Annotated in this window: 54 protein-coding genes and 1 pseudogene; 15 read left to right on the forward strand and 40 right to left on the reverse strand. The window is 59.4% G+C overall.

Going from position 1 to position 57,133, the window contains the following annotated elements; genetic code table 11:
* Positions 1–327, forward strand: a 327-nt coding sequence (locus CQ009_RS30145) for a hypothetical protein (protein ID WP_218276284.1), incomplete at its 5' end; no start/stop codon positions are given.
* 18 nt (positions 328–345) lie between these two features.
* Here CQ009_RS30145 and paoC read toward each other — a convergent pair.
* From paoC to CQ009_RS21780, 25 genes are all read right to left on the reverse strand, one after another.
* Positions 346–2,544, reverse strand: a complete 2,199-nt coding sequence (gene paoC / locus CQ009_RS21655; protein WP_105708681.1) for an aldehyde oxidoreductase molybdenum-binding subunit PaoC — start codon at positions 2,542–2,544, stop codon at positions 346–348.
* On the reverse strand, positions 2,541–3,494 hold the full coding sequence (locus tag CQ009_RS21660) for a xanthine dehydrogenase family protein subunit M (protein WP_105708682.1): 954 nt from the start codon (positions 3,492–3,494) through the stop codon (positions 2,541–2,543). The genes paoC and CQ009_RS21660 overlap by 4 nt, the downstream gene beginning before the upstream one ends.
* A complete protein-coding gene (gene paoA / locus CQ009_RS21665; protein WP_064390682.1) occupies positions 3,491–4,114 on the reverse strand; it encodes an aldehyde dehydrogenase iron-sulfur subunit PaoA in 624 nt (207 codons plus the stop codon). Before paoA ends, CQ009_RS21660 begins: the two co-directional genes overlap by 4 nt.
* A gap of 309 nt (positions 4,115–4,423) precedes the next feature.
* A complete protein-coding gene (gene nuoN / locus CQ009_RS21670) occupies positions 4,424–5,887 on the reverse strand; it encodes an NADH-quinone oxidoreductase subunit NuoN (protein WP_064390681.1) in 1,464 nt (487 codons plus the stop codon).
* Between the two features lie 7 nt (positions 5,888–5,894).
* Positions 5,895–7,427 carry an NADH-quinone oxidoreductase subunit M gene (nuoM, locus tag CQ009_RS21675; RefSeq protein WP_105708683.1) on the reverse strand — a complete coding sequence of 511 codons (1,533 nt, stop codon included), beginning with the start codon at positions 7,425–7,427 and terminating at the stop codon, positions 5,895–5,897.
* Between the two features lie 39 nt (positions 7,428–7,466).
* Positions 7,467–9,320: an NADH-quinone oxidoreductase subunit L gene (gene nuoL / locus CQ009_RS21680; RefSeq protein ID WP_105708684.1), complete on the reverse strand. Its 1,854-nt coding sequence runs from the start codon at positions 9,318–9,320 to the stop codon at positions 7,467–7,469.
* Positions 9,317–9,625: an NADH-quinone oxidoreductase subunit NuoK gene (nuoK, locus tag CQ009_RS21685; protein ID WP_003223790.1), complete on the reverse strand. Its 309-nt coding sequence runs from the start codon at positions 9,623–9,625 to the stop codon at positions 9,317–9,319. Before nuoK ends, nuoL begins: the two co-directional genes overlap by 4 nt.
* A 3-nt stretch (positions 9,626–9,628) precedes the next feature.
* Entirely contained in the window at positions 9,629–10,129 is a 501-nt protein-coding gene (nuoJ, locus tag CQ009_RS21690) for an NADH-quinone oxidoreductase subunit J (protein WP_008082850.1), read from the reverse strand.
* Positions 10,130–10,138: 9 nt separating this feature from the next.
* On the reverse strand, positions 10,139–10,687 hold the full coding sequence (nuoI, locus tag CQ009_RS21695; protein ID WP_016987418.1) for an NADH-quinone oxidoreductase subunit NuoI: 549 nt from the start codon (positions 10,685–10,687) through the stop codon (positions 10,139–10,141).
* 11 nt (positions 10,688–10,698) lie between these two features.
* Positions 10,699–11,706, reverse strand: coding sequence for an NADH-quinone oxidoreductase subunit NuoH (nuoH, locus tag CQ009_RS21700; protein WP_064390680.1), 1,008 nt, complete (start codon positions 11,704–11,706; stop codon positions 10,699–10,701).
* Positions 11,703–14,417, reverse strand: coding sequence for an NADH-quinone oxidoreductase subunit NuoG (nuoG, locus tag CQ009_RS21705; protein WP_105708685.1), 2,715 nt, complete (start codon positions 14,415–14,417; stop codon positions 11,703–11,705). The genes nuoH and nuoG overlap by 4 nt, the downstream gene beginning before the upstream one ends.
* A gap of 133 nt (positions 14,418–14,550) precedes the next feature.
* The gene (nuoF, locus tag CQ009_RS21710; protein WP_007920184.1) at positions 14,551–15,906 is read right to left on the reverse strand and encodes an NADH-quinone oxidoreductase subunit NuoF; all 1,356 of its coding nucleotides are present in this window, start codon (positions 15,904–15,906) and stop codon (positions 14,551–14,553) included.
* Positions 15,903–16,400, reverse strand: coding sequence for an NADH-quinone oxidoreductase subunit NuoE (nuoE, locus tag CQ009_RS21715; RefSeq protein WP_007920186.1), 498 nt, complete (start codon positions 16,398–16,400; stop codon positions 15,903–15,905). The genes nuoF and nuoE overlap by 4 nt, the downstream gene beginning before the upstream one ends.
* Before the next feature lie 2 nt (positions 16,401–16,402).
* A complete protein-coding gene (gene nuoC, locus CQ009_RS21720) occupies positions 16,403–18,187 on the reverse strand; it encodes an NADH-quinone oxidoreductase subunit C/D (RefSeq protein ID WP_064390678.1) in 1,785 nt (594 codons plus the stop codon).
* Between the two features lie 74 nt (positions 18,188–18,261).
* Positions 18,262–18,936: an NADH-quinone oxidoreductase subunit B family protein gene (locus CQ009_RS21725; RefSeq protein WP_003223809.1), complete on the reverse strand. Its 675-nt coding sequence runs from the start codon at positions 18,934–18,936 to the stop codon at positions 18,262–18,264.
* Positions 18,937–18,946: 10 nt separating this feature from the next.
* Complete coding sequence (locus CQ009_RS21730) at positions 18,947–19,360, reverse strand: NADH-quinone oxidoreductase subunit A (RefSeq protein WP_003223812.1); 414 nt, start codon at positions 19,358–19,360, stop codon at positions 18,947–18,949.
* 637 nt (positions 19,361–19,997) lie between these two features.
* Positions 19,998–21,323: an isocitrate lyase gene (aceA, locus tag CQ009_RS21740; RefSeq protein WP_007920195.1), complete on the reverse strand. Its 1,326-nt coding sequence runs from the start codon at positions 21,321–21,323 to the stop codon at positions 19,998–20,000.
* 474 nt (positions 21,324–21,797) lie between these two features.
* A complete protein-coding gene (locus CQ009_RS21745; RefSeq protein WP_064390677.1) occupies positions 21,798–22,559 on the reverse strand; it encodes a secretin N-terminal domain-containing protein in 762 nt (253 codons plus the stop codon).
* Between the two features lie 231 nt (positions 22,560–22,790).
* Positions 22,791–23,216 (reverse strand): GNAT family N-acetyltransferase, encoded by a 426-nt coding sequence (locus tag CQ009_RS21750; RefSeq protein WP_034155132.1) that lies wholly within the window; start codon positions 23,214–23,216, stop codon positions 22,791–22,793.
* Positions 23,209–24,378, reverse strand: a complete 1,170-nt coding sequence (locus tag CQ009_RS21755) for a cupin domain-containing protein (RefSeq protein WP_064390676.1) — start codon at positions 24,376–24,378, stop codon at positions 23,209–23,211. Before CQ009_RS21755 ends, CQ009_RS21750 begins: the two co-directional genes overlap by 8 nt.
* Positions 24,379–24,464: 86 nt before the next feature.
* Entirely contained in the window at positions 24,465–25,835 is a 1,371-nt protein-coding gene (gene purB, locus CQ009_RS21760) for an adenylosuccinate lyase (protein WP_064390675.1), read from the reverse strand.
* Positions 25,836–25,961: 126 nt separating this feature from the next.
* The gene (gene hflD, locus CQ009_RS21765) at positions 25,962–26,585 is read right to left on the reverse strand and encodes a high frequency lysogenization protein HflD (RefSeq protein WP_105708686.1); all 624 of its coding nucleotides are present in this window, start codon (positions 26,583–26,585) and stop codon (positions 25,962–25,964) included.
* Entirely contained in the window at positions 26,582–27,706 is a 1,125-nt protein-coding gene (mnmA, locus tag CQ009_RS21770; RefSeq protein ID WP_064390674.1) for a tRNA 2-thiouridine(34) synthase MnmA, read from the reverse strand. The genes hflD and mnmA overlap by 4 nt, the downstream gene beginning before the upstream one ends.
* Positions 27,707–27,765: 59 nt before the next feature.
* On the reverse strand, positions 27,766–28,212 hold the full coding sequence (locus CQ009_RS21775; protein ID WP_105708687.1) for an NUDIX hydrolase: 447 nt from the start codon (positions 28,210–28,212) through the stop codon (positions 27,766–27,768).
* Between the two features lie 205 nt (positions 28,213–28,417).
* Positions 28,418–30,643, reverse strand: coding sequence for an NADP-dependent isocitrate dehydrogenase (locus CQ009_RS21780; RefSeq protein WP_064390672.1), 2,226 nt, complete (start codon positions 30,641–30,643; stop codon positions 28,418–28,420).
* A 481-nt stretch (positions 30,644–31,124) separates the two neighbouring features.
* On the opposite strand from CQ009_RS21780, the gene icd reads away from it, so the two are divergent.
* The gene (gene icd, locus CQ009_RS21785; RefSeq protein ID WP_042559856.1) at positions 31,125–32,381 is read left to right on the forward strand and encodes an NADP-dependent isocitrate dehydrogenase; all 1,257 of its coding nucleotides are present in this window, start codon (positions 31,125–31,127) and stop codon (positions 32,379–32,381) included.
* A gap of 79 nt (positions 32,382–32,460) precedes the next feature.
* Here icd and CQ009_RS21790 read toward each other — a convergent pair whose 3' ends face one another.
* Complete coding sequence (locus CQ009_RS21790; protein ID WP_105708688.1) at positions 32,461–32,742, reverse strand: cold shock domain-containing protein; 282 nt, start codon at positions 32,740–32,742, stop codon at positions 32,461–32,463.
* Between the two features lie 225 nt (positions 32,743–32,967).
* On the opposite strand from CQ009_RS21790, the gene clpS reads away from it, so the two are divergent.
* Together clpS and clpA are read left to right on the forward strand one after the other, a co-directional pair.
* Entirely contained in the window at positions 32,968–33,351 is a 384-nt protein-coding gene (clpS, locus tag CQ009_RS21795) for an ATP-dependent Clp protease adapter ClpS (protein WP_011334948.1), read from the forward strand.
* A gap of 30 nt (positions 33,352–33,381) precedes the next feature.
* Entirely contained in the window at positions 33,382–35,652 is a 2,271-nt protein-coding gene (gene clpA / locus CQ009_RS21800) for an ATP-dependent Clp protease ATP-binding subunit ClpA (RefSeq protein WP_016987404.1), read from the forward strand.
* Between the two features lie 966 nt (positions 35,653–36,618).
* Here the strand turns inward: clpA and infA are convergent.
* The 4 genes from infA to trxB form a co-directional block, all read right to left on the reverse strand.
* Positions 36,619–36,837 carry a translation initiation factor IF-1 gene (gene infA / locus CQ009_RS21805; protein ID WP_002553999.1) on the reverse strand — a complete coding sequence of 73 codons (219 nt, stop codon included), beginning with the start codon at positions 36,835–36,837 and terminating at the stop codon, positions 36,619–36,621.
* A 112-nt stretch (positions 36,838–36,949) separates the two neighbouring features.
* Positions 36,950–37,657 carry an arginyltransferase gene (locus CQ009_RS21810; protein ID WP_007908064.1) on the reverse strand — a complete coding sequence of 236 codons (708 nt, stop codon included), beginning with the start codon at positions 37,655–37,657 and terminating at the stop codon, positions 36,950–36,952.
* A gap of 57 nt (positions 37,658–37,714) precedes the next feature.
* Positions 37,715–38,395 carry a leucyl/phenylalanyl-tRNA--protein transferase gene (gene aat, locus CQ009_RS21815; RefSeq protein WP_064390669.1) on the reverse strand — a complete coding sequence of 227 codons (681 nt, stop codon included), beginning with the start codon at positions 38,393–38,395 and terminating at the stop codon, positions 37,715–37,717.
* Positions 38,396–38,458: 63 nt separating this feature from the next.
* The gene (trxB, locus tag CQ009_RS21820) at positions 38,459–39,418 is read right to left on the reverse strand and encodes a thioredoxin-disulfide reductase (RefSeq protein WP_105708689.1); all 960 of its coding nucleotides are present in this window, start codon (positions 39,416–39,418) and stop codon (positions 38,459–38,461) included.
* 297 nt (positions 39,419–39,715) lie between these two features.
* Between trxB and CQ009_RS21825 the strand changes: the two genes are divergently transcribed.
* The 6 genes from CQ009_RS21825 (at position 39,716) to cysG (ending at position 47,340) form a co-directional block, all read left to right on the forward strand.
* The gene (locus CQ009_RS21825) at positions 39,716–42,124 is read left to right on the forward strand and encodes a DNA translocase FtsK (protein WP_064390667.1); all 2,409 of its coding nucleotides are present in this window, start codon (positions 39,716–39,718) and stop codon (positions 42,122–42,124) included.
* A 66-nt stretch (positions 42,125–42,190) separates the two neighbouring features.
* The gene (gene lolA / locus CQ009_RS21830; protein ID WP_008087013.1) at positions 42,191–42,811 is read left to right on the forward strand and encodes an outer membrane lipoprotein chaperone LolA; all 621 of its coding nucleotides are present in this window, start codon (positions 42,191–42,193) and stop codon (positions 42,809–42,811) included.
* A gap of 141 nt (positions 42,812–42,952) precedes the next feature.
* Positions 42,953–44,275, forward strand: a complete 1,323-nt coding sequence (locus CQ009_RS21835) for a replication-associated recombination protein A (RefSeq protein ID WP_064390666.1) — start codon at positions 42,953–42,955, stop codon at positions 44,273–44,275.
* A complete protein-coding gene (gene crcB, locus CQ009_RS21840) occupies positions 44,275–44,649 on the forward strand; it encodes a fluoride efflux transporter CrcB (RefSeq protein WP_064390665.1) in 375 nt (124 codons plus the stop codon). Before CQ009_RS21835 ends, crcB begins: the two co-directional genes overlap by 1 nt.
* Positions 44,650–44,664: 15 nt before the next feature.
* Entirely contained in the window at positions 44,665–45,945 is a 1,281-nt protein-coding gene (gene serS, locus CQ009_RS21845) for a serine--tRNA ligase (RefSeq protein ID WP_007908080.1), read from the forward strand.
* A complete protein-coding gene (cysG, locus tag CQ009_RS21850; protein ID WP_105708690.1) occupies positions 45,946–47,340 on the forward strand; it encodes a siroheme synthase CysG in 1,395 nt (464 codons plus the stop codon).
* A gap of 94 nt (positions 47,341–47,434) precedes the next feature.
* On the opposite strand, the gene CQ009_RS21855 is transcribed toward cysG, so the two are convergent.
* From CQ009_RS21855 to CQ009_RS21890, 8 genes are all read right to left on the reverse strand, one after another.
* Positions 47,435–48,436: a glutathione S-transferase family protein gene (locus tag CQ009_RS21855; RefSeq protein WP_105708691.1), complete on the reverse strand. Its 1,002-nt coding sequence runs from the start codon at positions 48,434–48,436 to the stop codon at positions 47,435–47,437.
* Positions 48,437–48,527: 91 nt separating this feature from the next.
* Positions 48,528–49,529 carry a glycosyl transferase family protein gene (locus CQ009_RS21860; RefSeq protein ID WP_105708692.1) on the reverse strand — a complete coding sequence of 334 codons (1,002 nt, stop codon included), beginning with the start codon at positions 49,527–49,529 and terminating at the stop codon, positions 48,528–48,530.
* Positions 49,526–49,861, reverse strand: a complete 336-nt coding sequence (locus tag CQ009_RS21865; RefSeq protein WP_064390660.1) for a TusE/DsrC/DsvC family sulfur relay protein — start codon at positions 49,859–49,861, stop codon at positions 49,526–49,528. The genes CQ009_RS21860 and CQ009_RS21865 overlap by 4 nt, the downstream gene beginning before the upstream one ends.
* Positions 49,858–50,151 (reverse strand): sulfurtransferase complex subunit TusB, encoded by a 294-nt coding sequence (gene tusB / locus CQ009_RS21870; protein ID WP_064390659.1) that lies wholly within the window; start codon positions 50,149–50,151, stop codon positions 49,858–49,860. The genes CQ009_RS21865 and tusB overlap by 4 nt, the downstream gene beginning before the upstream one ends.
* On the reverse strand, positions 50,151–50,507 hold the full coding sequence (tusC, locus tag CQ009_RS21875) for a sulfurtransferase complex subunit TusC (RefSeq protein ID WP_064390658.1): 357 nt from the start codon (positions 50,505–50,507) through the stop codon (positions 50,151–50,153). Before tusC ends, tusB begins: the two co-directional genes overlap by 1 nt.
* 1 nt (position 50,508) lies before the next feature.
* Positions 50,509–50,901 (reverse strand): sulfurtransferase complex subunit TusD, encoded by a 393-nt coding sequence (tusD, locus tag CQ009_RS21880; protein WP_064390724.1) that lies wholly within the window; start codon positions 50,899–50,901, stop codon positions 50,509–50,511.
* 200 nt (positions 50,902–51,101) lie between these two features.
* Complete coding sequence (locus CQ009_RS21885) at positions 51,102–51,806, reverse strand: YoaK family protein (RefSeq protein ID WP_064390657.1); 705 nt, start codon at positions 51,804–51,806, stop codon at positions 51,102–51,104.
* A gap of 24 nt (positions 51,807–51,830) precedes the next feature.
* Positions 51,831–52,160 (reverse strand): DUF6388 family protein, encoded by a 330-nt coding sequence (locus CQ009_RS21890; protein ID WP_064390656.1) that lies wholly within the window; start codon positions 52,158–52,160, stop codon positions 51,831–51,833.
* Between the two features lie 134 nt (positions 52,161–52,294).
* On the opposite strand from CQ009_RS21890, the gene CQ009_RS21900 reads away from it, so the two are divergent.
* Positions 52,295–52,645 (forward strand): hypothetical protein, encoded by a 351-nt coding sequence (locus CQ009_RS21900; RefSeq protein WP_064390655.1) that lies wholly within the window; start codon positions 52,295–52,297, stop codon positions 52,643–52,645.
* A gap of 116 nt (positions 52,646–52,761) precedes the next feature.
* On the opposite strand, the gene CQ009_RS21905 is transcribed toward CQ009_RS21900, so the two are convergent.
* Positions 52,762–53,187, reverse strand: a complete 426-nt coding sequence (locus tag CQ009_RS21905; RefSeq protein ID WP_064390654.1) for an N-acetyltransferase — start codon at positions 53,185–53,187, stop codon at positions 52,762–52,764.
* A gap of 148 nt (positions 53,188–53,335) precedes the next feature.
* On the opposite strand from CQ009_RS21905, the gene CQ009_RS21910 reads away from it, so the two are divergent.
* The 4 genes and pseudogenes from CQ009_RS21910 to CQ009_RS21925 all read left to right on the forward strand — a co-directional run bounded on the left by CQ009_RS21910 (position 53,336) and on the right by CQ009_RS21925 (position 56,408).
* Positions 53,336–53,773 (forward strand): hemerythrin domain-containing protein, encoded by a 438-nt coding sequence (locus CQ009_RS21910; RefSeq protein ID WP_064390653.1) that lies wholly within the window; start codon positions 53,336–53,338, stop codon positions 53,771–53,773.
* A 220-nt stretch (positions 53,774–53,993) separates the two neighbouring features.
* Positions 53,994–54,623, forward strand: coding sequence for a lytic polysaccharide monooxygenase auxiliary activity family 9 protein (locus tag CQ009_RS21915; protein WP_105708693.1), 630 nt, complete (start codon positions 53,994–53,996; stop codon positions 54,621–54,623).
* Between the two features lie 43 nt (positions 54,624–54,666).
* Positions 54,667–55,689: pseudogene (locus CQ009_RS21920) on the forward strand (chitinase); the annotation flags it as partial.
* Positions 55,690–55,820: 131 nt separating this feature from the next.
* The gene (locus tag CQ009_RS21925) at positions 55,821–56,408 is read left to right on the forward strand and encodes an NUDIX domain-containing protein (protein ID WP_105708695.1); all 588 of its coding nucleotides are present in this window, start codon (positions 55,821–55,823) and stop codon (positions 56,406–56,408) included.
* A gap of 84 nt (positions 56,409–56,492) precedes the next feature.
* Here the strand turns inward: CQ009_RS21925 and CQ009_RS21930 are convergent, their stop codons facing one another.
* The gene (locus CQ009_RS21930) at positions 56,493–57,008 is read right to left on the reverse strand and encodes a methylated-DNA--[protein]-cysteine S-methyltransferase (protein ID WP_064390647.1); all 516 of its coding nucleotides are present in this window, start codon (positions 57,006–57,008) and stop codon (positions 56,493–56,495) included.
* Positions 57,009–57,133: the final 125 nt, after the last annotated feature.

Raw genomic sequence — 57,133 nt, forward strand, 5'->3', positions numbered from 1 at the left:
GTCGGTGCAGCTCTTGAATATCCCCGAATCGGTTTCCTCTCCCGGAAGGAGAGGGGGCCGACCGAGGTGTCTTGCATCATCCGCCGACATGAAATTGCCGTGTCGATTATGGCTTCACAGCAAGACGTGCAGGTCGGTGCAGCTCTTGAATATCCCCGAATCGGTTTCCTCTCCCGGAGGGAGAGGGGGCCGACCGAGGTGTCTTGCATCCTCCGCCGACATGAAATTGCCGTGTCGATTATGGATTCACAGCAAGACGTGCAGGTCGGTGCAGCTCTTGAATATCCCCGAATCGGTTCCCTCTCCCTTGGGAGAGGGTTAGGGTGAGGGGCTGTGCTCAGGCGTTTAAATCATCTCCGGCAATGAAGAAAGAATCTTGTCCAGCGTAATCGGGTAATCCCGCACCCGTGCCCCGGTCGCGTTATAGATCGCATTCGCCACCGCCGCGCTCACCCCGCAGATCCCCAATTCACCGACGCCCTTGGCCTTCATCGGCGAAGAAATCGGGTCGGTTTCATCGAGGAAAATCACCTCCTGATGGGGAATGTCGGCATGCACCGGCACCTCGTATCCGGCCAAGTCATGGTTGACGAAAAAGCCGAGCTTCTTGTCCACCGCCAACTCTTCCATCAGCGCTGCGCCGACGCCCATGGTCATCGCGCCGATCACCTGACTGCGCGCCGCTTTCGGGTTGAGAATCCTTCCCGCCGCGCACACCGCCAACATCCGCCGCACCCGCACTTCGCCGGTTGCCGCATCCACCGCGACCTCAACGAAATGCGCGCCGAAAGTCGATTGCTGGTACTGCTCGGCAAGGTCGGCGAACTCGATGCTGTCCTCGGCCGTGATCACGCCGTTTTGCGTGGCATTGCGCAGCGGCACATGTTTGTCGCCAACACGCACCTGACCGTCAACAAACTCGGCTTGATCCGCCGCCAAACCCAACTTGCCAGCCACCGCCTCACGCAGTTTCATGCATGCGGCGTAGACGCCGGCGGTCGAGCAGTTGGCGCCGAATTGTCCGCCCGACCCGGCCGAGACCGGGAAATTCGAATCGCCCAGGTGCACCGTCACATCCTTCAGGCCCACACCCATCATCTCGGCGGCGGTCTGCGCAATGATCGTGTAGCTGCCGGTGCCAATGTCGGTCATGTCGGTTTCCACCGTGACCTTGCCGTCACGCTCCAGGCGCACCCGCGCACCGGATTTGACCAGCAGGTTGTTGCGAATTGCCGCAGCAACGCCCATGCCGATCAGCCAGCGGCCTTCGCGACGGCTGCCGGGTTTGGTATTGCGCTTATCCCAACCGAACTTCTCGGCACCGGTTTGCAGGCATTCGATCAAGCGTCGTTGGGAAAACGGCCGCTCGGTTTTCACCGGGTCGACTTGGGTGTCGTTGAGAATGCGGAACTGGATCGGATCAAGTTTGAGCTGCTCGGCCATTTCATCCATGGCGATTTCCAGCACCATCAACCCCGGGGTTTCGCCAGGCGCACGCATGGCGTTGCCTTCCGGTAGATCCAGCGGGGAAAGGCGCATGCTCACCAGGCGATTTTCCGCGGCGTACAACAATTGGCTCGGCTGCGCGGCGACCTCGACTTTGCCTTCCGCGAGGTTGCCCGACCAGCCTTCGTGGGCAATGGCGGTGAGTTTGCCGTCCGCCGTCGCGCCCATGCGAATGTGCTGAATGGTCGCTGGACGGTGGGTGGTGTTGTTGGCCATTTGCGGGCGGGCGAGGGCGACCTTCACGGGTCTACCCGCCATCCGCGCGCCGAGGGCGGCGAGAATGGCGTCGGCGCGCACGAACAACTTGCCGCCAAAACCGCCGCCAATGTACGGCGAAATCAAGCGGACCTTTTCCTTGGGCAAACCGAGGGTGGTGGCGATGTCGCCGACGCTCCAGGCGATCATCTGATTCGACGTCCACAGGGTCAGTTGATCGCCTTTCCAGGCGGCCAGCGTGGCGTGGGGTTCCATCATCGCGTGGGACTGATCCGGCGTGGTGTAGGTCTGGTCGAACTGCACTGGCGCAGCGGCGAAGGCTTTGGCGAAATCGCCGTGTTTGACATCGGGCAATTCGTCTTTCGGCTCAACGCCTTGGTCACGCACGCTGGCCAGATCGAACTTGCCTTCGGCGGCGACGTAATCGACCTTGACCATTTGCGCGGCAGCCCGGGCCTGCTCGAAAGTTTCCGCGACCACCAGCGCAACGGCCTGGTGATAGTGCTGAATCTCTGGCCCGGCCAGCAACGGCGCGGCGTTGTATTTGCCCTTGCCGAGTTTGCCAGCGTTGGCGGCGGTGACGATGGCGAGTACGCCGGGTGCGGCTTTGGCGTCCTCAAGATCGATGTTGTTGATCCGCCCCTTGGCGATGGCCGAGCCGACCATGAAACCGTAAGCCTGATTGGCCACTGCCTCGTGTTGCTCATAGGCATAAGGCGCCTGACCGCTGGTTTTCAGCGGACCTTCGACGCGGTCAGTGGGTCGGCCGATGACCTTCAACCGGTCGATCGGGTTGGTGGTGGCCGGCGTGTCGAATTTCATGCTTCGTCCCTCGCTTGCGCCAACACCGAACCGAGCGTGCGCTCGACCAGGGTCAGTTTGAATTGGTTGTCATGGGTCGGCGTGGCACCGTCGAGCAGGCGTTCGCTGACGGCTTTGGCGCCTTTGGGCAGCAAGGCTTCGGCGGCTTCGACGCGCCATGGTTTCGGCGCGATGCCACCCACGGCGACACGTCCGCTGCCGTCCTTTTGCAGAATCAGGCCGACCGATACCAGCGCAAAGGCGTACGACGAACGATCACGCACCTTGTGATAAATATGCGTACCGCCGACGGGCACCGGCAGGGTCACGGCGGTGATGAATTCGCCGGGCGTGAGGCTGGTTTCGATGTTCGGCGTGGTGCCCGGCAACTGATGGAAATCGGCCATGGCGATGCTGCGTGTGCTGCCGTCGGGTTTGACCGTTTCGATCTGCGCATCGAGTGCGCGCATGGCGATGGCCATGTCGCTCGGGTGCGTGGCGATGCACGCCTCGCTGACGCCGATGACCCCCAGTTGTCGACTGACCCCGCCAATTGCCGCGCAGCCGCTGCCGGGTTGGCGTTTGTTGCAGGCCTGATTGGTGTCGTAGAAGTACGGGCAACGCGTGCGTTGCAACAGGTTGCCAGCGGTCGTCGCCATGTTGCGCAACTGGCCGGAAGCCCCGGCTAGCAAGGCGCGGGAGAGCAGGGCATAGTCTTTTCTGATGCGCTGATCCGCCGCCAGATCGGTGTTGCGCACCAGCGCACCGATGCGCAAACCGCCCTCGGGCGTGGCTTCGATTTGATCAAGGCCCAAGTGATTGACATCGATCAGGTGCAGCGGGGTTTCGATGTCGAGTTTCATCAAGTCGAGCAGATTGGTGCCGCCGGCGATAAAACGCGCGCCTTCGGCCTGCGCCGCTTGCGCAGCGGCGGCGGGAGAATCGGCGCGGCTGTAACTGAACGGCCTCATGCTGGCACCTCCGCGACTTCAGTGATGGCTTCGATGATGTTCGAGTAGGCGCCACAACGGCAGATATTGCCGCTCATGCGCTCCTGAAACTCACTGGCGATCAGTTGCGGCGGCTCGGTCAAGCTGGCGCTGGCGTGGCTGGGGATGCCGTCGCGGATCTCCTTGATGACGGCGACTGCCGAGCAGATCTGCCCCGGCGTGCAATAACCGCACTGATAGCCGTCATGCTTGATGAACGCGGCCTGCATCGGGTGCAATTTGTCAGGCATCCCGAGGCCCTCGATGGTGGTGACGTCACTGCCTTCGTGCATGACTGCCAGGGTCAGGCAGGAATTGATCCGGCGGCCATCGGCGATCACTGTGCAGGCGCCGCACTGGCCGTGATCGCAGCCTTTTTTAGTGCCGGTCAGTTGCAGGTGTTCGCGCAGGGCATCGAGCAGGGTGGTGCGGGTATCGACGTCCAGTTCACGCGGTTTGCCATTGACGTTGATCGTCACTTTGCTCATGGCCGGTTGCTCCAGGTTGGCCGCATAGGCCTTGAGGCTGATAAACGGCGGCATGGCGAATGCCGTTGCGGTGACGGCGCCAAGGATCAGAAATCTGCGTCGGGAAATCGTCATGGTTCGATTCCTTTTACTCAATCAGGGCAGCAGGGGGCTAGTGGCCCAAACGGGCATGCCGGCGTGTTCACCGGTCTCGTTAAGGAATGACTGCTGAAGAGAGGAAAAGGTTTTTGCGAATTTTCGCTATAGAGTTATGAGTTTGGTTCATTAATCGGGTATTGGAGGGGGAAGATCAAAAGATCGCAGCCTTCGGCAGCTCCTCCACGAGTCCCTGTAGGAGCTGCCGAAGGCTGCGATCTTTTGATCTTGAAATTGCAAAAAAAACGGCACCCGAAGGTGCCGTTTTTGTTTGTAGCGCTCGAGCTGTCAGCCCGCCAGACCCGCCTGCTGAACCAGCGTCAGCAATGGCTGCGGGTACACACCCAGGAAGAACGCGACCAGGGCGATGGCCAGCAGCATCACGCCGCCGGCCTTCTGTTCCCAGTGCAGCTGGGCGTCGTGGCGACGCAGGTTTGGCTCGATCAGGTACAGGGTGACCATCACGCGCAGGTAGTAGAAGACGCCGATGGCGCTGCCCAGCACCAGCGCGCCGACCAGCCACCATTGGTGCGATTCAACACCGGTAGCGATGATGTAGAACTTGCCGATGAAGCCAGCAGTCAGCGGGATACCGGCCAGGGACAGCATCATCACGGTCAGCACGGCGGTCAGGTACGGGCGGCGCCAGAACAGGCCGCGGTATTCGTACAGGGCATCCGCGTCACGGCCGTTGTACGGCGAGGACATCAGAGTGATCACGCCGAACGCGCCGAGGCTGGTGATCACATAAGTCACCAGGTACACGCCAATGGCTTCCACCGCCAGACCTTTGCTCGCCACCAGTGCGATCAGCAGGTAGCCGAAGTGCGCGATGGACGAGTAACCGAGCAGACGCTTGAGGTTGCTCTGGGTCAGGGCCAGCAGGTTACCGAACAGGATCGAGGCGATGGCGATGACGGTCAGCACGTCGCTCAATACGCCACTGCTGGCGGCAGGGGAGATCTGGAACAGACGCACCATCACCGCAAACACTGCAACCTTCGACGCGGTTGCGAGGAACGCAGCCACCGGTGCCGGAGCACCTTCGTAAACGTCCGGCGTCCACAGGTGGAACGGTACCAGCGACAGTTTGAACGCCAGACCGATCAGCATCATGCCCAGGCCCAGTTGCGCCAGCGAGCTAGGCAGGCCAGTCGCGGCCAGAGCCTGACCAATACCGACGAAACTCAGCGAACCCGAGTCGGCGTACAGCAGCGCCATACCGAACAACAGGAACGCGGAACCGGCGGCCGACAGCACCATGTACTTGATGCCGGCTTCCAGCGAACGCTTGTTGAAGAAGGCGTAAGCCACCAGACCGTAAACCGGTACCGAGAGCAGTTCCAGACCGATGAACAAACCGGCCAGGTGCTGCGCGCTGACCAGAACCAGACCACCAGCGGCGGCCATCAGGATCAGCAAGTACAGTTCTTCACGGTTGCCCGGGTAGCCCGAACCGCCATCGCCCAAATAGGCGTGGGCGAGGGTGACGCAGGCGAGGGTGGCGACCAGAATCAGCGCCATGTACAGGCAAGCGAACGTGTCGATTTGCAGCAGTGGAGTCACGGCCAGAGGCGCGACTTTCAGGGCTGGCAGGATCGACAGCAAGGCCAGGTTCAGACCGGCGACCGAAATCAGGAAGGTCTGCGAGTGGTTGCGGCGCCAGGCGATTGCCAGCATCACCACGATAATGGTGAGGCTGGTGATCAACAGTGGCGCAAGCGCAATAAAGTGTTGAATCGTGAATTCCATAGCGCTCTTACCGGGCCGAAGCGAGTTGAGTGAAGGCGGTGCCGAGCCACTGCTGAACGCCATGCATCGTGGCGGCAGACGTGTCGAGGAACGGTTGCGGGTAGACGCCGATGTAGATCAGCAACACCGCAAGGCCTAGCACCATGATCAGTTCGCGAGCGTCCATACCGTGCAGGATCGAATCCGATTTCGCCGGACCGAAGTAGGCACGGTGGATCATGATCAGCGAGTAGACCGAACCGAACACCAGACCGGAAGTGGCAATCGCAGTGATCCACGGCCAGCTGGCGAAAGAGCCGATCAGGATCAGGAACTCACCGACAAAGTTACCGGTACCCGGCAGACCCAACGAAGCGGCTGCAAAGAACAGGCTGATTGCCGGCAGGTAAGCGATACGCGACCACAGACCGCCCATCTCACGCATGTCCCGAGTGTGCAGACGCTCGTACAACTGACCGCTGAGGATAAACAGTGCCGCCGCCGACACACCGTGCGCCAACATCTGGATTACTGCACCTTGCAGCGCCAGTTGGCTGCCGGAGTAGATGCCGATCAACACGAAACCCATGTGGGAAACGGACGAGAAGGCAATCAGACGTTTGATGTCGGTTTGTGCGAAAGCGAGGAACGCGCCGTAGAAGATCCCGATCAGACCGAGGGTCATGGCGATCGGCGCAAACTCCGCCGAAGCATTCGGGAACAGCGGCAGGGCGAAACGCAGCAGACCGTAGGCAGCGGTTTTCAGCAAGATACCGGCGAGGTCGACGGAACCTGCAGTCGGCGCCTGGGCGTGGGCATCAGGCAACCACGAGTGGAACGGTACGACCGGCAGCTTGACCGCGAAGGCGATGAAGAAGCCGAGCATCAGGATGTACTCAGTGGTCATCGACATCTTGGTTTTCAACAGGTCGGCGTAGTTGAAAGTAATCACGCCAGTGTTGTTGAAGTTGACCAGCACCAGACCGAGGATCGCCACCAGCATGATCAGGCCGGAAGCCTGAGTGAAGATGAAGAACTTGGTTGCCGCGTAGATCCGGGTTTTCTTGCCGTCCGAAGAACTGTGACCCCAGAGCGCGATGAGGAAGTACATCGGCACCAGCATCATTTCCCAGAAGAAGAAGAACATGAACAGGTCGAGGGCGAGGAACACGCCGACAACGCCGCCCAGGATCCACATCAGGTTCAGGTGGAAGAAGCCAACGTGACGTTGAATCTCTTTCCACGAGCAGAGTACCGAGAGGATACCCAGCAGACCGGTCAGCAGGATCATCAACAGCGACAGGCCGTCGAGGGCCAGGTGCACGTTGATGCCGAAGCGCTGGATCCAGACATGCTTGAACTCAAGCGCCCAGGTCGGATCGGCGCCAGGCGCCGGAGCAAATGAATAGTTGCCGGTAGCCCACAGCCAGAGGCCGATCGCGAGCAACAGGGACATGGTGATCAGCGCAATCCAGCGCGGGAGGGTAGCGCCGAAGCGCTCACCCATCCAGCACAGCAGGCCGCCGATGAAGGGGATCAGGATTAGCCAAGGCAGAATCATGACGGGCTCGTTTCCTTTCGCAAATTCGCAAGGTTCATATCAGACCGCTACCAGCACGATGGCGCCGATCACCAGCACGGCACCAGCAGCCATGGAAGCCGCATACCAACGCAGTTGACCGGTCTCGGTGCGGCTCAGGGCGGTGTGACCCCCCTTGGCCATACGCGGGATCAGACCGATGGTCTGGTCGAGCGGGTCTTTGCGCAGTACGTGGCTGATCGCAAGGTAAGGCTTGACGAACAGTTTGTCGTAGATCCAGTCGAAGCCCCAGGCAGCGAACCACCAGGCCGAAAGGAAACGGCCGATGCCGCTGTTGGCGATCGCCGTGACGAAACGACGCTTGCCGAGGAACAGCAGCGCTGCCAGCAGGATACCGGCCAGGGCGATGGCGCCCGAGGCGATTTCCAGACTGTGCTTGGCTTCGCCGCCAGCATGGCCAACGCTTTCTGGCAGTACGCCGTGCAGTGGCGGAACGATCATCGCGCCGATGGCGGTGGACAATACGATCAGCACCGACAATGGCAGCCAGTGAGCGATGCCGTGACCGGCGTGGGCTTCAGTCTTGGCTTCACCGTGGAACGTGATGAAGATCAGGCGGAAGGTGTACAGCGACGTCATGAACGCGCCGACCAGACCTGCGTAGAGCAGACCGTGGTTGCCGCTGGCGAACGCTTCCCAAAGGATTTCGTCCTTGGAGTAGAAGCCGGCGGTGACCAGTGGCAGAGCGGCGAGGGCAGCACCACCAACGATGAAGCTGGCATAGGCCAGTGGCAGTTTTTTCCACAGACCGCCCATCTTGAAGATGTTCTGCTCGTGGTGGCAGGCAACAATCACCGCACCGGAAGCAAGGAACAGCAGGGCCTTGAAGAAGGCGTGGGTCATCAGGTGGAAAATCGCGCCATCCCAGGCACCAACGCCCAGCGCCAGGAACATGTAGCCGATCTGGCTCATGGTCGAGTAGGCGAGGATACGTTTGATGTCGGTTTGTACCAGTGCCGCGAAACTGGCCAGTACCAGGGTCACACCACCAACGATGCCGACCAGGTGGAGGATTTCCGGCGCCAGGGTGAACAGACCGTGGGTACGGGCGATCAGGTAGACACCGGCAGTAACCATCGTCGCGGCGTGGATCAGTGCCGACACCGGAGTCGGGCCAGCCATCGCATCCGCGAGCCAGGTTTGCAGCGGCAGTTGTGCCGATTTACCGACCGCGCCACCCAGCAGCATCAGCGTCGCCAGGGTGATCCAGAAGTCGCCGACCTGGAATTTCTGCGGTGCCAGCACCAGCAGTTCCTGGATGTTCAACGTGCCCACTTGCTGGAACAGGATGAACAGGCCGATGGCCATGAACACGTCGCCGATCCGGGTCACGATGAAGGCCTTGAGTGCGGCGTTACCGTTGTTGCGGTTGCTGTAGTAGAAACCGATCAACAGGTACGAGCACAAGCCCACACCTTCCCAGCCGAAGTACAGGAACAACAGGTTATCGCCGAGCACCAGGAACAGCATGCTGGCGATAAACAGGTTGGTGTACGAGAAGAAGCGCGAGTAACCCGCTTCGCCGCGCATGTACCAGGACGCGAACAGGTGGATCAGGAAACCCACGCCCACCACCACGCCGAGCATGGTGATCGACAGGCCGTCGACGTAGAGGGCGAAGTCAGGCTTGAAGCCTTCGACCGCCATCCACTTCCACAGCACCAGGGTGTAGTGACCGCCTTCCGGTGGTGCGACGTTGAATTGCCAGATGACGTAGGCGGCGACGATCGCCGACAAGCCAATGGAACCCACGCCGATCAGCGCCGAGAGGTTTTCCGACCAGCGTCCACGGGAGAACGACAGCAGCAGGAAACCGATCAGAGGGAATACGAAAGTCAGAAAGATCAGGTTCATCCGCGCATCTCACTGGCAGCGTCGATATCGAGCGTGTGGAAGCGGCGATACAGTTGCAGCAGGATCGCCAGACCAATACTGGCCTCGGCGGCTGCAAGGCTGATCACCAGGATGAACATGATCTGTCCATCCGGCTGGCCCCAACGGGCGCCTGCAACAATGAACGCCAGTGCAGAGGCGTTCATCATCACTTCCAGACTCATCAACACGAACAAAATGTTGCGGCGGACCATCAGGCCGACCAGACCAAGGCAGAACAGGATGCCGGCGACGGCCAGTCCATGTTCGAGAGGGATAGCAGGCATGACTTACTCCTTCGCCTCGTTACGGCCCAAATGGAACGCCGTGACGGCTGCAGCAAGCAGCAGCATCGAGGCGAGTTCGACCACCAGCAGGTACGGGCCGAACAGGCTGATGCCCACGGCTTTCGCGTCTACGGTGGTGTGGCCGATGGCTTGACCGCTCTGGTGAGCGAACAGCACATACAGCAGTTCGGCCAGCAGCAGCCCGGCGAGAATCACCGGCCCTGCCCAGATACCGGGCTTGAGCCAGGCGCGTTCTTGCTGAACCGCGGCGGGGCCGAGGTTCAGCATCATCACCACGAACACGAACAGCACCATGATGGCGCCGGCGTAGGCGATCACTTCCAGCACGCCGGCGAACGGTGCGCCGAGTGCAAAGAAGGTCATGGCCACAGCGATCAACGAGATGATCAGGTAGAGCAGGGCGTGCACAGGGTTGGTGTTGGTGACCACACGTAGCGTGGCCACAACAGCGATACCCGATGCGAAATAGAAAGCGAATTCCATCGTTCTTCCTTAAGGCAGCAAGCTCTTCACGTTGATCGGTTCGGCTTCGTTCTGTGCGGCGCCTTTCGGCTTGCCAGCGATTGCCATACCTGCAACACGATAGAAGTTGTAATCAGGGTTTTTGCCGGGGCCGGAGATCAACAGATCTTCTTTCTCGTACACCAGGTCCTGACGTTTGAACTCGGCCATCTCGAAATCCGGTGTCAGCTGGATTGCGGTGGTCGGACAGGCTTCCTCGCAGAGACCGCAGAAAATGCAGCGCGAGAAGTTGATACGGAAGAAGTCCGGGTACCAGCGACCGTCTTCGGTTTCAGCTTTCTGCAGCGAGATGCAACCCACCGGGCAAGCCACGGCGCACAGGTTGCAGGCAACGCAACGCTCTTCGCCATCGGGGTCACGGGTCAGGACGATACGACCACGGTAGCGTGGTGGCAGGTAGACCGCTTCTTCCGGGTATTGCAGGGTGTCGCGCTTGCGAAAGCCATGGCCGAAGACCATGACCAGGCTGCGCAACTGGGTACCAGTACCCTTAACGATGTCGCCAATATATTTGAACATGGGTCAAATCCTCACTGAACCGCGACTGCTGGCGTGTTCCACAACACGACTGCAGCGGTCACCAGCAAATTGATCAGGGTCAGTGGCAGGCAGAATTTCCAGCTGAAATCCATCACCTGGTCATAACGCGGACGCGGAATGGAAGCGCGCAGCAGAATGAACAGCATGATGAAGAACGCGGTCTTCAGTGCGAACCAGAGGAAGGACAGTTGCGGCAATATGCCGAACGGACCATGCCAGCCACCGAAGAACAGGGTGACCAACAGCGCCGAGATCAGGATGATGCCGATGTATTCACCGACGAAGAACATGCCCCATTTCATACCGGCGTATTCAATGTGGTAACCGTCGGCCAGTTCCTGTTCCGCTTCCGGCTGGTCGAACGGGTGACGGTGAGTCACGGCGACGCCAGCGATGAAGAAGGTACAGAAGCCGAAGAACTGCGGAATGATGAACCACAGGTTCTGCGCCTGGTACTCGACGATGTCGCGCATGTTGAACGAGCCGACCTGGACCACGATGCCCATCAGGGCCAGGCCCATGAACACTTCGTAGGACACGGTCTGCGCCGAAGCACGCAGCGCACCGAGCAGGGCGAACTTGTTGTTACTCGACCAGCCGGCGAACAACACCGCGTAGACCGACAGACCGGCCATGGCGAAGAAGAACAGCAGGCCGATGTTCAGATCCGCGACGCCCCAGGTCGGGGTGATCGGGATGATCGCAAACGCGATCAGCAGGGCGGACATGGCTACAACCGGCGCCAAAGTGAAGATCACTTTGTCGGCAAACGGCGGGGTCCAGTCTTCCTTGAAGAACATCTTCAGCATGTCGGCGGCGATCTGGAACATGCCAAACGGGCCAACGCGGTTCGGACCGTAACGGTCCTGCCACCAGCCCAGCAGGCGACGTTCGACAAAGCTGAGCAACGCGCCCGCGACCACCACGGCCAGCAGAATCACGATGGCTTTGACGACCGTCAGGATCACATCGATCACTTCAGGGGTGAACCAGGTCATTGCGCTGCCTCCTGCAGACCGTCGACGGATACGCCGGCGAATGCCGGTGGAATGCCGGCGATGCCCGCAGGCAACGCCACCAGACCGGCGCCCAGTTCTTCATTGATGCGCAGCGGCAGACGCAGGGTCTGACCGGCCACGTTCAGGCTCAGCAGGGCACCGTCGTTGACGCCGAGACGATCCGCTTCGGACTTGGCCAGTGCCACGTAAGCAGCCGGAATACGCTCTTGAACCGGTGCGGCTTTCGAAGAGTTCTCTTCGCTGCCGAACAGGTGGAAGAACGGTACCGCTTGCCAGGTTCCCGGCGCCGGGTTGAATGCGCGCGGTGCAGCAGCGAACCAGTTCAGCGAGTCGCCAGTGCTTTCGATCAGGCGGGTGCCCGGGTCGCCTGCACGGATGTGACCACCGACTTCGTCCTGGAACTTGTTCCACGCTTGTGGCGAGTTCCAGCCCGGCGACCATGCAAATGGCACCTGCTGACGCGGTTCGGCAGAGCCCGAGTAACCTTCCATGGAGAAGGCGAACGCGGTGTCTTTGTCTTGCGGGGTGCGTGGTTCGTGAACGCTGATGTCGGCGCGCATTGCGGTGCGACCGGAGTAACGCAGCGGCTCACGCGCCAGTTTCAGACCCTTGATGCGGAACGCCGCCGATGGTGCAGCGTCGACGATACGTGCCAGTTGCTCGGTGCTCGAAGCAACGGCAGCGGTGACGTGGTCGAGTTGCGTCCAGTCGATCGGCTGGTTCAGCAAGGTCGCGCGCAGGGCGTGCAGCCAGCGCCAGCCTTCGTGAACCAGAATGCTCGCGTCGAGGTATTGCGGGTCGAAAACCTGGAAGAAGCGCTGGGCGCGACCTTCCTGGCTGACCAGCGTACCGTCGCCTTCGGCGAAGCTTGCCGCTGGCAGAACCAGGTGCGCGCGATCGCTGGTCGCAGTCTTCTGATGATCAGCAACGATCACCACTTGCGCAGCGTTCAGTGCAGCATCGACCTTGTCTTTGGCGGTGCGGGTGTACAGATCGTTTTCCAGCACGACGATAGCGTCAGCCTTACCGTCGATGACGGCTTGCAGCGCAGCGTCGACCGATTCGCCACCGAGCATGGCCAGACCAAGGCTGTTGGCTTCTGGCACGATCAGGCTGATCGAACCGTTTTTCTCGCGCAGCTTCAGCGCTTTGGCGATGTTCGCCGCGGCTTCGATCAAGGCTTTGGAGCCCAGCGACGTACCGGCGATGATCAGCGGTCGTTTGGCCGCGAGCAGGGCGTCAGCAATACGCTTGGCCAGTTCCAGTGCTTCGGCGTCCAGACCTTCAACGGCCGGGGCGCTGGCGTCCAGTGCGTGAGCAACGGCGAAACCGATGCGCGCCAGATCGTCAGGTGCTGCGTGTACGCATTCTTCAGCGATGTCGTCGAGCTTGGTTTCCGCCAGGCTGGCGATGAACAGCGGGTTCAGCGCGTGCTGACCGATGTTCTTCACGGCGGCGTCGAGCCAAGGCTGAACGCGCATGGCTTCGGCCATGTCTTCGGCTTTGCCTTTGACCGATTGACGCAGCGACAGCGCCACACGGGCGGCGGTCTGGGTCAGGTCTTCACCGAGGACGAAAATGGCGTCGTGGTCTTCGATGTCGCGCATGTTCGGTACAGGCAGCGGGCTGTCTTTCAGCACTTGCAAGACCAGACGGATGCGCTCCAGTTCGGAGGCTTCGATACCCGAATAGAAGTGCTCGGCGCCGACCAGTTCGCGCAACGCGTAGTTGCTCTCGAGGCTGGCACGCGGCGAACCGATACCGACGATGTTGCGACCGCGCAGCAAGTCAGCGGCTTTATCCAGTGCAGCATCCAGACCGAGCTTGGTGCCGTCGGCCAGCAGCGGCTGACGTGGACGGTCGGTGCGGTTGACGTAGCCATAACCGAAACGGCCACGGTCGCACAGGAAGTACTGGTTCACCGAACCGTTGAAACGGTTTTCGATGCGACGCAGTTCGCCGTAACGCTCGCCCGGGGAAATGTTGCAACCGCTCGAGCAGCCATGGCAGATGCTCGGCGCGAACTGCATGTCCCACTTGCGGTTGTAGCGTTCGGAGTGAGTCTTGTCGGTGAACACACCGGTCGGGCAGACCTCGGTGAGGTTGCCGGAGAACTCGCTTTCGAGGGTGCCGTCTTCAACGCGACCGAAGTACACGTTGTCGTGGGCGCCGAACACACCGAGGTCGGTGCCGCCAGCGTAATCCTTGTAGAAACGCACGCAGCGGTAGCAAGCGATGCAGCGGTTCATTTCGTGGGAAATGAACGGGCCCAGTTGCTGGTTCTGGTGGGTGCGTTTGGTGAAGCGATAACGGCGCTCGTTGTGGCCGGTCATCACGGTCATGTCTTGCAGGTGGCAATGACCGCCTTCTTCGCACACAGGGCAGTCGTGCGGGTGGTTGGTCATCAGCCATTCGACAACACTGGCGCGGAACGCCTTGGATTCTTCATCTTCGATGGAGATCCAGGTGTTGTCGGTGGCAGGGGTCATGCAGGACATGACGATGCGACCACGGGTGTCGTTCTCGTCGGTGTACTGCTTGACCGCACACTGGCGGCAAGCCCCGACGCTACCGAGCGCGGGGTGCCAGCAGAAATATGGAATGTCGAGGCCCAGCGACAGACATGCCTGTAACAGGTTGTCTGCCCCGTCGACTTCGAGCGCTTTGCCGTCTACGTGGATAGTGGCCATGGTTCAAAGGTCTTCGTTGGCCCGGTGTCAGCGGGCGTGGCTAATGGAATCTTGTTATCCGTGCGAATCAAACCAGCCTCGAAAGGCGTCATCGCAGGAGGTGAAAGGCCCAGGCCCTTCACCTGTTAAGCGTTTACGCGCCGATTACGATCGGCCTTGCCAGAGGCGGGACGGCGGCGCTGACTGGCGCGATACCGGCTTCGAACTCTGGACGGAAGTATTTGATGGCACTGCCCAATGGTTCCACGGCACCCGGTGCGTGAGCACAGAAGGTCTTGCCCGGGCCGAGGAAGTTGACCAGACCCAGCAGGGTCTCGATGTCGCCTGGCTGACCGCGGCCTTGTTCGATGGCCATCAGCAGCTTGACGCTCCATGGCAAACCATCGCGGCACGGGGTGCAGAAACCGCACGACTCACGGGCAAAGAACTGCTCCATGTTGCGCAGCAACGAGACCATGTTGACGCTGTCGTCCACCGCCATGGCCAGGCCGGTACCCATACGGGTGCCCACTTTGGCGATGCCGCCGGCGTACATTTGCGCGTCGAGGTGTTCTGGCAGGAGGAAACCGGTACCGGCGCCGCCTGGCTGCCAGGCCTTGAGTTTGAAGCCGTCGCGCATGCCGCCGGCGTAGTCTTCGAACAACTCGCGACCGGTGACGCCGAATGGCAGTTCCCACAGGCCCGGGTTTTTCACTTTGCCGGAGAAGCCCATGAGCTTGGTGCCCATGTCTTCGCTGCCTTCGCGGGCCAACGATTTGTACCAGTCAACGCCGTCGGCAATGATCGCCGGCACGTTGCACAGGGTTTCCACGTTGTTCACGCAGGTCGGCTTGCCCCACACGCCAACAGCGGCAGGGAAGGGCGGCTTGGAGCGCGGGTTGGCGCGGCGGCCTTCGAGGGAGTTGATCAGTGCGGTTTCTTCACCGCAGATGTAACGCCCGGCGCCGGTGTGGACGAACAGCTCGAAATCGAAACCGCTGCCGAGAATGTTTTTCCCCAGCAGGCCCGCAGCCTTGGCTTCTTCCACGGCACGGTTCAAGTGCTTGGCGGCGGTGGTGTATTCGCCACGCAGGAAGATGTAGCCACGGTAGGTTTTCAGCGCGCGAGCACTGATCAGCATGCCTTCGATCAGCAGATGGGGCAGTTGCTCCATCAGCATGCGGTCTTTCCAGGTGTTCGGCTCCATTTCATCCGCGTTGCACAGCAGGTAGCGGATGTTGATGGATTCGTCTTTGGGCATCAGGCCCCACTTCACACCCGTGGGGAAGCCTGCACCGCCGCGACCTTTCAAGCCTGCGTCTTTCACAGTCTGGACGATGGCGTCCTGATCCATGTCGGCGAAGGCTTTGCGCGCAGCGGCGTAACCGTTCTTGGCCTGGTACTCGTCGAGCCACACGGCTTCGCCGTCATCGCGCAGACGCCAGGTCAGCGGGTGAGTCTCGGCCGAACGCTGAATGCGGTTGGCAGGACCGAAAGATGTCAGGGTCATACGTAGCCCTCGAGCAGTTTGGCGACGCCAGCAGGCTGCACATCACCAAAGGTGTCGTCGTCGATCATCAGCGCCGGTGCCTTGTCGCAGTTGCCGAGGCAGCAGACAGGCAGCAGGGTGAAACGACCGTCGGTGGTGGTCTGACCCAGGCCGATGCCCAGATTGTTCTGGATTTCGCTGACCACCGACTCGTGGCCGCCGATGTAGCAGACCATGCTGTCGCAGACGCGAATGATGTGACGGCCAACCGGCTGACGGAAAATCTGGCTATAGAACGTCGCCACACCTTCAACGTCGCTGGCGGGGATGCCGAGAATCTCGCCGATCGCGTACAGGGCGCCATCCGGCACCCAGCCGCGTTCTTTCTGAACGATCTTCAGGGCTTCGATCGACGCCGCGCGCGGGTCTTCGTAGTGATGCAGCTCGTGCTCGATGGCCGAGCGCTCGGTTTCACTGAGGGTGAAACGGTCTGTCTGGATAAGCGTGCTGTTCATGCTTAGCGGTCCACGTCGGCCATAACGAAGTCGATACTACCCAGGTACGCAATCAAGTCCGCGACCATGCTGCCTTTGATCACCGAAGGGATCTGTTGCAGATGCGGGAAGCTTGGAGTGCGGATCCGGGTACGGTAGCTCATGGTGCCGCCGTCGCTCGTCAGGTAATAACTGTTGATGCCCTTGGTCGCTTCGATCATCTGGAAGGATTCGTTGGCCGGCATCACCGGGCCCCACGAAACTTGCAGGAAGTGCGTGATCAAGGTTTCGATGTGCTGCAGCGTGCGCTCTTTCGGCGGCGGCGTGGTCAGCGGGTGATCCGCCTTGTACGGGCCTTCCGGCATGTTGCGCATGCACTGGTCGATGATCTTGATGCTCTGGCGCATCTCTTCGACGCGAACCATGCAGCGGTCGTAGGCATCGCCGTTGGCGGCCAGCGGTACTTCGAACTCGAAGTTCTCGTAGCCGGAGTACGGACGCGCTTTACGCAGGTCGAAATCGCAACCGGTCGAACGCAGGCCGGCACCGGTGACACCCCATTCCAGGGCTTCTTTGGTGTTGTACTGGGCGACGCCGATGGTACGACCCTTGAGGATGCTGTTCTGCAGGGCAGCCTTGGTGTATTCGTCGAGGCGTTTTGGCAGCCATTCAACGAAGTCTTTCACCAGTTTTTCCCAGCCGCGCGGCAGGTCGTGGGCAACGCCACCGATGCGGTACCAGGCCGGGTGCAGACGGAAACCGGTAATGGCTTCGATCACCGTGTACGCCTTCTGGCGGTCGGTGAAGGTGAAGAACACCGGCGTCATCGCACCAACGTCCTGGATGTAAGTACCCAGGAACAGCAGGTGGCTGGTGATCCGGAAGAACTCGGCCATCATGATGCGGATGACGTCGACCTTCTCGGGCACCTTGATGCCGGCCAGCTTCTCGACCGAGAGCACGTACGGCAGGTTGTTCATCACGCCGCCGAGGTAATCGATACGGTCGGTGTACGGGATGAAACTGTGCCAGGACTGACGCTCGGCCATCTTCTCGGCACCACGGTGGTGGTAACCGATGTCCGGTACGCAGTCGACGATCTCTTCGCCGTCCAGCTGCAGAATGATGCGGAACGCACCGTGCGCCGAAGGGTGGTTCGGGCCGAGGTTGAGGAACATGTAGTCCTCGTTCGTCCCGGAGCGTTTCATGCCCCAGTCTTCAGGACGGAAGCGCGCGGCTTCTTCCTCAAGCTGTTGCTTGGCGAGGTTGAGGCTGTACGGATCGAATTCGGTCGCACGCGCCGGGAAGTCCTTGCGCAGCGGGTGACCTTCCCAGGTCGGCGGCATCATGATGCGCGACAGGTGCGGGTGACCTTTGAAGTCGATACCGAACATGTCCCAGACTTCACGCTCGTACCAGTTGGCGTTCGGCCAGATGCTGGTGACGGTCGGCAAGCTGAGGTCGCTTTCGGACAAGGCGACCTTGATCATCACGTCACTATTACGCTCCAGCGACATGAGGTGATAGAACACGGTGAACTCGGCGTCGCTCGGCAGGCCTTGACGCTTGGTGCGCAGACGCTCGTCCACGCCGTGCAGGTCATAGAGCATGACGTACGGCTTGGGCAGGTTGCGCAGGAAAGTCAGGACTTCAACGAGCCTGGCGCGCGCAACCCACAGCACCGGCATGCCGGTGCGGGTCGACTGAGCGGTGAACGCTTCGGCGCCAAAACGGTTGTTCAATTCAACGACCACATCCTGGTCGTCTGCCTTATAAGGCGGGATGTACAGAGCGCTGCCTGTAGTCATGGTTATTTTTTCGCTTTCGGTCAACGTAAAGAATGAAGCCAGCTTCTCGTTTCTTTTTTAAGAACAGATCTGGATCAGACTTCGTCAGGGCTGCGCAGATTGGTGACTGCGATTCGCTGTTCGCGGCGCTGTTCCTTCTGCGAAGGCATGTCGGCGCGATAAACGCCTTGATCACCAACGACCCAGGAAAGCGGGCGACGCTCCTGTCCAATCGATTCCTGCAACAGCATCAAGCCTTGCAGAAATGCTTCTGGACGGGGCGGGCAGCCAGGTACGTAGACGTCCACGGGCAGGAACTTGTCCACCCCTTGAACCACAGAGTAGATGTCGTACATGCCACCGGAGTTGGCGCACGAACCCATGGAGATAACCCACTTCGGCTCGAGCATCTGCTCGTAGAGACGCTGAATGATCGGCGCCATCTTGATGAAGCAGGTACCGGCGATAACCATGAAGTCGGCCTGACGCGGCGATGCCCGGATGACTTCGGCGCCAAAGCGCGCGATGTCGTGGGGCGCCGTGAAGGCGGTGGTCATTTCCACGTAGCAGCACGACAGGCCGAAGTTGTACGGCCACAGGGAGTTCTTACGTCCCCAGTTGACCGCGCCACTCAGCACGTCTTCCAGCTTGCCCATGAAAATGTTTTTGTGGACTTGATCTTCTAACGGATCGGAAACGGTTTCCCGTTCGCCAATCGGATACTGCTCGTTAGGAGCATCGGGGTCGATCCTGGTGAGATTGTATTGCATTGCCAAAGCCTCATTGTTTCAGCTTCGCCTGCCGCTTGCGACGAGCTTCCGGAGCCCAGTCAAGGGCGCCCACTCGGAACAGGTAGACAAGACCTGCCAACAGAATTGCTATGAAAACGAGAGCTTCGACGAATCCGGTCCAGCCGCTTTCGCGGACGGACACAGACCATGCAAAGAGAAAGAGGGCTTCGATATCGAAGATCACGAAGAGCATCGCGACCAGATAGAATTTGGCTGAGAGCCGCAAGCGGGCGCCACCGGTAGGTAGCATGCCGGACTCGAACGGTTCGTTTTTGCTGCGACCCCAGGCTTTTGACCCGAGGAGGCTGGAGACGCCAAGCATGAAGGCACACAGGCCGACGACACCCAGAAGGAAAATGGCAAAGCCCCAGTTGTGGGCCATGAGTCCTGTCGCTTCGGGCATGCTGGTAATCCTTAACAGAGAGCAAAGGTCTCTGAGCTTGATAAAGAAATAGGCAGTGACGATATGTCGCAGCAATCAATCGCGCTGATTTTATGGCTAAACACCCTGCAAGTAAAATTCCTATAGCGAAATTATTTATTGGAATAAGGACATAGCGCATCTCCACTGCCCTGCAGCCCATGCGTTGCGGGCATTAGGCGGGTTTATGCAAATAATGTTTTGTAGGGAATGTAACGAACATAGTTGCGGCTAAATGATAATTGATATCGTTTGGAGTGGTTTTGTAACTGTTTAACGGGATGGAAGTTGGGAAGTTGTCTTACTTGCGCGTTACTGCAAGTAGCGACGGCGCCCGTTTTAGCGGATTTTTCTGACGGATGTACCGCGCTGGATCAATGTTTTCTCCGAACGACGCCGATCCCTGTAGGAGTGAGCCTGCTCGCGATAGCGGTGGGTCAGTCACAGTATGCGCAAGCTGACACACCTCTATCGCGAGCAGGCTCACTCCTACAGGGATTTGTGGTGTTCATTAAATCGGGGCAAAAAAACGCCCCGAACCAGTCGGGGCGTCAGTTTTTCGGCTCTGCGGTTAGCTTTCTATTCGATCCGCAGGGGCCGTTTGCTCAGGCGAAGCAGATCAGTGGAACTGTTCTTCTTCAGTCGAACCGGTCAGTGCGGTTACCGAAGACGAGCCACCTTGAATCACGGTGGTCATGTCGTCGAAGTAGCCGGTGCCCACTTCCTGCTGGTGAGCCACGAAGGTGTAACCCTTGGCGGCGTCAGCGAATTCCTGCTCTTGCAGCTTCACGTAGGCAGTCATGTCGTTGCGGGCGTAGTCGTGCGCCAGGTTGAACATGCTGTGCCACATGTTGTGAATGCCGGCCAGAGTGATGAACTGGTGCTTGTAACCCATGGCGGACAGTTCGCGCTGGAACTTGGCGATGGTCGCGTCGTCCAGGTTTTTCTTCCAGTTGAAGGAAGGCGAGCAGTTGTACGACAGCAGTTGGTCCGGGTATTCCTTTTTGATCGCTTCAGCGAAGCGACGAGCCTCGTCCAGATCCGGCTTGGCGGTTTCGCACCAGATCAGGTCGGCGTATGGCGCGTAAGCCAGGCCACGAGCGATGGCTTGATCGAGGCCAGCGCGAACCTTGTAGAAACCTTCCTGAGTGCGCTCGCCAGTCACGAACGGCTGGTCGTACGGGTCGCAATCGGAAGTCAGCAGGTCAGCAGCGTTCGCGTCGGTACGGGCCAGGATGATGGTCGGCGTACCGGCAACGTCAGCGGCCAGACGTGCAGCGGTCAGCTTCTGTACGGCTTCCTGGGTAGGAACCAGTACTTTACCGCCCATGTGGCCGCATTTTTTCACGGAAGCCAGTTGGTCTTCGAAGTGAACGCCGGCGGCGCCTGCTTCGATCATGCTCTTCATCAGCTCGTAAGCGTTCAGAACGCCACCGAAACCGGCTTCAGCGTCAGCCACGATCGGCGCGAAGTAGTCGATATAGCCGTCGTCGCCCGGGTTCTTGCCGGCTTTCCACTGGATCTGGTCAGCACGACGGAACGAGTTGTTGATGCGCTTGACCACGGTTGGAACCGAATCCACCGGGTACAGCGACTGGTCCGGGTACATGGATTCTGCGGAGTTGTTGTCCGCAGCAACCTGCCAGCCCGACAGGTAGATCGCCTGGATACCGGCTTTAACCTGCTGAACAGCCTGGCCACCGGTCAGGGCGCCCATGCAGTTGACGAAATCTTTCTCAGGACGGAAGGACGGCTTGGCACCCTGGGTGACCAGGTTCCACAGCTTGTCGGCGCCCATTTTTGCAAAGGTGTGCTCAGGTTGAACCGAGCCACGCAGACGGACGACGTCAGCAGCGGAGTAAGTGCGTGTCACGCCTTTCCAGCGCGGGTTTTCAGCCCAGTCTTTTTCGAGGGCTGCAATTTGCTGTTCGCGTGTCAGTGCCATGGAGATAAACCTCGTCGCGTCTTTTATGAAAAGTTGTTCTGCGGTGGAAAATTCCTGCGCTCGCTGACCAGAAGCTTAGGTGGTCAAGTCGGTTTCGGCGGGGTAGGCGACGGGATGAACGATGGGCTCGAGGGGAAGTGAGCAGGTAGTGGCGGACTGCGGGCGCATTCGGGCGTCGTGGGCCTTTATACGGTCTACAGTGTGGAGCCGGGTTACCTAATTACGCTTCCGTCCCTCGGGACAACTTCGTTCCAGTCGGCAACCTCGTCAAACACACCTTGTGGGCGGTACAGACACGAAACGGTTCGCGGGGTAGGTGCGAACATCGCTTCGAAGGCCCTTGCCAGGGCCTCTGATTAGCGGGAGCGAGGCCATCATGCCTTCGCTTTTTTGCCTCGTCAAACGTTTTGTAGTGCTTTTTTTCAAGCACTACATCTTTCGTCTAATACGACTAATCAGTCAGTTTTCGGTGCTTTAGTCCAACGTGTCGACTTTGACCCGCAAGGTCATGTCATCCCGACCTTGAGTCGAGTAGCTGCGGGTCAGGCCCTGTTTGTCAGCCTGGGTCTGGCTGTTGACGCCGGCGAGGGTGATCCATTCACCGAGGCGTCCGCTGACAGTTGTGTCGGTACTTTGTACGTTCACTACATCGGAACGTTCCTGGCTCATTCGGTCATTGTTGGTAGTGATCGCCAGGTGAACGGTGTCGCCGGTGACGCTGGCGGTGACGTAAAACCCTCGAGTGACGTTGCGGTATTGGGTCTGGCTGTTGTAACCGCCATAGGAATCGCTCTGCACGTTGGTGATCGGCACGCTTTGCCCGACCTGGATCAGCGCCGGCATGCCTTCGCTGGCTTGCACCTGTTGCACGCCGCCGTTACGGCTGGTGGTGCTGCGGCTGATGATGCGGGTTTGACTTGGCTGGGCGCCATTGACCGAATAACCCTCGTCGCCCCGACCATTGTTTTCGTTGGTGTCGACGGTGATCAGCAGGCGCTTGGGCGCGGTGTCGAGCTGGGTGATCAGCGCCTTGAGTTCCTGGATCTTGTCCGGCTCTGCCTTGATGATCAGTTGGTTGCCGTAGGCGCTGACCTGACCGTCCTTGCCGAGGAAGTCTTGCGCCATTGGCAGCATGTCGGTGCTGGTGCGGTAATTGAGAGGCACGATTTCTGTGGCTGCCATCACCGAAAAACTGCAGCCGAGCAGCAAGGTGGTGAGCAGGGTGCGTAGGGACATGTCCGTTATCTCCGCTTTCGAAAGGCTTGATATTGCCAGTTTGTCGGCCTTGGGTGGGGCAAGTTGAATCGTAGACAGCAAAACGCCCCGGCATCGGTGATGCCGGGGCGTGATCGTTCCCACGCTCTGCGTGGGAATGCAGCCAGTGACGCTCTGCGTCACATGCCGCAAGGGACGCGGAGCGTCCCGAGGGCATTCCCACGCAGAGCGTGGGAACGATCAGGGCGGGGCTCAGGCCGAATGGCGAACCATGTCGACATGCGGAATCCCGGCTTCGAGGAATTCCTCGCTGACCAGGCTGAAGCCCAGACGCTCATAGAACGCCGTGGCCTGCACCTGTGCACTGAGCATCTGCTGCTTCAAGCCACGCTCTTCAGCTTCAGCAATCACCGCTTGCATCAGCGCATCACCGACTTTCATCCCGCGCCAGTCTTTCAGCACGGAAACGCGGCCGATGTGCCCATCAGGCAACAGACGCGCAGTGCCAATCGGAAAGTCGCCTTCAAACGCCAGAAAATGTACGGCGGTCGCGTCATCCGCGTCCCATTCCAGCTCAGGTGGCACCGATTGCTCGGCAATGAACACCGTTTCACGAATGCGCCGGATCTCGGCGATGTCCTTCTGCCAGTCTGCGACACGAACGCGAATTTTATTCATCAGCGAACCCCAGGCTACCTTGCTTGACCAGTTCGCAGAGCAGGCCGCGACCGTCTTCGTCGTTCAGCCACTCACCGAGGTTCTCGGTGTGCAGGGCGTCAGCGGCGCAGATCAGCTTCAGCAGTTCGCGCAGCTTGCCCGGCAGGTAACGGCTCTGGCCGCTGGCGAACAACAGCAGATCGTCATCGACTTCCGACCACGCCAGGCGCGCGCTCGGGTTGCGGATCAAGATGGCGCCATCCTGCAGAGCGCTGAGGAAATCTTCTTCTTCGACGTCTTCCGGGCCAACCACCAGCTCTGGATAACGCGGCTCGGTCATGTACTGGCCGAACCAGGTCAGCAGCAGGCGCTCATCGCTCATGTGCTCGGCGAGCAGGCTTTTCAGGCGATCCAGGGCATCGTGCTGAATCTGGTGCGGATCGACGGCTGGCTTGGCGTCAGCATCGGTGTAGCGCTCTTCGTCAGTCAGGAACTGGCTGAGGAAATCGGTGAAGTGGGTCAGCACTTCAGAGGCGCTCGGCGCGCGGAAACCGACCGAGTAGGTCATGCAGTTGTCGACCGCGACACCGCAGTGAGCCAGACGCGGCGGCAGGTAGAGCATGTCGCCTGGTTCCAGAACCCATTCTTCGGTTTCGTGGAATTCGGCGAGGATGCGCAGATCGGCGTGTTGCAGCAACGGGCTCTCGGAATCGCACATCTGGCCGATTTTCCAGTTGCGCTTGCCGTGGCCTTGCAGCAGGAACACGTCGTAGTTGTCGAAGTGCGGACCGACGCTGCCACCCGGGGCGGCGAAGCTGATCATCACGTCGTCGACGCGCCAGCTCGGCAGGAAGCGGAAGTTTTCCAGCAGCTCGCTGACTTCCGGGACGAATTGATCGACGGCTTGAACCAGCAGGGTCCACTCTTTTTCCGGCAGCTTGCTGAATTCGTCTTCAGCGAACGGGCCGCGACGCAGTTCCCATGGGCGCTCGCCGTGCTCGATCACCAGGCGCGATTCGACTTCTTCTTCCAGGGCCAGGCCGGCCAGTTCGTCGGCGTCGATCGGGCTTTCGAAGTCAGGAATCGCCTGGCGGATCAGCAGCGGCTTTTTCTGCCAGTAGTCGCGCAGGAACTCACGTGCTGTGATGCCGCCCAGAAGTTGAAGAGGAATATCGGGATTCATATGTAACCTATTGAAAAAAAGCACTTTTCAGACGGGAATAAAAACGCCCGGCGCGGCCGGGCGTCTCAAACGGGGCAAACGGTCGATCAGATGCGTTTGGCTTGCGCTACAGCGTTGCCGATGTAGTTGGCCGGAGTCAGTTGCTTGAGCTCGGCTTTCGCTTGCGCAGGCATGTCCAGGCCGTCGATGAAAGTCTGCAACGCTTCCGGGCTGATGCCCTTGCCGCGGGTCAGTTCTTTCAGCTTCTCGTACGGGTTTTCGATGTTATAGCGGCGCATCACGGTCTGGATCGGCTCAGCCAAGACTTCCCAGCACGCGTCGAGGTCAGCGGCAATCTTCTGCTCGTTGAGCTCCAGTTTGCTGATGCCTTTGAGGCTGGCTTCGTAGGCGATCACGCTGTGGGCGAAGCCGACACCGAGGTTGCGCAGTACGGTGGAGTCGGTCAGGTCGCGCTGCCAGCGGGAGATCGGCAGTTTGCTCGCCAGGTGCTGGAACAGCGCGTTGGCGATGCCCAGGTTGCCTTCGGAGTTTTCGAAGTCGATCGGGTTGACCTTGTGCGGCATGGTCGACGAGCCGATTTCGCCAGCGATGGTGCGCTGTTTGAAATAACCCAGGGAGATGTAGCCCCAGATGTCACGGTCGAAGTCGATCAGGATGGTGTTGAAGCGCGCGATCGCGTCGAACAGCTCGGCGATGTAGTCGTGCGGTTCGATCTGCGTGGTGTACGGGTTGAAGCCCAGGCCCAGTTCGTCTTCGATGAAGGCGCGGGCGTTGGCTTCCCAGTCGATCTGCGGGTAGGCCGACAGGTGCGCGTTGTAGTTGCCGACGGCGCCGTTGATCTTGCCCAGCAGCGGCACGGCAGCGACCTGAGCGATCTGACGCTCGAGACGGTAAACCACGTTCGCCAGCTCTTTACCCAGAGTAGTCGGCGAAGCCGGCTGGCCGTGGGTACGCGACAGCATCGGCACGTCAGCGAAACGGATGGCCAGTTCGCGGATGGCTTCGGCGGTCTGGCGCATCAGCGGCAGCATCACGTCGTCACGGCCTTCGCGCAGCATCAGGGCGTGGGACAGGTTGTTGATGTCTTCGCTGGTGCAGGCAAAGTGAATGAACTCGCTGACCTGGGCCAGCTCCGGCAGCTTGGCCGCCTGCTCTTTGAGCAGGTATTCGATCGCTTTGACGTCGTGGTTGGTGGTGCGCTCGATCTCTTTGACGCGCTCGGCGTGCTCCAGCGAGAAGTTTTCAGCCAGTTCATTGAGAACGGCGTTGGCCTCGGCGGAGAAGGCTGGCACTTCAGGAATGCCAGCGTGGGCGGCCAGGCGCTGGAGCCAGCGCACTTCAACCAGAACGCGGGCACGGATCAGGCCGTACTCGCTGAAAATCGGGCGCAGGGCCTGGGTTTTGCCGGCGTAGCGGCCGTCAACAGGGGAAACCGCAGTGAGCGAAGAAAGCTGCATGGGGTGTTCTCGGACAGTCGGGCAACGAAATGGGGCGCGTATCATACATGAAAAAATCCGCCGGTCCGTTGCCAACTGACCGGCGTATTACGCGTTACAGACTACAAAGCTTTTATTGCGTGGCGTTTACTCGTTGCGCATCAACGGATACAGCTCTTTGAGCAGCTTGCGCCGGCTGATCACCAACTGCCAGCGATGACCGCCGAGCTGTCGCCACAGGCGTGCCGAACGAATGCCGGCGAGCAGCAGGGCGCGAATTTTCGAAGCGTTGCTCGGTTGCTGCAGGTTGCGCATGTCGCCGTGCACCTGGATGCGTTGGCGCAGGGTACTCAGGGTGTCCTGATACAGCGCACCGCAAGCCGCGACCACGTTTTCGTGGGCCGGGCCGAAATGCTCGACCTGCGACTGGATCTGCGGCAGACGCTTGCCGATGATGTCGAGCATGTCGTCGCGCTTGGCCAGTTGACGTTCCAGACCGAGCATCGACAGGGCATACCGCAGCGGTTCACGCTGCAACGTACTCGGGTCGCGTTCGAGGGCGCCGATCAGCGCTCGGTAACCTTCACGCAGATTGAGATCGTCGCCGCCGTACACGTCCAGCGTGTCCTTTGGGTCGCGCACCAGCAGACTGCCGAGCATGCAGGTCAGGCCGGCCTCGCTGGTCTGGCCGGTCTTGGCGATCCGGTCGACCAGCACGGCGGCGAGAAACACGCCGCCGAGCGCCGTCAGTTGCTCCTGAGTCGGGCTCATGCCTGGCCGCTCCATGGCTCGGCCACTTCGATCACGCCGCCACCGAGGCAGATTTCACCGTCATAGAACACCACCGATTGGCCCGGCGTCACCGCGCGTTGCGGTTCGTCGAACACGGCGCGGTAGCCGTTGGTGGTTTTTTCCAGGGTGCAGGCCTGGTCACTCTGGCGATAGCGAACCTTGGCGGTCAGGCGCAGCGGCTGGCTCAGGTCGATCGGGTTGACCCAATAGATTTCCGAAGCGAGCAGGGCGCCGGAGAACAGCCACGGATGGTTGTTGCCCTGGCCGACGATCAATTCGTTGGTGTCCAGATCCTTGCGCAGCACGTACCACGGCTCATCGCCGGCGTCTTTCAAGCCGCCGATACCGAGGCCCTGGCGCTGACCGATGGTGTGGTACATCAAACCGTGGTGACGGCCGATGACTTCGCCTTCGGTGGTTTTGATCTCGCCCGGTTGCGCTGGCAGGTATTGCTTGAGGAAATCGCTGAAACGACGCTCGCCGATGAAGCAGATCCCGGTGGAGTCTTTCTTCTTGGCGGTCGCCAGCTCGTATTTCTCGGCAATTGCGCGCACTTCCGGCTTCTCCAGTTCGCCGACCGGGAACAGGGTCTTGGCGATCTGTTCGCCGCCGACGGCGTGCAGGAAGTAGCTCTGATCCTTGTTCGGATCGAGGCCTTTGAGCAGTTCGGTGCGGCCATCGATGTCGCGGCGGCGCACGTAGTGGCCGGTGGCAATCAGGTCGGCGCCGAGCATCATGGCGTAGTCGAGGAACGCCTTGAACTTGATCTCGCGGTTACACAGGATGTCCGGGTTCGGCGTACGACCGGCCTTGTATTCGGCGAGGAAGTGCTCGAACACGTTGTCCCAGTACTCGGCGGCGAAGTTGGCGGTGTGCAGTTTGATACCGATTTTGTCGCAGACAGCCTGAGCATCCGCCAGGTCGTCCATGGCGGTGCAGTATTCCGTTCCGTCGTCTTCTTCCCAGTTCTTCATGAACAGGCCTTCCACCTCGTAACCCTGCTCGATCAGCAGGAGAGCGGAAACGGAAGAGTCCACGCCGCCGGACATGCCGACAATGACGCGCTTCTTGGATGTGTCAGAAGGGGCTGGATCACGCATAGGGATTCAATGAGTGTCTTGAAAAAGGACGCGATTCTATCAGGCTCACGGCCTCAAGGCTAAAGAGAAGGGCGGATCAGTTCGAGGCTGAAGTGATGGCCGGCCAGATAATCGTCGATGCAACGGATGATCAGCTCACTGCGCCAGTTGTCGCGCTGGGCGATTAATTCGTCGCGGGTCAGCCACTTGGCGCCGACGATGCCATCGTCCAATTGGTAATCCGCGTGATGTTTCAAGGCTTTGGCGCTGAAGCACACGCGTTGGTAGGTCACGCCGTTGCTTGGGGCGGTGTACAGATAAATGCCAATGACGCCGGTGGGTTCGACGTCCCAGCCGGTTTCTTCGAGGGTTTCGCGCACGGCGGCTTCGATCAGCGTTTCGTCCGGGTCGAGATGGCCGGCGGGCTGGTTGAGCACATTGCGCCCGGCCTTGTGCTCTTCAACCATCAGGAAGCGACCGTTGTCCTCGACGATGGTGGCGACGGTGATGTGGGGGAGCCATTCCATGCGGTGTCCTCGTTTCTGAATATTGGAACCCGATCCCTGTGGGAGCTGGCTTGCCAGCGATGGCGGCCTATCATTCAGCATTGAAGGTGACTGATCCACCGCTATCGCTGGCAAGCCAGCTCCCACAGGGTTTTGTGGTGATCATAAAGCCCGGAAACACAAACCCCGGCACAGGGCCGGGGTTTGTGATGTTCCCTTTACAACCTTAAACCAGCGCAGCAATCGCTGCGTTGAGGGTTGCGCTCGGGCGCATGGCCTTGCTGATCAGCTCGGCATTGGCGTGGTAGTAACCGCCGATGTCGACTGGCTTGCCCTGAACCGCGTTGAGCTCGGCAACGATGGTTGCTTCGTTCTCGGTCAGGGTTTTTGCCAGCGTCGCGAACTGCGCTTGCAGTGCAGCGTCTTCAGTCTGGGCGGCCAGGGCCTGAGCCCAGTACATCGCCAGGTAGAAGTGGCTGCCGCGGTTGTCGATGTTGCCGACTTTGCGCGATGGCGACTTGTTGTTGTCGAGGAACTGGCCAGTGGCCTGATCCAGAGTCTTCGACAGCACCAGTGCTTTCGGGTTGTTGTAGTTCACGCCCAGATGCTCAAGGGATGCTGCCAGTGCGAGGAACTCGCCCAGCGAATCCCAGCGCAGGAAGTTCTCTTCAACCAGTTGCTGCACGTGCTTCGGAGCCGAACCGCCGGCGCCGGTTTCGAACAGGCCACCGCCGTTCATCAGCGGCACGATCGACAGCATCTTGGCGCTGGTGCCCAGTTCCATGATCGGGAACAGGTCGGTCAGGTAGTCGCGCAGTACGTTGCCGGTCACCGAAATGGTGTCCTTGCCTTCGCGGGTGCGCTGCAGGGTGAACTTCATTGCGTCGACCGGCGCCATGATCTGGATGTCCAGACCGGCCGTGTCGTGATCCTTCAGGTAGGCCTGAACTTTCTCGATCACTACGCCATCGTGAGCGCGCATCGGGTCGAGCCAGAAGATCGCTGGCGTGCTGCTGGCGCGAGCACGGTTGACAGCCAGCTTGACCCAGTCCTGGATCGGCGCGTCTTTGGTCTGGCACATGCGGAAGATGTCGCCGGCTTCAACAGCCTGTTCCATCAGCAGGTTGCCCTTGCTGTCGGTGACGCGAACCACGCCGTCAGCCTTGATCTGGAAGGTCTTGTCGTGCGAGCCGTACTCTTCGGCTTTCTTCGCCATCAGACCAACGTTTGGCACGCTGCCCATGGTGGTCGGGTCGAAAGCGCCATTGGCTTTGCAGTCTTCGATCACGGCCTGGTAGATGGTCGCGTAGCAACGATCCGGGATCACCGCCTTGGTGTCGTGCAGCTGACCGTCGGTGCCCCACATTTTGCCGGAGTCACGGATCATCGCTGGCATCGAGGCGTCGACGATAACGTCGCTCGGCACGTGCAGGTTGGTGATGCCTTTGTCGGAGTTGACCATCGCCAGCGATGGACGAGCAGCGTAGACCGCGGCCATGTCGGCTTCGATCTGCGCTTGCTGCTCGGCCGGCAGGGCCTTGATGCGCGCGTACAGATCGCCGATGCCGTTGTTCAGGTTGAAGCCGATCTCGGCCAGCACTTCAGCGTGCTTGGTCAGGGCATCTTTATAGAACTCGGCAACGATCTGGCCGAACATGATCGGGTCGGAGACCTTCATCATGGTCGCTTTCAGGTGCACCGAGAGCAGCACGCCCTGGGCCTTGGCGCTTTCGATTTCAGCTGCGATGAACGCGCGCAGGGCGTTTTTGCTCATCACGGCGCAGTCGAGGATCTCGCCAGCCTGAACGGTGGTTTTTTCTTTCAGAACGGTTGCGGTGCCGTCTTTGGCGATCAGCTCGATCTTCACGGCGTCAGCGGCGTCGATCAGGGCAGCTTTTTCGCTACCGTAGAAATCGCCGGTGCTCATGTGAGCGACGTGGGACTTGGAGTCTTTGGCCCAGGCGCCCATTTTGTGCGGGTGCTTGCGCGCATAGTTCTTCACCGACAGCGGTGCGCGGCGGTCGGAGTTGCCTTCACGCAGAACCGGGTTCACGGCGCTGCCCTTGACCTTGTCGTAACGCGCCTTGGCGTCTTTGTCGGCGTCGCTGGTTACGGTTTCCGGGTAGTCCGGCAGGTTGTAACCCTGAGCTTGCAGCTCTTTGATCGCGGCTTGCAGCTGTGGCACCGAAGCGCTGATGTTCGGCAGCTTGATGATATTGGCTTCAGGCGTAACGGCCAGGTCGCCCAGTTCAGCGAGGTGGTCGGCTACGGCTTTGTCGCCCAGTTGCTCGGGGAAGCTTGCCAGGATGCGTGCTGCAAGAGAGATATCGCGGGTTTCCACGGCGATATCGGCCGAGGCGGTGTAAGCCTCGATGATCGGCAGCAGGGAATAGGTGGCGAGGGCAGGAGCTTCGTCGGTGAAGGTATAGATGATCTTCGAGCGGGTGGGCATATTCGGATTAACTCTCTCTTCTTTGCTAAAGCGTGCGCAGAAACTCGAGGGGCGCCGGGTAAGCGCGTTCGTTCAAAGTCATCCATGAACCGAATGTCGAGATTCTTCGCGGTGATGTTGGGTGCATCAGTAGAGCGTCAAGCAGTCAGGCTGCGGTAACAACCCGACCAATCAGGCGGAAAGTCTCGTACTAGAGAGGCCAGCCGTCGTGACCCTGTGGTCAGCGGGCGGCATTATACATAGGTAGCTGGCAATCTGCCGATGGTTCATATGCAACGATTCTCGTCCATTGGTCTAAAGGTCGCAGGGCAGGATGGCGACTAAGGTCAATGGGAATGCTTGAGTTTGGCGCTTTTCCCTTTGCTTTCAGGCTTGTACGAAACGACTTGTGCGAATGCCGGGAACTGAGGGTTTGCGTGTTGATTTAACTGGGTTACGCTCGAACCAAGCCAGATGTTCAATCCAAACAATGGAGTTCAGCATGGGTTACAAGAAGATTCAGGTTCCAGCCGTCGGCGACAAAATCTCCGTCAATGCAGACCATTCTCTCAATGTTCCTGATAACCCGATCATCCCCTTCATCGAAGGTGACGGCATTGGTGTCGACATCAGTCCGGTGATGATCAAGGTTGTCGATGCTGCAGTTCAAAAGGCATACGGCGGTAAGCGCAAGATTTCCTGGATGGAAGTCTACGCCGGGGAAAAAGCCACTCAGGTTTACGATCAGGACACCTGGCTGCCTCAGGAAACCCTCGATGCAGTCAAGGACTACGTGGTTTCCATCAAAGGCCCGCTGACCACGCCGGTCGGTGGTGGCATCCGCTCGCTGAACGTGGCCCTGCGTCAGCAACTCGACCTGTACGTCTGCCTGCGCCCGGTGCGCTGGTTCGAAGGCGTGCCGAGCCCGGTGAAAAAGCCAGGTGACGTCGACATGACCATCTTTCGCGAGAACTCCGAAGACATCTATGCCGGCATTGAGTGGAAGGCCGGTTCGCCGGAAGCCACCAAGGTCATCAAGTTCCTTAAAGAAGAAATGGGCGTCACCAAGATCCGTTTCGACGAAAACTGCGGCATCGGCGTCAAGCCGGTTTCGCTGGAAGGCACCAAGCGCCTGGCACGCAAGGCCCTGCAATATGTGGTCGATAACGACCGCGATTCGCTGACCATCGTGCACAAAGGCAACATCATGAAGTTCACCGAAGGTGCCTTCAAAGAGTGGGCCTACGAAGTGGCCGCCGAAGAGTTCGGCGCGACCCTGCTCGACGGCGGCCCGTGGATGCAGTTCAAAAACCCGAAAACCGGCAAGAACGTTGTGGTCAAGGACGCCATCGCCGACGCCATGCTCCAGCAGATCCTGCTGCGCCCGGCGGAATACGATGTCATCGCGACCCTGAACTTGAACGGCGACTACCTTTCCGACGCCCTGGCGGCGGAAGTGGGCGGTATCGGTATTGCGCCGGGCGCCAACCTGTCCGACACCGTGGCGATGTTCGAAGCCACCCACGGTACGGCGCCGAAATACGCCGGCAAGGACCAGGTCAACCCGGGTTCGTTGATTCTTTCGGCAGAAATGATGCTGCGCCACATGGGCTGGACGGAAGCGGCGGATCTGATCATCAAGGGCACCAATGGCGCTATCTCGGCCAAGACCGTGACCTATGACTTCGAGCGTCTGATGGACGGGGCGAAACTGGTTTCGTCTTCGGGCTTCGGTGATGCGCTGATTTCGCATATGTAAGAAACACCGGCAAACGAAAAAACCGCCCGACTCAGATGATTGAGGAGGGCGGTTTTTTATGGCTGAAGGTTCTGAGGCGTCAGCTGGTCACCGTTTGTTTTTCGGTGGTGATCGGGGGCGCTTCTTGTTTGGCTTCGGCCGACGCAATCTTCACCGCATGCAAGCCTTTCGGGCCCTGCACGATGTCGAATTTCACCAGTTGTCCGGCCTTGAGGGTTTTATACCCTTCCATTTCAATGGCCGAGTAATGGGCAAAGAAATCGATGTCTTTGCCATCCTCATCGCGGCCTTCGCGGGCATCGGTATTGATAAAGCCGAATCCCTTGGCATTGTTGAACCATTTCACCTTGCCGACAGCCATGCTCAAATCCCTCTGCAACAGACTCCATCGCTGGAGTATCATCCAGGTCATCCGCAATCTAATCCGTTAAAAGAATTGACTCCGCGGATCTTTTTTACCCACTGTGGGCTCTATTGGTTGTAACACCGTTTTCCCGATAGTCAAGGTGACCGGGCAGTCGGAGTTGAAAACGTGGACAACCGCCCCCACCACTGTATTTGCACAACTGACGAACCTTTCTTTCCCATGCATGCAATCAGCCAGATTCGACTAACATTCAATCAGGATCGCCCGCTTCTCCAAAAGGATCTTCCACAGGAGCACGACGACGATTCGGCAGGCGTTGCTGTTCAGGAAGCAAAGCCTGCGTTACAGGCGCCGCCAATGTACAAGGTGGTTTTGTTCAATGATGACTACACACCGATGGATTTCGTCGTCGAAGTGCTCGAGGTGTTTTTTAACCTGAATCGCGAGCTGGCGACCAAGGTCATGCTGGCCGTCCACACAGAAGGACGGGCAGTATGTGGAGTGTTTACCCGCGACATCGCCGAGACAAAGGCCATGCAGGTCAACCAGTACGCCAGGGAAAGCCAGCATCCGCTACTCTGTGAAATCGAGAAGGACGGTTAATCGCCGACCACTTGGGTATGAGGTGAAGCTATGTTAAACCGCGAGCTCGAAGTCACCCTCAATCTAGCCTTCAAGGAGGCTCGTTCGAAACGTCATGAATTCATGACCGTCGAACACCTTTTGCTGGCCCTATTGGACAATGAGGCTGCCGCCACCGTTTTGCGTGCCTGCGGCGCAAACCTCGACAAACTCAAGCATGACCTGCAGGAGTTCATCGACTCCACCACGCCATTGATCCCCGTTCATGACGAAGATCGCGAAACCCAGCCAACCCTGGGCTTTCAGCGTGTACTGCAACGTGCTGTTTTCCACGTACAGAGCTCGGGCAAACGCGAAGTAACCGGCGCCAACGTGCTGGTTGCCATCTTCAGTGAGCAAGAGAGTCAGGCGGTGTTCCTGCTGAAACAGCAGAGCGTTGCGCGCATCGATGTCGTCAACTACATCGCTCACGGCATTTCCAAAGTGCCGGGGCATGGCGATCACTCTGAAGGTGAACAAGATATGCAGGACGATGAGGGCGGTGAGTCTTCTTCTTCAGGCAATCCTCTGGATGCTTATGCCAGCAACCTCAACGAACTGGCGCGCCAGGGTCGCATTGATCCGCTGGTCGGCCGTGAATCGGAAGTCGAGCGTGTCGCGCAGATTCTCGCGCGCCGACGCAAAAACAATCCGCTGCTGGTCGGTGAAGCGGGCGTGGGTAAAACCGCGATTGCCGAAGGCCTGGCCAAGCGCATTGTCGACAACCAGGTGCCTGATCTGCTGGCCAACAGCGTTGTCTACTCGCTCGATCTTGGCGCCCTGCTCGCGGGGACCAAGTATCGCGGTGATTTCGAGAAGCGCTTCAAGGCGCTGCTCAATGAACTGAAAAAACGTCCGCAGGCGATCCTGTTCATCGACGAGATCCACACCATTATTGGTGCCGGCGCTGCGTCGGGCGGGGTCATGGACGCTTCGAATCTGCTCAAGCCACTGCTGTCGTCTGGCGACATTCGCTGCATCGGCTCGACCACGTTCCAGGAATTTCGCGGCATCTTCGAGAAGGACCGTGCCTTGGCGCGTCGCTTCCAGAAAGTCGATGTCGTCGAGCCATCGGTGGAAGACACCATCGGTATCCTGCGCGGCCTGAAAGGGCGTTTCGAGCAGCACCACAACATCGAATACAGCGATGAGTCGTTGCGCGCCGCTGCTGAACTGGCGTCGCGTTACATCAATGACCGGCACATGCCGGACAAGGCCATCGACGTGATCGACGAGGCGGGCGCCTATCAGCGTCTGCAACCGGTCGAAAAACGTGTGAAGCGCATTGAAGTGCCACAGGTCGAAGACATCGTCGCGAAAATCGCGCGGATCCCGCCTAAACACGTCACCAGTTCCGACAAGGAACTGCTGCGTAACCTGGAACGTGACCTGAAGCTGACGGTGTTTGGTCAGGACGCGGCGATCGATTCGCTGTCGACTGCGATCAAGCTGTCCCGTGCCGGCTTGAAGTCGCCGGACAAGCCAGTCGGTTCGTTCCTGTTCGCAGGGCCGACCGGTGTCGGTAAAACCGAGGCCGCGCGGCAATTGGCCAAGGCGTTGGGGATCGAACTGGTTCGCTTCGACATGTCCGAGTACATGGAGCGTCACACTGTATCGCGTCTGATCGGTGCACCTCCAGGCTATGTCGGTTTCGATCAGGGTGGTCTTTTGACCGAAGCGATCACCAAGCAACCGCATTGCGTATTGCTGCTCGATGAAATCGAGAAGGCGCATCCGGAAGTCTTCAACCTGCTGTTGCAGGTGATGGATCACGGTACGCTGACCGACAACAACGGACGCAAGGCGGACTTCCGCAACGTGATCGTGATCATGACCACCAACGCCGGTGCCGAAACGGCGGCGCGTGCTTCGATCGGTTTCACCCATCAGGACCACTCGTCTGACGCGATGGAAGTGATCAAGAAGAGCTTCACGCCGGAATTCCGTAACCGTCTGGACACCATTATCCAGTTTGGTCGCCTCAGTCATGAGGTCATCAAAAGTGTGGTGGACAAGTTCCTTACCGAGCTTCAGGCGCAGCTGGAAGACAAGCGTGTGCTGCTTGAGGTCACTGATGCCGCGCGTAGTTGGCTGGCGGCGGGTGGTTATGACTCGGCGATGGGTGCGCGTCCGATGGCACGTCTGATCCAGGACAAGATCAAGCGTCCGTTGGCGGAGGAGATTCTGTTTGGCGAGCTGGCCGAGCATGGCGGTGTGGTTCACATCGACATCAAGGATGGTGAGTTGACGTTTGACTTCGAGACTACGGCTGAGATGGCCTGACGGTTTGATGTTGATTGGGAAGGCGCCTTCGGGCGCCTTTTTGTTATTTGTCGTTTGGGTTTTTGGGTGAATATCCGTTGCTGCGGTGATGGCTTGTTACGGTTTCGCCCTTACGGCGACTCACTTTTTTTCAAACGCCAAAAAAAGTAAGCAAAAAACGCTTGCTCCTACGTGCGGCCCGCTCGCTGGGGCTCGGGGTCCCTTCGCTGCGGGATCGATCCGGGCGCAGCGCCTACGGTTTGCTGCGCTGCACCTCCTCTCGCTGTGTTTGGCTTCGCCAAACGGTCGCTGCGCTCCCACGCCCGGATCAATCCCTCCACTCAGCCTTCCGACGTCGCCTTACAGATCAAGAGCTGCAGCCGAGCTAACGCTCATCCTGTTGAGTGGTGAAGAGCATGCGGTCGGCTTTTGTTCGGTGTTGGATGCACCCCTCACCCCAGCCCTCTCCCCGAGGAGAGGGAGCTGATTTGTGGGCCTTTCAAAATCTGAGTTCAACTCGGTATTTCACGTCGGCGTAACTCTGCCAAACACCTCGGTCAGTCCCCTCTCCCTACGGGCGGTCCGACGTTTCGGGAGGGCTAGGGTGAGGGGCTCTTGATCTAGCTCTTGATCTTGCTTTGGTTTTTGATCTTTTGCCCCATCGGCAGGCCGAGCGAAGGTGTTCATCCGGGGTTAGGCGCGCAGCGCCGTGCGGCGTAGCCGCATACATCGAGAGGAGGTGCAGCGAAGCAAACCGTAGGCGATGCCCCCGGATGGACACCGTAGCGAGGGAACACTGAGCCTCAGCGAAGTGCCGTACGCCAGGGGCAAAGCCTTTTGGTTCCTTTTTGGCGTTTGAAAAAGGGGCTCGCTGTAAGAGCGAAACCGCCAGCGGCAGCACCCGAGAAAACGGATATGCCCCCAAAACCCCAAAACGCAGACAAACAAAAACGCCCGGCATAAACCGGGCGTTCTGTATTGACTTGATTAACGAGCGCGGTAAGTGATGCGCCCTTTGCTCAAGTCATAGGGCGTCAGCTCGACGCGCACTTTGTCACCGGTAAGAATACGAATGTAGTTCTTGCGCATCTTGCCGGAAATATGCGCGGTTACGACGTGCCCATTTTCCAACTCCACACGAAACATGGTGTTGGGCAGGGTGTCGACGACAGTGCCTTCCATTTCGAAGCTGTCTTCTTTCGACATGCAGTAAAGCCCTCGGTATCCAATGAATGGCCCGGTGCAACTGCGCCAGGCAAAAGCGGCGTGCATTGTGCCCGAAAAATGGGGTTTACGCCAAGGGGTTTACGGCTTGGGTTTAGTTGAGGATGACCCAGCGCTGATTAATCAGCAATTCGATGGGTCGATATTGCGTCTTGTAGTTCATCTTTTTGCAGTTCTTGATCCAGTAACCAAGGTACACCGCCTCAAGCCCGAGGCGCTGTGCCTCGGCGATTTGCCAGAGGATGGCAAATCGGCCAAGGCTGCGGCGCTCTTCGGCGGGTTCGTAGAAGGTGTACACCGCTGACAAACCGTTCGGCAGCAAATCGGTCACCGCCACGGCCAGTAACCGTCCGTCGAGTCGGAATTCGTAAAAGCGCGAGAAGGGCAGGTCACGGACCAGAAAAGTCGAGAATTGATCACGGCTTGGCGGGTACATATCGCCGTCAGCGTGGCGTTGTTCGATGTAGCGCTGGTACAGATCGAAGTATTCTTCGCTGAACTGCGGTTTGGCCGGGCGCACCTGCAAATCCGTGTTGCGTTTGAAAATCCGCTTCTGCTGACGATTGGGTGTGAACTGCGCCACCGGAATGCGCGCAGGCACGCACGCATTGCAGTTCTGGCAATGCGGGCGGTACAGATGATCGCCGCTGCGACGAAAGCCCATTTCCGACAGGTCTGCGTAGACATGCACATCCATGGGCTGGCTCGGATCGAGAAACAGGGTCGTGGCCTGCTCCTCGGGCAGATAACTGCAAGAGTGAGGCTGAGTGGCATAGAACTTCAACCGCGCCAACTCGGTCATGATCAACCCTCGGGATAAGCTGGTGAATTAAGTGTAAGCCACGCGCGCAAAAGTCGCTCAGCAAACCCAGGTGGCACGATTGGGTTGATCCAGGTGCCGGGCCAGATAATCAGCGAATTCGTCGCGGGGAATGGCCCGGGCGCCGAGACTGTGCAGATGATCGGTTGGCATCTGGCAGTCGATCAGCACGAACTCCGAATCTTTCAGATGGCGCACCAGCGTGGCAAAACCATATTTCGAAGCGTTGTCGGCACGGCTGAACATCGATTCGCCGAAGAACAATTGGCCCATGGCCAAGCCATAGAGGCCGCCGACCAACTCGCCCTCATCCCAAACCTCCACCGAATGGGCGAAGCCGCGCCGATGCAGTTCAATGTAGGCATCCTGCATCGCTTCGGTGATCCAGGTGCCATCGGCGTAATCCCGGGGCGCAGCACAGGCGCGTATCACCGCGTCGAAGTCCTGATCGAAGGTCACTTGATAGCGCGCTTTGCGCAGCAATTTACCGAGACTGCGCGAGACATGCAGTTCGTCGGGAAACAGCACAGTGCGTGGATCCGGTGACCACCAGAGAATCGGCTGGCCCTCGGAAAACCACGGAAAACAGCCATGCCGATAAGCCTGAATCAGTCGGTCGGCCGACAGATCGCCACCGGCGGCGAGCAGTCCGTTGGGGTCGCGCATGGCCTTTTCCAATGGCGGAAAAGTCAGGGAATTACGTTGTAACCAAGTCAGCATGGCATCCAGGCTTGCAGAAGGGGAGGGCGGTGCGAGCCGTTTGGCCCGCGATAAAGTGTGCCGTTAAATGACAGGAATGTCGTCCAGATACTTCTCGGCATCGAGCGCGGCCATGCAGCCGGCGCCCGCTGAGGTGACAGCCTGACGGTAAACATGGTCGGCGACATCGCCAGCGGCGAACACCCCCGGGATCTCGGTAGAGGTGGCGTCGCCGTCGCTGCCGCCCTTGATCAGCAAGTAGCCGTCGCGCATCGGCAACTGCCCTTGAAACAGGTCGGTGTTGGGTTTGTGACCGATAGCGATGAACACCCCGGCCAATGGCAGCTCGCAGGTGTCGCCAGTGTGGCTGTCGCGCAGGCGGGCGCCGGTCACGCCACTGGCTTCGCCGAGCACTTCGTCGAGATTCTGGTTCCAGTGAAGGCGCACGTTGCCGTTGGCGGCTTTCTCGAACAGTTTGTCCTGAAGGATTTTCTCCGAGCGCAGCTTGTCGCGACGATGAATCAGGTGCACCTCTTTGGCGATGTTCGATAAATACAGCGCTTCCTCGACAGCCGTGTTGCCGCCGCCGACCACTGCGACCACCTGATTACGGTAGAAAAAGCCGTCACAGGTCGCGCAGGCAGAGACGCCCTTGCCGGCAAAAGCCTCTTCCGATGGCAGTCCGAGGTATTGCGCCGAAGCGCCGGTGGCAATGATCAGTGCGTCGCAGGTGTAAGTGCCGCTGTCGCCGACAAGCTCAAACGGGCGCTGCTGCAACTTGGCGGTGTGGATGTGGTCGTAAACGATCTCTGTGGCAAAGCGTTCGGCGTGCTTTTGCATGCGCTCCATCAGCACCGGGCCGGTGAGGCCTTCGACGTCGCCAGGCCAGTTGTCGACCTCGACGGTGGTGGTGAGTTGGCCACCGGCCTGCAGGCCGGTGATCACCACGGGTTTGAGGTTGGCACGGGCGGCATATACGGCAGCGCTGTAACCGGCCGGGCCGGAGCCGAGGATGATCAGGCGTGAATGCTTCGCTGCGTTCATCAAATACACCTCATAAGCCTTTGTCACAAAAGGTAATGCATGCTCAAATTGAATCGCGGGTTCTGTGTGCTTGACTATGCTCAATGCTGGGGTTTGAAGCATGGCATCGGACGCACAAACCCGTACAATGACGGGCTGTTACAGAATGTTCGCGGTGCGCTGTGTTTATAAAAGCGCCAGCACAGTGTTAAAAGTAGTCTCAGTTGCGCTCGTTCACTTTTTTACCTGCCTGGATTGGGCAGTTTTTTATCGTCATTCAATAGATGGACGCGCCTCGGGCGCAGGAAAAGAAGCGTTTTGAAGAAATCCACCGAAGCAGCAAAAACAGTCGTTCCGCTCTGGCGCCAACAGTTGCACTACCGGCTCAAGGAAGGTGCATTGATCGCCATTGGTGCCTTGTGCCTGTTCCTGATGATGGCCTTGCTGACCTACGGCAAGGACGATCCGGGCTGGAGCCACAACAGCAAGATCGACGACGTGCAGAATTTCGGCGGCCCGGCGGGCTCCTACAGCGCCGACATCCTGTTCATGGTGCTGGGTTACTTTGCGTACATCTTCCCGTTGCTGCTGGCGATCAAGGCCTACCAGATCTTCCGCCAGCGCCACGAACCGTGGCAGTGGAGCGGCTGGCTGTTCTCCTGGCGCCTGATCGGTCTGGTGTTTCTGGTGCTGTCCGGCGCGGCGCTGGCGCATCTGCATTTTCACGCTGCGTCGGGTCTGCCGGCAGGTGCTGGCGGGGCGCTGGGCGAAAGCCTCGGTAATCTGGCGAAGAACGCGCTGAACATTCAGGGCAGCACGCTGCTGTTCATTGCCTTGTTCCTGTTTGGCCTGACGGTGTTCACCGACCTGTCCTGGTTCAAGGTGATGGACATTACCGGCAAGATCACTCTCGATCTGTTCGAACTGTTCCAGGGCGCGCTCAATCGCTGGTGGTCGGCGCGTACCGAACGCAAGCAACTGGTCGCGCAACTGCGTGAAGTCGACGATCGTGTGCATGACGTGGTCGCGCCCACGGTCACCGACAAACGTGAGCAGGCCAAAGTCAAAGAACGCCTGATCGAACGTGAGCAAGCCTTGAGCAAGCACATGTCTGATCGCGAGAAACAAGTTCCGCCGGTCATTGCGCCAGCTCCGGTCAAAGCGCCCGAGCCAAGCAAACGCGTACAGAAAGAGAAGCAGGTGCCGCTGTTCGTCGACAGTGCCGTAGAAGGCACCTTGCCGCCGATCTCGATTCTTGATCCTGCGGAAAAGAAACAACTCAATTACTCACCGGAATCCCTGGCGGCAGTCGGCCATTTGCTGGAGATCAAGCTCAAGGAGTTCGGTGTCGAGGTCACGGTGGATTCGATCCACCCGGGCCCGGTGATTACCCGTTACGAAATCCAGCCTGCCGCCGGCGTGAAAGTCAGCCGCATCGCCAACCTCGCCAAAGACCTCGCGCGTTCGCTGGCCGTGACCAGTGTGCGGGTGGTTGAGGTGATTCCGGGCAAGACCACCGTCGGTATCGAGATTCCCAACGAAGACCGGCAGATCGTGCGTTTCTCCGAGGTGCTGTCGACGCCTGAGTACGACAACTTCAAATCGCCGGTCACTCTGGCGCTGGGGCACGACATCGGTGGCAAGCCGGTCATCACCGACCTGGCGAAGATGCCGCACTTGCTGGTGGCCGGTACGACCGGTTCCGGTAAGTCGGTGGGCGTGAACGCGATGATCCTGTCGATCCTGTTCAAGTCTGGCCCGGAAGACGCCAAGCTGATCATGATCGACCCGAAGATGCTGGAGCTGTCGATCTACGAAGGCATTCCGCACCTGCTGTGCCCGGTCGTGACCGACATGAAGGACGCTGCCAACGCCTTGCGCTGGAGCGTTGCCGAGATGGAGCGCCGCTACAAGCTGATGGCGAAGATGGGCGTGCGAAATCTCTCTGGCTTCAACGCCAAGGTCAAGGAGGCCCAGGACGCCGGCGAACCGTTGAGCGATCCGCTGTACAAGCGCGAAAGCATCCACGACGAAGCGCCGCTGTTGCAGAAACTGCCGACCATCGTCGTGGTGGTCGACGAATTCGCCGACATGATGATGATCGTCGGCAAGAAGGTTGAAGAACTGATCGCCCGTATTGCCCAGAAAGCGCGTGCGGCCGGTATTCACTTGATCCTTGCAACTCAGCGGCCGTCGGTGGACGTGATCACCGGTCTGATCAAGGCCAACATTCCGACGCGGATGGCGTTCCAGGTGTCGAGCAAGATCGACTCGCGAACCATCATCGACCAAGGCGGCGCCGAACAACTGCTCGGCCACGGTGACATGCTCTACATGCCACCGGGCACCAGCCTGCCGATCCGCGTTCACGGTGCGTTCGTTTCCGACGATGAAGTCCACCGCGTGGTGGAAGCGTGGAAGCTGCGCGGCGCGCCAGAATACAACGATGACATCCTCAACGGTGTCGAAGAAGCCGGCAGCGGTTTTGAAGGCAGCAGCGGTGGCGGCGATGGCGATGATCCGGAAGCCGACGCGCTGTACGACGAAGCCGTACAGTTCGTCCTGGAAAGCCGTCGTGCCTCTATTTCCGCTGTACAGCGCAAGCTGAAGATCGGCTACAACCGTGCCGCACGGATGATCGAGGCCATGGAAATGGCCGGCGTCGTCACCTCGATGAACACCAACGGTTCCCGTGAAGTCCTGGCCCCGGGCCCGGTTCGCGACTGATTGCAAAAGCAAGAGGCGGGACAATGATGTTCCGCCGCTCTCCCACGAGTATTCAAGAGGACTCCCATGCGTCTTATCCGCATGCTGTTGCCAGTACTGGCGTTGACCACGCTCACGGCCCACGCCGATGACAAGGACGTGGCGCGCCTGACCCAATTGCTGGAAACATCCAAGACCCTGAGCGCGAATTTTTCGCAGCTGACCCTCGACGGCAGCGGCACGCAGCTGCAGGAAACCACTGGCGACATGACCCTGCAGCGTCCGGGCCTGTTCTACTGGCACACCAATGCGCCGGCCGAGCAGACCATGGTTTCCGACGGCAAGAAAGTCACTCTGTGGGACCCGGATCTGGAACAGGCGACCATCAAGAAACTCGACGAGCGTCTGACCCAGACCCCGGCACTGCTGTTGTCCGGCGATGTTTCGAAGATCAGCCAGAGCTTCGACATCAGCGCGAAAGAGGCGGGCGGCGTGATCGACTTCACCCTCAAGCCGAAGACCAAGGACACCCTGTTCGACAACCTGCGTCTGTCGTTCCGTAACGGTCTGCTTAACGATATGCAACTGATCGACAGCGTCGGCCAGCGCACCAACATCCTGTTTACCGGGGTCAAGGCCAACGAGCCAGTACCGGCATCGAAGTTCAAGTTCGACATCCCCAAGGGTGCCGACGTGATCCAGGAATAAACCCAAAACCCTTTGTAGGAGTGAGCCTGCTCGCGATTCGATTTGTCAGTCACATCTTCATCGTCTGACCCACCGCTATCGCGAGCAGGCTCACTCCTACAGGGTCAATGATCGGCAAAATAGAGGTTTCAACGCTACGTGATGGATCTGTTTCGCAGTGCACCGATTGCCCAGCCACTGGCCGCGCGTTTGCGTGCGACCAATCTGGATGAGTACGTCGGTCAGGAGCACGTGCTCGCTCGCGGCAAGCCTCTGCGTGAGGCGCTGGAGCAGGGTGCCCTGCATTCGATGATCTTCTGGGGCCCGCCGGGCGTGGGTAAAACCACTTTGGCGCGGTTGCTCGCGGAAGTCTCCGATGCGCACTTCGAAACGGTCTCGGCAGTGCTCGCCGGGGTCAAGGAGATCCGTCAGGCCGTTGAAATCGCCAAGCAGCAGGCCGGCCAGTACGGCAAGCGCACGATTTTGTTCGTCGATGAAGTGCACCGTTTCAACAAGTCGCAGCAGGATGCTTTTCTGCCGTACGTTGAGGACGGCACGCTGATCTTCATCGGCGCCACCACCGAAAACCCTTCGTTCGAACTCAACAACGCCTTGTTGTCGCGCGCCCGCGTCTACGTGCTGAAAAGCCTCGACGAAGCGGCGCTGCGCAAACTGGTACAGCGCGCGCTCACCGAAGAGCGCGGCCTGGGCAAGCGCAATTTGACGTTGAACGACGAAGGCTTCCAGATGCTGCTGTCCGCCGCCGATGGCGATGGCCGGCGCCTGCTCAATCTGCTGGAAAACGCTTCCGATCTGGCCGAAGACAACAGCGAGATCGGCACGGAGTTGTTGCAAAGCCTGCTCGGCGATACGCGTCGACGCTTCGACAAGGGCGGTGAAGCTTTTTACGACCAGATCTCGGCGCTGCACAAATCGGTGCGCGGTTCCAACCCCGACGGCGCGTTGTACTGGTTCGCGCGAATGATCGACGGCGGTTGCGATCCGCTGTACCTGGCCCGGCGCGTGGTGCGCATGGCCAGCGAAGACATCGGCAACGCCGACCCGCGCGCCCTCAGCCTGTGCCTCGCGGCGTGGGAGGTGCAGGAACGCCTCGGCAGCCCGGAAGGCGAGTTGGCCGTGGCCCAGGCCATCACTTATCTGGCCTGCGCGCCGAAAAGCAACGCGGTGTACATGGGCTTCAAAACTGCCCTGCGTGCCGCCGCTGAAAACGGCTCGCTTGAGGTGCCACTGCACTTGCGCAACGCACCGACCAAACTGATGAAACAATTGGGCTACGGTGACGAATACCGCTACGCCCACGATGAACCGGACGCTTACGCCGCCGGCGAAGACTATTTCCCGGAAGAACTCGAGCCGATTCCGTTCTACCAACCGGTGCCGCGCGGCCTGGAATTGAAGATCGGCGAGAAGCTCAACCACCTCGCCCAACTCGACCGTTTAAGCCCTCGGCAGCGGAGAAAATAGTGCTTCCATTGATTGTTGCGGTCTCCGTCGGCGGTGTCGCCGGCACCTTGTTGCGCTTCGCCACCGGCAATTGGGTCAACGCCAATTGGCCGCGGCACTTCTATACCGCGACGCTGGCCGTTAATATCGTGGGCTGTCTGTTGATTGGCGTGTTGTACGGCCTGTTTTTGATACGCCCGGAAGTGCCGATCGAGGTGCGCGCCGGGTTGATGGTTGGCTTCCTCGGGGGGCTGACGACTTTTTCATCCTTTTCACTGGATACGGTGCGCCTGCTGGAAAGCGGGCAAGTGCCGCTGGCCCTGGGCTATGCGGCACTCAGCGTATTCGGCGGGCTGCTCGCGACGTGGGCTGGCCTGTCTTTGACCAAACTTTGATAACGAGAAACCGACATGCTCGATTCCAAACTGTTACGTAGCAACCTTCAGGACGTAGCGGACCGCCTGGCTTCCCGTGGCTTTGCCCTGGATACCGCGCGCATCGAAGCGCTGGAAGAACAGCGCAAGACCGTCCAGACCCGCACCGAAGCACTGCAGGCTGAGCGTAACGCGCGTTCCAAATCCATCGGTCAGGCCAAGCAGCGCGGTGAAGACATCGCGCCGTTGATGGCGGACGTCGAGCGCATGGCGGGCGAACTGAGTGCCGGTAAAGTCGAACTGGACGCGATCCAGACCGAACTGGACTCGATCCTGCTCGGTATCCCCAACCTGCCACACGAATCCGTGCCGGTCGGCAAAGACGAAGACGACAACGTCGAAGTGCGCCGCTGGGGCACGCCGACTGCATTCGATTTCGAAGTGAAAGACCACGTGGCGCTGGGCGAGAAGTTCGGCTGGCTGGACTTTGAAACCGCCGCCAAACTGTCCGGCGCGCGTTTCGCCCTGTTGCGTGGCCCGATCGCGCGTCTGCATCGCGCACTGGCACAATTCATGATCAACCTGCACGTCAATGAGCACGGCTACGAAGAGGCGTACACGCCTTATCTGGTTCAGGCCCCGGCGCTGCAAGGCACCGGTCAACTGCCGAAGTTCGAAGAAGACCTGTTCAAGATCGCCCGCGAAGGCGAAGCCGATCTGTACTTGATCCCGACCGCCGAAGTGTCGCTGACCAACATCGTCGCCGGTGAAATCGTCGATTCGAAACTGCTGCCGATCAAGTTCGTCGCCCACACCCCGTGCTTCCGCAGTGAAGCCGGCGCATCGGGTCGCGACACCCGCGGCATGATCCGTCAGCACCAGTTCGACAAAGTCGAGATGGTCCAGATCGTTGAGCCTTCGACCTCGATGGAAGCGCTGGAAGGCCTGACCGCCAACGCCGAAAAGGTCCTGCAACTGCTCGGTCTGCCTTACCGCACCCTGGCACTGTGCACCGGTGACATGGGCTTCAGCGCGGTCAAGACTTACGACCTCGAAGTGTGGATCCCGAGCCAGGACAAGTACCGCGAAATTTCCTCGTGCTCGAACTGCGGCGACTTCCAGGCCCGCCGCATGCAGGCGCGTTTCCGTAACCCGGAAACCGGCAAGCCTGAGCTGGTGCACACCTTGAACGGTTCTGGTCTGGCCGTAGGCCGTACTCTGGTGGCCGTGCTGGAAAACTACCAGCAGGCCGACGGTTCGATTCGCGTGCCAGACGTACTGAAGCCGTACATGGGTGGCCTTGAGGTCATCGGCTAAATGAAATATCTGCCGCTGTTTCACAACCTGCGCGGCAGTCGTGTGTTGGTTGTCGGTGGGGGGGAAATTGCCTTGCGCAAATCCCGCCTGCTGGCCGATGCCGGTGCGCTGCTGCGGGTGGTCGCACCTGAAATCGAAGCGCAACTGCGTGAACTGGTTACTGCCTCCGGCGGTGAATGCCTGTTGCGCGGTTACGTCGAGGCGGATCTGGACGGTTGCGGGCTGATTATCGCCGCCACCGACGATGAGACGCTGAACGCCAAAGTCTCCACCGATGCGCACAAGCGCTGCGTGCCGGTCAACGTGGTCGATGCGCCGGCCTTGTGCAGCGTCATCTTCCCGGCGATCGTCGATCGCTCGCCGCTGATCATTGCCGTGTCCAGTGGCGGCGATGCGCCGGTGCTGGCGCGGCTGATCCGAGCCAAGATCGAAACCTGGATTCCATCGACTTACGGTCAGTTGGCCGGACTCGCCGCGCGTTTTCGCAATCAGGTGAAAAGCCTGTTTCCGGATGTGCAGCAGCGTCGTGGATTCTGGGAAGACGTGTTTCAGGGCCCGATTGCCGACCGCCAACTGGCCGGGCAGGGCGCTGAAGCCGAGCGTTTGCTGCAAGCCAAGATCGATGGTGAAGCCATGGTCACCACCGGCGAGGTGTATCTGGTCGGGGCAGGGCCGGGCGATCCGGATCTGCTGACCTTCAAGGCTCTGCGCCTGATGCAGCAAGCCGACGTGGTGCTTTACGACCGCTTGGTCGCGCCGGCGATTCTTGAGCTGTGCCGTCGTGATGCCGAGCGAGTCTACGTCGGCAAGCGTCGCGCCGATCACGCCGTGCCGCAGGATCAGATCAACCAGCAGCTGGTCGACCTGGCCAAGGCCGGCAAACGTGTGGTGCGGTTGAAGGGCGGTGATCCGTTCATCTTCGGCCGTGGTGGCGAAGAGATCGAAGAACTGGCAGCCCACGGCATTCCGTTCCAGGTCGTGCCGGGTATTACAGCGGCCAGCGGTTGCGCGGCGTATGCCGGGATACCGCTGACCCATCGTGATTACGCGCAGTCGGTGCGCTTTGTCACCGGGCATTTGAAGGACGGTTCCACCGATCTGCCTTGGTCCGACCTCGTCGCGCCGGCGCAGACGTTGGTGTTCTACATGGGCCTGGTGGGTTTGCCAGTGATCTGCGAACAACTGATCAAGCATGGTCGTTCGGCGGATACCCCGGCGGCGTTGATCCAGCAGGGGACCACGGTCAATCAGCGGGTTTTTACCGGCACGCTGGCTGATCTGCCGCGACTGGTGGCGGAGCATGAAGTGCATGCGCCGACATTGGTGATCGTGGGAGAAGTGGTGCAACTGCGCGAGAAGCTGGCGTGGTTCGAAGGGGCTCAGGCGCAGGTCTGAGTCAGATCAAAAGATCGCAGCCTTCGGCAGCTCCTACATGAGAATGCGTTCCCTGTAGGAGCTGCCGAAGGCTGCGATCTTTTGCTTTTTGCTATTAACCCTTCAACCAAACCCCTTTCCCAGCCAGCCGCGCCCGATCATGCGCCAAGGTGAAATCCTGCTCCGGCCCCTTCGGCACAACCCCCGTCGGGTTGATGGTCTTGTGGCTGCCGTAGTAGTGGTTCTTGATGTGCTGGAAATCCACTGTCTCGGCAATCCCCGGCAGCTGATACATCTCACGCAGCCAGTTCGACAGATTCGGGTAATCGGCAATCCGCCGCAGGTTGCACTTGAAGTGCCCGTGGTACACCGCGTCAAAACGAATCATCGTGGTAAACAGGCGGATGTCCGCTTCTGTCAGGTACTCACCCGACAAGTAGCGATTGGCACCCAGCACCTGCTCCAGATGATCCAGCTCGGCAAACACCTCATCGAACGCTTCTTCATAAGCCTCTTGCGACGTAGCGAAACCAGCGCGGTACACGCCGTTGTTCACCGCCGGATAGATCCGCTCGTTCAACGCATCGATTTCACCGCGCAACGGCGCCGGGTAGAAGTCCAGATCGTTGCCAGTCAAGCCATCGAACGCGCTGTTGAACATGCGGATGATCTCGGCTGACTCATTGCTGACAATACGCTTGAGTTTCTTGTCCCACAGCACTGGCACGGTAACGCGGCCGGTGTAATCGGCAGTGTCGGCGGTATAGCGCTGATGCATGAATTCAAAACCATCGAGCTTGTCGCCGGTCGAGCCGAGTGCTTCGTCGAAGGTCCAGCCGTTTTCCAGCATCAGCCAACTGACCACCGACACGTCGATCAGACTTTCCAGACCTTTGAGCTTGCGCAGGATCAGCGTGCGATGCGCCCACGGGCAGGCGAGGGAAACGTAGAGGTGATAGCGCCCGGCTTCGGCGGCAAAGCCACCTTCACCGCTCGGGCCGGGTTGACCGTCTGCGGTCACCCAGTTGCGGCGCTTGGCCTGTTCGCGCTGGAACGCGCCGTCCTTGCTGCTTTCGTACCACTTGTCCTGCCAGTGGCCATCGACGAGTAAACCCATGATCAAGACTCCGTAAACCAATAATCGTTGGAGTCGAGTCTATTCCGATGAGTTCGAACAAAAAGCGCAAAGATCGGGCGCGAATGATCGGTTAAATCGATTTGTCCCGCGCAGCCCAGTATTGCTCGGCAGTTTCGAAGGCTTGCTCACGCGGCTGGCCAAGGCCACGCAGGGCCAGCGCCATCGTCGAGATCAGCGCCATTTGCGGGTAGCTGTCAACTACTTCACCGCGCCACACGGCTTTCAGATGTTCGACGTCCAAAGTTGCCGGTTTGACATGGCGTTGTGCCGACATCTGTGGCCATTCCTCATCCCAGCTCTCGCCGCCCGTGGTGCCGTAGAGATGGCTGTCAGCGTCCGGGTTGATCTCGATTTCGCCGCCGTCACCCTTGACCACAATCGCCGTGTCGCCCAGCAGCCCGCTGGCATCGCGATGCACTGCCTGATAGCCAGGATGGAAAATACTTTGCAGCCCGCACCGTGCGCCCAGTGGATTGAGAATCCGCGCCAGCGAATGAATCGGTGAGCGCAGGCCCAAGGTGTTGCGCAGGTCGATCATGTTCTGCAGTTGTGGCGCCCAGTCCACCAGCGGCATAAACGCCAGACCACCATTATCCAGCGCCGCGCCGACTTGTTGCCAGGTGCGGCACAACGGGATGTTCAGCTCGCCGAGTAGTTGCTCGCTGTACAGACGCCCGGCGGTGTGCGCGCCGCCGCCATGCATGAAAATGCGCACGCCGTTCTGCGCCAGACACTTGGCGGCCAGCAGGTACCACGGCAGATGGCGCTTCTTGCCGGCATAGGTTGGCCAGTCCAGGTCGACATTCAATGCAGGCGCCTGCAAACGCGCGCGGAGCGCTTCGGTGAACCCAGCCATTTCCTCGGCGCTTTCTTCCTTGTGCCGCAGCAACATGAGAAAGGCGCCGAGCTGGGTGTCTTCGACCTTGTCGTCGAGGACCATGCCCATGGCTTCGCGAGCTTCCTCGCGGGTCAAATCGCGGGCGCCGCGCTTACCCTTGCCGAGGATGCGCACGAATTGAGCGAATGGGTGTTCGGCAGGCGTTTCGAGGGTCAGCGCGGGAAAGTCGGTCATAAGCAATTCGTCGGTTTGGGCAGGCCCGCCAGTTTCGCGGCGAGTTTGGCAGGGGTGCCTTTGAACAGTCGGTTCAGGTGCAGGCTGTTGCCTTTGTCCGGGCCGAGCTTCAGTGCTGTGTACTTGATCAGCGGTCGCGTGGCCGGGGACAGCTCGAATTCTGCATAAAAGCTGCGCAGCAGTTCGAGGACTTCCCAGTGCTCAGGGGTCAACTCGATCTCTTCAGCGGCGGCGAGGGCGCTGGCGACATCAGCCGACCAGTCACTCAGGTCGACGAGAAAGCCGTCCTTGTCCAGTTCGATGGCGCGGGCGCCGACGGTCATCGAATTCATAGCCAGCTGTTGACCTTGTCGTGGTGGATCGACAGTTCGACGAAGGCAGGATAATCGATCACTTCGGCCCATTCCGGAACTTCGATGGCGCGAGCCTGAGCATCTTCGGCAAGGACGAATAATTTGATTTGGCGGGTTTGCAATGCGCTGAACGGCGCGGTGCCCGGTTGCAGCGCATAAACCGCATCGCCGGACAGTAATAAGGCATCAGCGCTGCCGACCAGGCGCAAGCAACTGCTCAGGCGATCGTCGCCGAACGGGGAATGAGACAACACGTGCAAAGTCGACATCAGAGGGTGATCACCTGGTCGTAACGGTCAATAAGGGCGGTGATGTGCTCGGCGGCCAGTGGCTGCGCTTCGTCCAGCGACAACTTGTCGAGGCCTCGGGCGCTGGCGCTGTCGGCGCAGTAGAACAACTCTTCTACACCAAACATCGGCAGCGCTTGAAGGTTGGCGCTGAGGTCTTTCTGTTGCAAAGCCTTGGCGTTTTGCCCGGCAGCCAGTTGCAACACACCGTCATCGAGAAACAGCAGGCCGATCGGCAGATCGAAGGCGCCACCGGCGAGGACGATGTCCAGCGCTTCGCGGGCAGCGGGGCCGGACCATGGCGATTGGCGACTGATGAGCAGCAGGGATTTGGCCATGTTACGCACCTCCGAAGCAGATCAGACGGTCGGCGTCTTGCACCGCGTCGTGCAACTGGCCCAGACCGGACAATTCCCACGGTGCGCTGACGGAGACCGCTTCACGCTGATAGCGCCTGGCTTCTTCATTGTTCAGCACGCCGCGACGCAGGGCGGCGGCGATACACACTACGCCGTCGAGCTTCTGCTCAGTGATGAATGCGCGCCACTGCTTGGGCAGGTCGAGTTCATCCTGCGGCGTGACCACCGCATCAGAGGCGTTGTAGACGCCGTCCTGATAGAAGAACAGCCGGACAATTTCATGCCCACCGGCCAGCGTAGCCTGCGCGAACAGCAGGGCGCGGCGCGAGGAGGGCGCGTGGGCGGCGGAAAACAGCGCGATGGCAAACTTCATGACGGACTCGATCAGCAAAACTGCGGCCATGATAAAGCATTGCAGACCGCAAAGGATCGCAGCGCTTACAGGGAAACACGATCTCTGTAGGAGCTGCGGCACGCTGCGATCTGTTGATTTTGATTTTGAGAAACAAGATCAAAAGATCGCAGCCTCGTTTCACTCGACAGCTCCTACAGGGAGTACGGGTCGGGCGTTGGTTAGCGCGGCATATAGCCCAGTTGCCAGCGCCGCGGGATTTTCAGAGAGAGCAGCCCGATCGTCGCGGCCAGCAAACCGCTGACAAACATCGCTTTGAGTCCCAGATGGTGTTCCAGCACCGCCCCCAGAATCGCGCCGACAAACATCCCGCTCCAAGGCACCAGTTGCACGCGCCAGCCGCTGCGCCGTTCGCCGAGCATCCAGCGGCCCAGTCCTCGCCCGAATCGCGACAATGCACCCGTGACATAGGTAAGTCCGACCGGTAAACCATTCACTTCTTCGACGGAGGCATTGAGCATGCCCATCGCAATGATCGCCGCCATCAGCGCCGGCAGTTGTGTGTCGAATGGCCAGACCGCCGCCGCACAAAGCAGGGCGGCGATACACAGCAGCAGCGGTAACGCCCGGCGTCCGCCGAAACGTGCGACGACAACCCCCAAGGCATTCCCGACAATAAATGTTGCGACGAGGATCAACAGGCGCACAGTCAACCCGACGTCGCCATCACTGATCGCCACGGCAAGTCGGGTGGTGTTGCCGCTCATGAACGAGACGAAGTCACCGCTGGCCATAAAGCCAATGGCGTCGGTCATTCCGGCCAGCACCGAAAGGCTGGCCACCAGCGCCAGACCAATCCGCCCGCGCCACTTTTGTGTGTGCAGATGGCCGGGGCTGGCGCGGTGAGTCGAGGCGGATGGCAGCATGAGTGCGGTGTCCTGGGGCGACAGTTACGGTTCTATGCCATATAGATCGCAATATTCCAGCCAATCCATCCCGGCCATTTCCGCCACCTCACGGTGGACTTCCAGCCGCTGCGCCTGATACTCCTCAGGCGAATCAGCGGTCAGTTGCAAGGTCAACTCCCAGGCGAACAGCCCAAGACTTTCCGCCTCGGCTTCAAATGCTTCGTGCAGGCGCTCTTCACGATACTGCGCCTGAGTTTCGCCTTTGGCCTGGGCCAGCAACGGGTTGAGATGATCGAGGGTTTCGCGCAGTTCGGGACGCGCGTCGAGAAATACTTGCAGGGCATGTTCATGTCGCTGGTCGGTAGGCGCCATGTGGTTTCCTTATGAGGCTGATGAGCTTGGGTTGCCGCAGCGGCCTGCGTGTGTCGCGCTATAAATGCAGTAAAGCAGAACGATTTCTGCTGCTGCAATGATACAGTCCGCTTTTTTCTGAATGAGCGAATGCAATGCGAATTCTGATGGTAGCGCTGGCGGCGACGATGCTGGCCGGTTGCGCGGGTTCGGCGATGAACGATGCTCGCACTCAAGCCCCTTACAAGGTACTGACTTCGGACAAAGCCGAGAAAGTCGTGGCCCAGTGCGTGCAATTCGGCTGGCAGGATGAGGCGGTGTTCGGTGTCGATGCGGCGGCTTATCTGGAACCGCGCAAGCTCGGCGGGACGACGGTCTACACGCGTTCGGCGGAGTCGTTTGTGGACGTGATCACCGAGGCCTCGGGCACGACGTTGAATTACTACGCGCAGAAGGATGATTTTGTTGCCAAGCGTCGGTTGGCGGCTTTAGCGACCTGCCTCTGATCATGCGTTGACGCAGCTGTCGGCATCGTCGGAACGCCGCCCGGAGCAGGCTCACTCCTACAGTGGAATGCATTCCAGATGTGGGAGCGAGCCTGCTCGCGAAGGGGCCGCAACATTCAACCGATCAATCGCTTCTGGAAGAAATGCCGCTTATGCCCCAGTGGATAATCCAGAATCTCTCCGCATTCGCTAAATCCAAGCTTCTTGTAAAACTCCGGTGCCTGGAAAGAGAAAGTGTCGAGCCAGATGCCAACGCAGTCTTTTTCCCGTGCCAGATCTTCCGCCCTCTGCATCAACTGCGAGCCGATACCCTTGCCGCGACCTTGCTCCGGCACGGCCAGTAACTCAATGAACAGCCAACGATAGAACGTGTGGGCATACAAACCACCGAGAATCGCGTCGTGTTCATCACGTACTAACAGAGCGATCGGCTCGAAGGTCGACGGTCCGGCTTTGGCAACGTTGTGCGCACGCAGCGGCGCGAGGATGGCTGTGCGTTCTTCTTCGGTCGGGTTTTGTGACAGCTCGATACGCAGGTTCATGCATGACTTCCTTGTTGTTTGAGTTCGCAGCCTATCCTGCCGCGCGGTCATCTTCCAAGCCCCGTTTCAACCCTTTGGAACTGCCGCTCACGCGCCGGGGTCTAGCTGTTACAGCGTCATTCCAGCACGCGGTTGATGAGGACATCCCATGAACATTTTCGAAGCCCTTCGCGAAAGCCATGACCGCCAGCGTACGTACGCCAAGACGTTGATCGAAACCAGCGGTGACACGCCTGAGCGGGTCGAAGCCTACAAACAGCTCAAGGCAGAACTCCAGGCCCATGAAACCGCCGAAGAGCGCCATTTCTACATCCCGTTGATGGAGCTTGACGAGGGGGTCGACCTGAGCCGCCATGCCATCGCCGAACACCATGAAATGGACGAGATGATGGAAGAACTCGACGAGACCGAGATGTCCAGTCCGGCGTGGTTGGTAACTGCCAAGAAGCTGTCGGACAAGGTTCATCATCATTTGAAAGAAGAAGAGCAGAAATTCTTCCAGATGGCCGGCAAATTACTCAACGAAAAACAGAAAGTACAGCTCGCCGGTCAGTACGAAAAGGAGTTCAAGGCACAGCTGCCGTGAGTACTGAATGGCAGCTTTTGCAGCATTGACGTGTAATCCTTTGGCGTCATTTAGGGTGGGTTTTATCGCAATGGCTGTATATACATCCAGTGCTTGCGGTGTTTTCAGGTTTTAACGCAGCTAACTGCGACAAAACCGCCGATGGACAAAAAATCCGTCTCCGTTAGCTTGAAGGCCTCTCCTCGGAAAGGAGAGTTCTTAAATCAACGGAGTGAAAAACATGAATCAACCACAAACCCAACTGCGACACGGTCGTGTGATTTCCCCTGCAAGCCGCGGTGCGGTAGCGATCGAGCAAGGATTGCTCGGCGCCTGGCAGGTCAATGAAATGGAAGGCGGGAAAAATTTCCCGGCGCTGGCAGCGGGCCCGTTCCCGGCCCCTTACCAGACCGACTCGGACAGTGTCACGCCACCGGCTGATGGCTACATACTCAGCGGCGGCAAGAGCGATGCCCGCGATTGCGTGAACTTCACCAATGACGAAATGAGCAAGAAGCTCTCCCGTCCATTCACCTGGCCGCTGCTCAATGTCACCCCGGGGCAAACCCTCGAAATCAAATGGGAATACACCGCGCCGCACACCACCCGTGGTTACCGCTGGCTGATCACCAAGGATGGCTGGGACCCGAAACAACGCATCACTCGTGCGCAACTGGAAGCCCAACCGTTCTTCGAGGACTTCTACACTCAGGTGCCTTATTACAGCTACCCGAATGAGTTGAAGGCCAAGGTCAGTCATGCGGTGAAACTACCGGCCAACAAGACGGGCCATCATGTGATCGTACTGATGTGGATCGTTGCCAACACCGGCAACGCCTTCTATCAGGCCTTCGACGTCGACTTCAAGTAACGGCGCTGCGTCGTCAAACCCACACGTTCTGAAGGATTAGAACATGTCAAAAATCGATTTCTCTTTAGTGCAAAGCGCGGTGAGCGATGCCGCCTCGCTGATGCCGAGCATTGCCGGTAAAAAGATCCTTATGGGCTTCTGGCACAACTGGCCGGCGGGCCCGAGCGACGGTTATCGCCAGGGTCGCTTCGCCAGCCTTTCGCTGGAGGAGGTGCCCAAGGAATACAACGTCGTTGCGGTCGCTTTCATGAAGGGCAGCGGGATTCCGACCTTCAAGCCGTTCAACCTTTCCGATGCCGAGTTCCGCCGTCAGGTCGGCGTGCTCAACAGCCAAGGGCGGGCGGTATTGATTTCCCTCGGCGGTGCCGATGCGCACATCGAGTTGCGCAGCGGTCAGGAACAACCGTTGGCCAATGAAATCATCCGTCTGGTGGAAACCTACGGCTTCGACGGACTGGACATCGATCTTGAACAGAGCGCGATTGACTTCGCTGCCAACAAGACCGTCCTGCCGGCCGCGCTGAAACTGGTCAAGGATCACTACGCAGGCCAGGGCAAGCACTTCATCATCAGCATGGCCCCGGAGTTTCCGTACCTGACCAGCACCGGTAAATACGTGAGCTACCTGCAGGCACTGGAAGGCTACTACGACTTTGTCGCCCCACAGTTCTACAACCAGGGTGGCGACGGGGTCTGGGTGCCGGAGGCCAACAATGGCGCGGGTGCGTGGATTGCGCAGAACAACGATGCGCTGAAGGAGGATTTCCTCTATTACCTCACCGAAAGTCTGGTGACCGGCACGCGCGGCTTCACGCGGATCCCGGCGGACAAGTTCGTCATCGGCCTGCCAGCCAACAATGATGCGGCGGCTACCGGTTATGTGATCGATAAAACCGTGGTCGGGAATGTCCTCAAGCGTCTGGCGATCAAGGGGCTGCCGATCAAAGGCTTGATGACCTGGTCGGTGAATTGGGACAACGGCACCAGCAAGGATGGCGTGCCGTACAACTGGGAGTTCAGCCGGCGTTATGGGCCGTTGATTCAGGGGGGGCGTTCCGTTGGGCAGGATGTCGATGACATGCAATCGCACATCGCCCGGTAGTTGCAAATAAAGAAGCCCGGTAGCGCTGCCGGGCTTTTTTTGTTCGCGCAATTATTCGACCATGGCGGCTTACTCAGGAAACAGGATCAAGCGTCATGTCCAACACAGCCGAGCGGGTCAACATCGTCGACACTCAGGTGTTGTCCCATGACTGGTATCTGCTGAAGAAAATCACCTTCGACTATCACCGCAACAACGGCGAGTGGCAGCGTCAGACCCGTGAGGTCTACGACCGTGGTAACGGTGCAGCGATTTTGTTGTTCAACCGCGAGCAGCGCACGGTGGTGTTGACCCGGCAGTTTCGCTTGCCGGTGTTCGTCAATGGTCATGATGGTTTGCTGATCGAGGTGGCGGCGGGGTTGCTCGAAGGCGCGGCACCGGAGCAACGGATTCGCGACGAAGCCGAGGAAGAGACCGGTTATCGCGTACATGATGTGAAGAAGGTATTCGAGGCTTACATGAGCCCCGGCTCGGTGACCGAGAAGCTGCACTTTTTCATTGCCGAATACGACGCCGCATCGAAGGTCAGCGACGGTGGTGGTCTGGAAGAGGAGACTGAAGAACTGGAAGTGCTGGAGTGGCGATTCGATGACGCGCTGGCAGCGTTTCAGCGCGGTGAGATCTGCGACGCCAAGACCATCATGCTGTTGCAGTATGCGGCGATGAATAACTTGTTTGACTGATAAATCAAAAGATCGCAGCCTTCGGCAGCTCCTACAGGTCAACGCATTCCAGGGTAGGAGCTGCCGAAGGCTGCGATCTGACGGCTAAAACAAATCCCCGGTTTTGCCAATCTGCGACCAGTCGCCACCTTCAAGGGTCAGCAAGCGCTCTTTCGCCTCCAGGCCCCCGGCAAATCCGGTCAGTTTCCCTGACGCGCCGATCACCCGATGACACGGCGCGACAATGGAAATCGGGTTGCGTCCGTTCGCTGCGCCCACTGCCCGCACGGCGCTGGGATTGCCGATCTGTTCGGCAATCTGGCGGTAGGTCCGCGTCTCGCCAAATGGAATGGTCAGCAGCGCCGCCCAGACCTTTTTCTGAAAATCCGTGCCAGCGAAATCCAGTTCCAGATCAAAACAGTCACGCGTCCTGGAAAAATATTCTTCAAGTTGTCGAGCCGTTCGAATCAGGATCGGATTGTCGTGTGCCTCGCTCATCGGCCCGAGGCGCACGCGGTTCGGTTTGTCATTTTCCCAGAGGATGGCCGCCAGTCGTGAACCGTTCGCGACCAGCTTCAGCTCGCCGACGGGCGAGGGCAGGGTGATGAACGTATAGGACATGACGGCAGACTCCGGATCAGGACGGCAACAGCGCCCAGCATACTGCCTGAGCGGGGAGGCGCAATACGCAAAGCCGACCATACTGCTTGGTGCTCTTGCAGCGTCCCCCGCTCTGTTTTGCACAG

Source organism: Pseudomonas sp. MYb2 (genome assembly GCF_002979955.1).
GTDB lineage: Bacteria > Pseudomonadota > Gammaproteobacteria > Pseudomonadales > Pseudomonadaceae > Aquipseudomonas.

Coding starts and splice junctions, on each gene's coding strand:
- paoC (WP_105708681.1), bottom strand. CDS start 2,544: ATGAAATTCGACACGCCGGCCACCACCAACCCGATCGACCGGTTGAAG.
- CQ009_RS21660 (WP_105708682.1), bottom strand. CDS start 3,494: ATGAGGCCGTTCAGTTACAGCCGCGCCGATTCTCCCGCCGCCGCTGCG.
- paoA (WP_064390682.1), bottom strand. CDS start 4,114: ATGACGATTTCCCGACGCAGATTTCTGATCCTTGGCGCCGTCACCGCA.
- nuoN (WP_064390681.1), bottom strand. CDS start 5,887: ATGGAATTCACGATTCAACACTTTATTGCGCTTGCGCCACTGTTGATC.
- nuoM (WP_105708683.1), bottom strand. CDS start 7,427: ATGATTCTGCCTTGGCTAATCCTGATCCCCTTCATCGGCGGCCTGCTG.
- nuoL (WP_105708684.1), bottom strand. CDS start 9,320: ATGAACCTGATCTTTCTGACTTTCGTATTCCCTCTGATCGGTTTCCTG.
- nuoK (WP_003223790.1), bottom strand. CDS start 9,625: ATGCCTGCTATCCCTCTCGAACATGGACTGGCCGTCGCCGGCATCCTG.
- nuoJ (WP_008082850.1), bottom strand. CDS start 10,129: ATGGAATTCGCTTTCTATTTCGCATCGGGTATCGCTGTTGTGGCCACG.
- nuoI (WP_016987418.1), bottom strand. CDS start 10,687: ATGTTCAAATATATTGGCGACATCGTTAAGGGTACTGGTACCCAGTTG.
- nuoH (WP_064390680.1), bottom strand. CDS start 11,706: ATGACCTGGTTCACCCCTGAAGTGATCGATGTGATCCTGACGGTCGTC.
- nuoG (WP_105708685.1), bottom strand. CDS start 14,417: ATGGCCACTATCCACGTAGACGGCAAAGCGCTCGAAGTCGACGGGGCA.
- nuoF (WP_007920184.1), bottom strand. CDS start 15,906: ATGACCCTGACATCTTTCGGTCCTGCCAACCGCATTCAGCGTTCGGCC.
- nuoE (WP_007920186.1), bottom strand. CDS start 16,400: ATGAACAGCACGCTTATCCAGACAGACCGTTTCACCCTCAGTGAAACC.
- nuoC (WP_064390678.1), bottom strand. CDS start 18,187: ATGACTACAGGCAGCGCTCTGTACATCCCGCCTTATAAGGCAGACGAC.
- CQ009_RS21725 (WP_003223809.1), bottom strand. CDS start 18,936: ATGCAATACAATCTCACCAGGATCGACCCCGATGCTCCTAACGAGCAG.
- CQ009_RS21730 (WP_003223812.1), bottom strand. CDS start 19,360: ATGCCCGAAGCGACAGGACTCATGGCCCACAACTGGGGCTTTGCCATT.
- aceA (WP_007920195.1), bottom strand. CDS start 21,323: ATGGCACTGACACGCGAACAGCAAATTGCAGCCCTCGAAAAAGACTGG.
- CQ009_RS21745 (WP_064390677.1), bottom strand. CDS start 22,559: ATGTCCCTACGCACCCTGCTCACCACCTTGCTGCTCGGCTGCAGTTTT.
- CQ009_RS21750 (WP_034155132.1), bottom strand. CDS start 23,216: ATGAATAAAATTCGCGTTCGTGTCGCAGACTGGCAGAAGGACATCGCC.
- CQ009_RS21755 (WP_064390676.1), bottom strand. CDS start 24,378: ATGAATCCCGATATTCCTCTTCAACTTCTGGGCGGCATCACAGCACGT.
- purB (WP_064390675.1), bottom strand. CDS start 25,835: ATGCAGCTTTCTTCGCTCACTGCGGTTTCCCCTGTTGACGGCCGCTAC.
- hflD (WP_105708686.1), bottom strand. CDS start 26,585: ATGAGCCCGACTCAGGAGCAACTGACGGCGCTCGGCGGCGTGTTTCTC.
- mnmA (WP_064390674.1), bottom strand. CDS start 27,706: ATGCGTGATCCAGCCCCTTCTGACACATCCAAGAAGCGCGTCATTGTC.
- CQ009_RS21775 (WP_105708687.1), bottom strand. CDS start 28,212: ATGGAATGGCTCCCCCACATCACCGTCGCCACCATCGTCGAGGACAAC.
- CQ009_RS21780 (WP_064390672.1), bottom strand. CDS start 30,643: ATGCCCACCCGCTCGAAGATCATCTATACCTTCACCGACGAAGCTCCT.
- icd (WP_042559856.1), top strand. CDS start 31,125: ATGGGTTACAAGAAGATTCAGGTTCCAGCCGTCGGCGACAAAATCTCC.
- CQ009_RS21790 (WP_105708688.1), bottom strand. CDS start 32,742: ATGGCTGTCGGCAAGGTGAAATGGTTCAACAATGCCAAGGGATTCGGC.
- clpS (WP_011334948.1), top strand. CDS start 32,968: ATGCATGCAATCAGCCAGATTCGACTAACATTCAATCAGGATCGCCCG.
- clpA (WP_016987404.1), top strand. CDS start 33,382: ATGTTAAACCGCGAGCTCGAAGTCACCCTCAATCTAGCCTTCAAGGAG.
- infA (WP_002553999.1), bottom strand. CDS start 36,837: ATGTCGAAAGAAGACAGCTTCGAAATGGAAGGCACTGTCGTCGACACC.
- CQ009_RS21810 (WP_007908064.1), bottom strand. CDS start 37,657: ATGACCGAGTTGGCGCGGTTGAAGTTCTATGCCACTCAGCCTCACTCT.
- aat (WP_064390669.1), bottom strand. CDS start 38,395: ATGCTGACTTGGTTACAACGTAATTCCCTGACTTTTCCGCCATTGGAA.
- trxB (WP_105708689.1), bottom strand. CDS start 39,418: ATGAACGCAGCGAAGCATTCACGCCTGATCATCCTCGGCTCCGGCCCG.
- lolA (WP_008087013.1), top strand. CDS start 42,191: ATGCGTCTTATCCGCATGCTGTTGCCAGTACTGGCGTTGACCACGCTC.
- CQ009_RS21835 (WP_064390666.1), top strand. CDS start 42,953: ATGGATCTGTTTCGCAGTGCACCGATTGCCCAGCCACTGGCCGCGCGT.
- serS (WP_007908080.1), top strand. CDS start 44,665: ATGCTCGATTCCAAACTGTTACGTAGCAACCTTCAGGACGTAGCGGAC.
- cysG (WP_105708690.1), top strand. CDS start 45,946: ATGAAATATCTGCCGCTGTTTCACAACCTGCGCGGCAGTCGTGTGTTG.
- CQ009_RS21855 (WP_105708691.1), bottom strand. CDS start 48,436: ATGGGTTTACTCGTCGATGGCCACTGGCAGGACAAGTGGTACGAAAGC.
- CQ009_RS21860 (WP_105708692.1), bottom strand. CDS start 49,529: ATGACCGACTTTCCCGCGCTGACCCTCGAAACGCCTGCCGAACACCCA.
- CQ009_RS21865 (WP_064390660.1), bottom strand. CDS start 49,861: ATGAATTCGATGACCGTCGGCGCCCGCGCCATCGAACTGGACAAGGAC.
- tusB (WP_064390659.1), bottom strand. CDS start 50,151: ATGTCGACTTTGCACGTGTTGTCTCATTCCCCGTTCGGCGACGATCGC.
- tusC (WP_064390658.1), bottom strand. CDS start 50,507: ATGGCCAAATCCCTGCTGCTCATCAGTCGCCAATCGCCATGGTCCGGC.
- tusD (WP_064390724.1), bottom strand. CDS start 50,901: ATGAAGTTTGCCATCGCGCTGTTTTCCGCCGCCCACGCGCCCTCCTCG.
- CQ009_RS21885 (WP_064390657.1), bottom strand. CDS start 51,806: ATGCTGCCATCCGCCTCGACTCACCGCGCCAGCCCCGGCCATCTGCAC.
- CQ009_RS21890 (WP_064390656.1), bottom strand. CDS start 52,160: ATGGCGCCTACCGACCAGCGACATGAACATGCCCTGCAAGTATTTCTC.
- CQ009_RS21900 (WP_064390655.1), top strand. CDS start 52,295: ATGCGAATTCTGATGGTAGCGCTGGCGGCGACGATGCTGGCCGGTTGC.
- CQ009_RS21905 (WP_064390654.1), bottom strand. CDS start 53,187: ATGAACCTGCGTATCGAGCTGTCACAAAACCCGACCGAAGAAGAACGC.
- CQ009_RS21910 (WP_064390653.1), top strand. CDS start 53,336: ATGAACATTTTCGAAGCCCTTCGCGAAAGCCATGACCGCCAGCGTACG.
- CQ009_RS21915 (WP_105708693.1), top strand. CDS start 53,994: ATGAATCAACCACAAACCCAACTGCGACACGGTCGTGTGATTTCCCCT.
- CQ009_RS21925 (WP_105708695.1), top strand. CDS start 55,821: ATGTCCAACACAGCCGAGCGGGTCAACATCGTCGACACTCAGGTGTTG.
- CQ009_RS21930 (WP_064390647.1), bottom strand. CDS start 57,008: ATGTCCTATACGTTCATCACCCTGCCCTCGCCCGTCGGCGAGCTGAAG.